General features: G+C 53.4%; 54 protein-coding genes, 2 pseudogenes and 1 riboswitch (1 of these 57 running past the window's edge). Of the genes and pseudogenes, 27 read left to right on the top strand and 29 right to left on the bottom strand.

What is annotated here, in order from left to right:
* The 5 genes from ACRBB0_RS26515 to ACRBB0_RS26495 form a co-directional block, all read left to right on the top strand.
* Positions 1 to 1,434 carry the 3' portion of a winged helix-turn-helix domain-containing tetratricopeptide repeat protein gene (locus ACRBB0_RS26515; protein WP_431377475.1) on the top strand. 552 nt of this gene lie to the left of the window's left edge, so only the last 1,434 of its 1,986 coding nucleotides appear in the window; its start codon lies beyond the left edge, outside the window; its stop codon occupies positions 1,432 to 1,434.
* Positions 1,435 to 1,454: 20 nt separating this feature from the next.
* On the top strand, positions 1,455 to 2,696 hold the full coding sequence (locus ACRBB0_RS26510; protein ID WP_431377474.1) for a phosphatase PAP2 family protein: 1,242 nt from the start codon (positions 1,455 to 1,457) through the stop codon (positions 2,694 to 2,696).
* A gap of 9 nt (positions 2,697 to 2,705) precedes the next feature.
* A complete protein-coding gene (locus ACRBB0_RS26505) occupies positions 2,706 to 4,775 on the top strand; it encodes a hypothetical protein (protein WP_431377473.1) in 2,070 nt (689 codons plus the stop codon).
* A 577-nt stretch (positions 4,776 to 5,352) separates the two neighbouring features.
* Complete coding sequence (locus ACRBB0_RS26500; protein WP_431377472.1) at positions 5,353 to 7,170, top strand: ATP-binding protein; 1,818 nt, start codon at positions 5,353 to 5,355, stop codon at positions 7,168 to 7,170.
* A gap of 337 nt (positions 7,171 to 7,507) precedes the next feature.
* Positions 7,508 to 8,158, top strand: a complete 651-nt coding sequence (locus ACRBB0_RS26495) for a response regulator (protein ID WP_431377471.1) — start codon at positions 7,508 to 7,510, stop codon at positions 8,156 to 8,158.
* Here ACRBB0_RS26495 and ACRBB0_RS26490 read toward each other — a convergent pair.
* The 4 genes from ACRBB0_RS26490 to ggt form a co-directional block, all read right to left on the bottom strand.
* Positions 8,150 to 9,853 carry a sensor histidine kinase gene (locus tag ACRBB0_RS26490; RefSeq protein ID WP_431377470.1) on the bottom strand — a complete coding sequence of 568 codons (1,704 nt, stop codon included), beginning with the start codon at positions 9,851 to 9,853 and terminating at the stop codon, positions 8,150 to 8,152. The genes ACRBB0_RS26495 and ACRBB0_RS26490 overlap by 9 nt on opposite strands.
* Entirely contained in the window at positions 9,850 to 11,154 is a 1,305-nt protein-coding gene (locus ACRBB0_RS26485; RefSeq protein ID WP_431377469.1) for an MFS transporter, read from the bottom strand. Before ACRBB0_RS26485 ends, ACRBB0_RS26490 begins: the two co-directional genes overlap by 4 nt.
* A gap of 403 nt (positions 11,155 to 11,557) precedes the next feature.
* Positions 11,558 to 13,807, bottom strand: a complete 2,250-nt coding sequence (locus ACRBB0_RS26480) for an ATP-binding protein (protein ID WP_431377468.1) — start codon at positions 13,805 to 13,807, stop codon at positions 11,558 to 11,560.
* A 194-nt stretch (positions 13,808 to 14,001) separates the two neighbouring features.
* Positions 14,002 to 15,807: a gamma-glutamyltransferase gene (ggt, locus tag ACRBB0_RS26475; protein ID WP_431377467.1), complete on the bottom strand. Its 1,806-nt coding sequence runs from the start codon at positions 15,805 to 15,807 to the stop codon at positions 14,002 to 14,004.
* Positions 15,808 to 16,219: 412 nt separating this feature from the next.
* Here ggt and ACRBB0_RS26470 point away from each other — a divergent pair, with 412 nt between their 5' ends.
* Positions 16,220 to 17,272 carry a glycosyltransferase gene (locus ACRBB0_RS26470; RefSeq protein ID WP_431377486.1) on the top strand — a complete coding sequence of 351 codons (1,053 nt, stop codon included), beginning with the start codon at positions 16,220 to 16,222 and terminating at the stop codon, positions 17,270 to 17,272.
* A 79-nt stretch (positions 17,273 to 17,351) separates the two neighbouring features.
* On the opposite strand, the gene ACRBB0_RS26465 is transcribed toward ACRBB0_RS26470, so the two are convergent.
* From ACRBB0_RS26465 to ACRBB0_RS26440, 6 genes are all read right to left on the bottom strand, one after another.
* The gene (locus tag ACRBB0_RS26465; RefSeq protein WP_431377466.1) at positions 17,352 to 17,978 is read right to left on the bottom strand and encodes a phage tail protein; all 627 of its coding nucleotides are present in this window, start codon (positions 17,976 to 17,978) and stop codon (positions 17,352 to 17,354) included.
* Between the two features lie 79 nt (positions 17,979 to 18,057).
* A complete protein-coding gene (locus ACRBB0_RS26460) occupies positions 18,058 to 18,681 on the bottom strand; it encodes a phage tail protein (RefSeq protein ID WP_431377465.1) in 624 nt (207 codons plus the stop codon).
* Positions 18,682 to 18,759: 78 nt separating this feature from the next.
* Positions 18,760 to 19,377 carry a phage tail protein gene (locus ACRBB0_RS26455; RefSeq protein ID WP_431377464.1) on the bottom strand — a complete coding sequence of 206 codons (618 nt, stop codon included), beginning with the start codon at positions 19,375 to 19,377 and terminating at the stop codon, positions 18,760 to 18,762.
* A 162-nt stretch (positions 19,378 to 19,539) separates the two neighbouring features.
* Positions 19,540 to 19,875, bottom strand: a complete 336-nt coding sequence (locus ACRBB0_RS26450; protein ID WP_431377463.1) for a hypothetical protein — start codon at positions 19,873 to 19,875, stop codon at positions 19,540 to 19,542.
* A complete protein-coding gene (locus ACRBB0_RS26445) occupies positions 19,862 to 21,697 on the bottom strand; it encodes a carbamoyltransferase family protein (protein WP_431377462.1) in 1,836 nt (611 codons plus the stop codon). Before ACRBB0_RS26445 ends, ACRBB0_RS26450 begins: the two co-directional genes overlap by 14 nt.
* Positions 21,690 to 22,559: a hypothetical protein gene (locus ACRBB0_RS26440; protein WP_431377461.1), complete on the bottom strand. Its 870-nt coding sequence runs from the start codon at positions 22,557 to 22,559 to the stop codon at positions 21,690 to 21,692. The genes ACRBB0_RS26445 and ACRBB0_RS26440 overlap by 8 nt, the downstream gene beginning before the upstream one ends.
* Before the next feature lie 228 nt (positions 22,560 to 22,787).
* Here ACRBB0_RS26440 and ACRBB0_RS26435 point away from each other — a divergent pair, with 228 nt between their 5' ends.
* Positions 22,788 to 23,645 (top strand): sulfotransferase, encoded by an 858-nt coding sequence (locus ACRBB0_RS26435; protein ID WP_431377460.1) that lies wholly within the window; start codon positions 22,788 to 22,790, stop codon positions 23,643 to 23,645.
* A gap of 15 nt (positions 23,646 to 23,660) precedes the next feature.
* On the opposite strand, the gene ACRBB0_RS26430 is transcribed toward ACRBB0_RS26435, so the two are convergent.
* The 10 genes from ACRBB0_RS26430 to ACRBB0_RS26385 form a co-directional block, all read right to left on the bottom strand.
* A complete protein-coding gene (locus tag ACRBB0_RS26430) occupies positions 23,661 to 24,434 on the bottom strand; it encodes a hypothetical protein (protein ID WP_431377459.1) in 774 nt (257 codons plus the stop codon).
* 36 nt (positions 24,435 to 24,470) lie between these two features.
* A complete protein-coding gene (locus ACRBB0_RS26425) occupies positions 24,471 to 24,905 on the bottom strand; it encodes an acyl-CoA thioesterase (protein ID WP_431377458.1) in 435 nt (144 codons plus the stop codon).
* A gap of 281 nt (positions 24,906 to 25,186) precedes the next feature.
* The gene (locus ACRBB0_RS26420; protein ID WP_431377457.1) at positions 25,187 to 26,212 is read right to left on the bottom strand and encodes a FecCD family ABC transporter permease; all 1,026 of its coding nucleotides are present in this window, start codon (positions 26,210 to 26,212) and stop codon (positions 25,187 to 25,189) included.
* Positions 26,212 to 27,144: an ABC transporter substrate-binding protein gene (locus ACRBB0_RS26415; RefSeq protein ID WP_431377456.1), complete on the bottom strand. Its 933-nt coding sequence runs from the start codon at positions 27,142 to 27,144 to the stop codon at positions 26,212 to 26,214. Before ACRBB0_RS26415 ends, ACRBB0_RS26420 begins: the two co-directional genes overlap by 1 nt.
* Entirely contained in the window at positions 27,141 to 27,950 is an 810-nt protein-coding gene (locus ACRBB0_RS26410) for an ABC transporter ATP-binding protein (protein WP_431377455.1), read from the bottom strand. Before ACRBB0_RS26410 ends, ACRBB0_RS26415 begins: the two co-directional genes overlap by 4 nt.
* Positions 27,947 to 28,354 carry a DUF1636 family protein gene (locus ACRBB0_RS26405; RefSeq protein WP_431377454.1) on the bottom strand — a complete coding sequence of 136 codons (408 nt, stop codon included), beginning with the start codon at positions 28,352 to 28,354 and terminating at the stop codon, positions 27,947 to 27,949. The genes ACRBB0_RS26410 and ACRBB0_RS26405 overlap by 4 nt, the downstream gene beginning before the upstream one ends.
* Positions 28,355 to 28,459: 105 nt before the next feature.
* Positions 28,460 to 28,677, bottom strand: a riboswitch (cobalamin riboswitch).
* Positions 28,678 to 28,867: 190 nt separating this feature from the next.
* Entirely contained in the window at positions 28,868 to 29,500 is a 633-nt protein-coding gene (locus ACRBB0_RS26400) for a nucleoside/nucleotide kinase family protein (RefSeq protein ID WP_431377453.1), read from the bottom strand.
* The gene (locus ACRBB0_RS26395; RefSeq protein WP_431377452.1) at positions 29,497 to 30,297 is read right to left on the bottom strand and encodes an ATP-binding cassette domain-containing protein; all 801 of its coding nucleotides are present in this window, start codon (positions 30,295 to 30,297) and stop codon (positions 29,497 to 29,499) included. Before ACRBB0_RS26395 ends, ACRBB0_RS26400 begins: the two co-directional genes overlap by 4 nt.
* Positions 30,273 to 31,352, bottom strand: a complete 1,080-nt coding sequence (locus tag ACRBB0_RS26390; protein ID WP_431377451.1) for an ABC transporter permease — start codon at positions 31,350 to 31,352, stop codon at positions 30,273 to 30,275. The genes ACRBB0_RS26395 and ACRBB0_RS26390 overlap by 25 nt, the downstream gene beginning before the upstream one ends.
* A 106-nt stretch (positions 31,353 to 31,458) precedes the next feature.
* On the bottom strand, positions 31,459 to 32,469 hold the full coding sequence (locus ACRBB0_RS26385; RefSeq protein ID WP_431377450.1) for a substrate-binding domain-containing protein: 1,011 nt from the start codon (positions 32,467 to 32,469) through the stop codon (positions 31,459 to 31,461).
* A gap of 211 nt (positions 32,470 to 32,680) precedes the next feature.
* Between ACRBB0_RS26385 and ACRBB0_RS26380 the strand changes: the two genes are divergently transcribed.
* Positions 32,681 to 33,880 carry an ROK family transcriptional regulator gene (locus tag ACRBB0_RS26380; RefSeq protein WP_431377485.1) on the top strand — a complete coding sequence of 400 codons (1,200 nt, stop codon included), beginning with the start codon at positions 32,681 to 32,683 and terminating at the stop codon, positions 33,878 to 33,880.
* 91 nt (positions 33,881 to 33,971) lie between these two features.
* On the opposite strand, the gene ACRBB0_RS26375 is transcribed toward ACRBB0_RS26380, so the two are convergent.
* On the bottom strand, positions 33,972 to 34,928 hold the full coding sequence (locus tag ACRBB0_RS26375) for a LysR family transcriptional regulator (protein WP_431377449.1): 957 nt from the start codon (positions 34,926 to 34,928) through the stop codon (positions 33,972 to 33,974).
* Positions 34,929 to 35,072: 144 nt separating this feature from the next.
* Here ACRBB0_RS26375 and ACRBB0_RS26370 point away from each other — a divergent pair, with 144 nt between their 5' ends.
* The 13 genes from ACRBB0_RS26370 (at position 35,073) to ACRBB0_RS26310 (ending at position 47,217) form a co-directional block, all read left to right on the top strand.
* Positions 35,073 to 35,846 carry a transporter substrate-binding domain-containing protein gene (locus ACRBB0_RS26370; protein WP_431377448.1) on the top strand — a complete coding sequence of 258 codons (774 nt, stop codon included), beginning with the start codon at positions 35,073 to 35,075 and terminating at the stop codon, positions 35,844 to 35,846.
* Positions 35,847 to 35,954: 108 nt separating this feature from the next.
* Positions 35,955 to 36,602 carry an amino acid ABC transporter permease gene (locus ACRBB0_RS26365; RefSeq protein WP_431377447.1) on the top strand — a complete coding sequence of 216 codons (648 nt, stop codon included), beginning with the start codon at positions 35,955 to 35,957 and terminating at the stop codon, positions 36,600 to 36,602.
* A gap of 18 nt (positions 36,603 to 36,620) precedes the next feature.
* A complete protein-coding gene (locus ACRBB0_RS26360; protein WP_431377446.1) occupies positions 36,621 to 37,277 on the top strand; it encodes an amino acid ABC transporter permease in 657 nt (218 codons plus the stop codon).
* A 15-nt stretch (positions 37,278 to 37,292) separates the two neighbouring features.
* Complete coding sequence (locus ACRBB0_RS26355) at positions 37,293 to 38,063, top strand: amino acid ABC transporter ATP-binding protein (RefSeq protein ID WP_431377445.1); 771 nt, start codon at positions 37,293 to 37,295, stop codon at positions 38,061 to 38,063.
* Positions 38,060 to 39,412, top strand: a complete 1,353-nt coding sequence (locus ACRBB0_RS26350; protein WP_431377444.1) for an aspartate aminotransferase family protein — start codon at positions 38,060 to 38,062, stop codon at positions 39,410 to 39,412. Before ACRBB0_RS26355 ends, ACRBB0_RS26350 begins: the two co-directional genes overlap by 4 nt.
* Positions 39,409 to 40,101 (top strand): CoA transferase subunit A, encoded by a 693-nt coding sequence (locus tag ACRBB0_RS26345; protein WP_431377443.1) that lies wholly within the window; start codon positions 39,409 to 39,411, stop codon positions 40,099 to 40,101. Before ACRBB0_RS26350 ends, ACRBB0_RS26345 begins: the two co-directional genes overlap by 4 nt.
* Positions 40,088 to 40,741, top strand: coding sequence for a 3-oxoacid CoA-transferase subunit B (locus tag ACRBB0_RS26340; protein WP_431377442.1), 654 nt, complete (start codon positions 40,088 to 40,090; stop codon positions 40,739 to 40,741). The genes ACRBB0_RS26345 and ACRBB0_RS26340 overlap by 14 nt, the downstream gene beginning before the upstream one ends.
* Before the next feature lie 7 nt (positions 40,742 to 40,748).
* Complete coding sequence (locus ACRBB0_RS26335) at positions 40,749 to 42,041, top strand: ArgE/DapE family deacylase (protein WP_431377441.1); 1,293 nt, start codon at positions 40,749 to 40,751, stop codon at positions 42,039 to 42,041.
* A gap of 12 nt (positions 42,042 to 42,053) precedes the next feature.
* Entirely contained in the window at positions 42,054 to 43,229 is a 1,176-nt protein-coding gene (locus tag ACRBB0_RS26330) for an acetyl-CoA C-acyltransferase (protein WP_431377440.1), read from the top strand.
* Between the two features lie 12 nt (positions 43,230 to 43,241).
* Positions 43,242 to 44,399, top strand: coding sequence for an amidohydrolase (locus tag ACRBB0_RS26325; protein ID WP_431377439.1), 1,158 nt, complete (start codon positions 43,242 to 43,244; stop codon positions 44,397 to 44,399).
* A 2-nt stretch (positions 44,400 to 44,401) separates the two neighbouring features.
* On the top strand, positions 44,402 to 45,532 hold the full coding sequence (locus tag ACRBB0_RS26320) for an alanine racemase C-terminal domain-containing protein (protein ID WP_431377438.1): 1,131 nt from the start codon (positions 44,402 to 44,404) through the stop codon (positions 45,530 to 45,532).
* Positions 45,533 to 46,050: 518 nt separating this feature from the next.
* Complete coding sequence (locus tag ACRBB0_RS26315) at positions 46,051 to 46,602, top strand: rhomboid family intramembrane serine protease (RefSeq protein ID WP_431377437.1); 552 nt, start codon at positions 46,051 to 46,053, stop codon at positions 46,600 to 46,602.
* A 48-nt stretch (positions 46,603 to 46,650) separates the two neighbouring features.
* Positions 46,651 to 47,217, top strand: coding sequence for a YdeI/OmpD-associated family protein (locus ACRBB0_RS26310; protein ID WP_431377436.1), 567 nt, complete (start codon positions 46,651 to 46,653; stop codon positions 47,215 to 47,217).
* A gap of 14 nt (positions 47,218 to 47,231) precedes the next feature.
* On the opposite strand, the gene ACRBB0_RS26305 is transcribed toward ACRBB0_RS26310, so the two are convergent.
* The 3 genes and pseudogenes from ACRBB0_RS26305 to ACRBB0_RS26295 form a co-directional block, all read right to left on the bottom strand.
* Positions 47,232 to 47,627 carry a hypothetical protein gene (locus ACRBB0_RS26305; protein WP_431377435.1) on the bottom strand — a complete coding sequence of 132 codons (396 nt, stop codon included), beginning with the start codon at positions 47,625 to 47,627 and terminating at the stop codon, positions 47,232 to 47,234.
* A 21-nt stretch (positions 47,628 to 47,648) separates the two neighbouring features.
* The gene (locus ACRBB0_RS26300; protein WP_431377434.1) at positions 47,649 to 48,197 is read right to left on the bottom strand and encodes a YaeQ family protein; all 549 of its coding nucleotides are present in this window, start codon (positions 48,195 to 48,197) and stop codon (positions 47,649 to 47,651) included.
* Positions 48,198 to 48,561: 364 nt separating this feature from the next.
* A pseudogene (locus ACRBB0_RS26295) lies at positions 48,562 to 48,700 on the bottom strand (transposase); the annotation flags it as partial.
* A gap of 247 nt (positions 48,701 to 48,947) precedes the next feature.
* Between ACRBB0_RS26295 and ACRBB0_RS26290 the strand changes: the two are divergent.
* Positions 48,948 to 49,250, top strand: a pseudogene (locus ACRBB0_RS26290) (transposase); the annotation flags it as partial.
* 51 nt (positions 49,251 to 49,301) lie between these two features.
* Here the strand turns inward: ACRBB0_RS26290 and ACRBB0_RS26285 are convergent.
* Positions 49,302 to 49,871, bottom strand: a complete 570-nt coding sequence (locus ACRBB0_RS26285; protein ID WP_431377433.1) for a hypothetical protein — start codon at positions 49,869 to 49,871, stop codon at positions 49,302 to 49,304.
* Between the two features lie 654 nt (positions 49,872 to 50,525).
* Between ACRBB0_RS26285 and ACRBB0_RS26280 the strand changes: the two genes are divergently transcribed.
* From ACRBB0_RS26280 to ACRBB0_RS26265, 4 genes are all read left to right on the top strand, one after another.
* A complete protein-coding gene (locus ACRBB0_RS26280; RefSeq protein ID WP_431377432.1) occupies positions 50,526 to 51,704 on the top strand; it encodes a tyrosine-type recombinase/integrase in 1,179 nt (392 codons plus the stop codon).
* 148 nt (positions 51,705 to 51,852) lie between these two features.
* Entirely contained in the window at positions 51,853 to 52,068 is a 216-nt protein-coding gene (locus ACRBB0_RS26275; RefSeq protein WP_431377431.1) for a helix-turn-helix transcriptional regulator, read from the top strand.
* Positions 52,069 to 52,201: 133 nt separating this feature from the next.
* Positions 52,202 to 52,423 carry a hypothetical protein gene (locus tag ACRBB0_RS26270; RefSeq protein WP_431377430.1) on the top strand — a complete coding sequence of 74 codons (222 nt, stop codon included), beginning with the start codon at positions 52,202 to 52,204 and terminating at the stop codon, positions 52,421 to 52,423.
* Positions 52,359 to 53,678, top strand: coding sequence for a hypothetical protein (locus tag ACRBB0_RS26265; protein WP_431377429.1), 1,320 nt, complete (start codon positions 52,359 to 52,361; stop codon positions 53,676 to 53,678). The genes ACRBB0_RS26270 and ACRBB0_RS26265 overlap by 65 nt, the downstream gene beginning before the upstream one ends.
* Before the next feature lie 289 nt (positions 53,679 to 53,967).
* Here the strand turns inward: ACRBB0_RS26265 and ACRBB0_RS26260 are convergent, their stop codons facing one another.
* Both ACRBB0_RS26260 and ACRBB0_RS26255 read right to left on the bottom strand, forming a co-directional pair.
* Complete coding sequence (locus ACRBB0_RS26260) at positions 53,968 to 54,900, bottom strand: hypothetical protein (RefSeq protein ID WP_431377428.1); 933 nt, start codon at positions 54,898 to 54,900, stop codon at positions 53,968 to 53,970.
* A gap of 3 nt (positions 54,901 to 54,903) precedes the next feature.
* Positions 54,904 to 55,659 (bottom strand): hypothetical protein, encoded by a 756-nt coding sequence (locus ACRBB0_RS26255; RefSeq protein WP_431377427.1) that lies wholly within the window; start codon positions 55,657 to 55,659, stop codon positions 54,904 to 54,906.
* A gap of 64 nt (positions 55,660 to 55,723) precedes the next feature.
* Between ACRBB0_RS26255 and ACRBB0_RS26250 the strand changes: the two genes are divergently transcribed.
* Complete coding sequence (locus tag ACRBB0_RS26250; RefSeq protein ID WP_431377426.1) at positions 55,724 to 56,674, top strand: hypothetical protein; 951 nt, start codon at positions 55,724 to 55,726, stop codon at positions 56,672 to 56,674.
* A 1-nt stretch (position 56,675) separates the two neighbouring features.
* Here the strand turns inward: ACRBB0_RS26250 and ACRBB0_RS26245 are convergent, their stop codons facing one another.
* Positions 56,676 to 57,311 (bottom strand): hypothetical protein, encoded by a 636-nt coding sequence (locus ACRBB0_RS26245; protein ID WP_431377425.1) that lies wholly within the window; start codon positions 57,309 to 57,311, stop codon positions 56,676 to 56,678.
* A gap of 9 nt (positions 57,312 to 57,320) precedes the next feature.
* Positions 57,321 to 57,671, bottom strand: a 351-nt coding sequence (locus tag ACRBB0_RS26240; protein WP_431377424.1) for a hypothetical protein, incomplete at its 5' end; no start/stop codon positions are given.

Here is a 57,671-nt window from a genome sequence, read left to right as displayed (position 1 = left end):
AAAATCGGAATTGATGTCACCGGGCGCAGCGCCGCCACGGCCAAAGACATGTCTGATCTGGCTGGCCCGGGTGAAATGATTGTCTCTGTTGGCATCAAAGAAGCCGCAACTTCAGCGCCCGAATTCGAGTTCGAAGACTTGGGTGATGTGCAATTGCGAAGAAGTGGGCACAGTGAGCGCCTGTTCAGAGCCCATCTTTTCGATCCCAAAACCGCAGTTGTGCCAGACCTGTCCGCGGCTGATGTGCTACCTACAATTGCAGTGATCTCACCGCGGCTTATCGTTGGTGACGACCCTGGCGGCGCGATGGGGGATCTCATCGCGGATGAGCTTGCTTCAGCCTTGTCCCGCACCCGCGACGCGCGAGTGATTTCGCGCATGTCCTGCCTTCCATTTCAAGGCCCCGATCTTGATCTTCGAAATGTCTGGGCAAGGTTAGGGGCTGATTTTGTTATCACAGGCCGCTATCGCTTAAAGGGGCCGCAAGTCGTGCTGGACATCGAATTGGCCTCCCGCGTGAGCAATGAGACGGTCCTGTTTGAACGCTTCGCAATAGACAAACAAGACGTTCTTAACGGCTTTGATCTTGTTCAGGAAATTGTCTCCAAAATTCGTAAGTCTATCGTCTTGAACGAGATCAAGCGGGTGCGGCTGTTTCCAGTGGAAAGCTTGGACAATTACAGCCTGCTTTGTGCCGCCGTCGGGCTGATGCATCGGCTGTCCCCCTCTGATTTCAATTGGGCCAAAAAGCTTCTGGAAGCGCTGGTCGATCGTGCCCCACATCAACCCAATGCCCTGGCCTGGTTAGCGCGTTGGCATGTGCTCAAGGCGCAGCAGGGTTGGTCTGATAATCCCAAAGAAGACGCAACGACCGCGATGGAATGTGCGTCGCGGGCGCTGGATCTTGATCCCGAAAACACCCATGCTTTGGTCAACCGTGGCATCGTTTTGACCAACCTGTTTGGCCAGCTTGACGATGCCGAGGAAGACTACAACACGGCACTCACGCATAATCCAAATGATGCCCACGGGCGGTTATTGCGCGGGATGTTATATGCGTTTCAGGATCGCGGCACCGAGGGGGTCCGCGATACGGAACAGGCTCTGGCCCTTGCGCCTCTTGATCCGCACCGCTTCTTTTTCCTCGCCCTAGCGGCTGGTGCAAATTTGACGGCTGGAAATTACGACCGGACCCTGGAACTGACCAAAGCGTCGCTCAGGTTGAACCGAACGCATGCCTCGACTCTGAGAATGCTTGTGGTGGCGCATCATTTGTCCGGGGATGAAGCGGCTGCCCAAAAGGCACTCAAGGATTTGGAGCGGATGCAACCGAATTTGCGAGTGAGCGATTGGCTTCGATCGTCTCCCAGCGCCCCGTTTCAAGTGGGCCAAATATTTGCCGATGCATTACGCGCCGTGGGCGTACCTGAATAACTTTTCTTAGGGAGTGGACTATGAGCACAGAAGATTTTGGATCCCCGTCTGCGGCTTTTGCAGCCTTTGCAGCTTTTGGAAATTCCGCGGCTTTTGCAGCCTTTGGAAGCCAAGCCGCCTTTGCTGCCTTTGGTCAGCCACAAAGCCCCATGATGGCCGAAGCCTTCCTGACCAACCGCGACGGTGTTGTTGGTAGCCCGTTGAAAATCCGGGAAAACGTACCGCCGTTACAGGAAAATGATCCTGCCAACCTCGCCGCTTTGTCTGCGGATGTGCGGGCCAGCCTTTGGATGTCTGAACTGGGATCGCGTGTGGCGATCACAGCGCCCGAGCATAAAAAGGGGGTCAAGGCCACGCTATGGAAAACCGATTTGATCGGTGACGCAACTCCGCGCGCCGAGATCAGCGAAGTCATTTCGATGGTCAGACCCACAGAAAAGCAATTTCGCCAACAGATGAAATGGGTCTCGGGCTATGCTGACATTCGTGCGGATCGGGCCGCTGAAATTCTAAGTCAGGTTGGTTCCCCGGCCCCGTTCTACGCAACTATTGCCTACATGGATCCCGCCCGCACGCCCTATACATTAGAGTTGCTGCAAGCAGGATTGCGATTTGCCAACTTTGTTGAAATGCAGATGAAATACATCCTCGCCGTCAAAAGGCCATTGGAATATTCGCCGCAAATCCAGCCGATCATTCCGACACCAAACCACGGCTCCTTGCCAAGCGGCCATGCCACCGAAGCCTTTTTGACAGCACGTTTGTTATGGAAAATTCTACGTGCCGCCGCTCAGAAACCCTATGAAGATGATGGGTATTGGGGCGAAATGCTGATGCGCACTGCCGCCCGGATTGCGGTCAATCGCACTGTCGCTGGTGTACATTTCCCAGTCGACAGCGCCGCAGGTGCCCTATTGGGATTAACTGTTGCCGACCTGATCGAAGCGGAATGCGGCGGCTCTGACACTTGGACATCAAGCAAATTCGTCGGACCACAATTCGGTGGCAACGACGATTTTGACTGGCACGCACTATACGACGCCAAAAAGGACAAGCAGTGCCGTGCGAGCTGTGGCGAAGGACACACAGACATCGGCGACGCCGACGCGGCTGAGTGGTGGGCCAAGGACCAAGACCATATTTGGGCCAAGACCCGAACGCATCAGGTTGATGGCAAAGCTCTGAACTCCAAGCCCTTACATTGGTTGTGGAAAAAGGCCGTGTCAGAATGGCAAGATCCTGCGTCGCGGACGGAGGGTTGAGCCGTGGCCATGAGATGGATTGCAACACCGCCGGCGTCCCCCAGCCCAGCGCATCCGCCCTTGGACGCAATTTTGGCCGCCCGCATAAACCTACATTCAGCGCGGTCAGAAACGGCAGAAAACCCTTGGTGGTCGGCTCTCTTTGATCTCAGAGAGGTCAGCCTCAATGAGCTGGCCGAGCAGTTTGCACCAGACGACTTTTTGATCCCCTCAGTTTACAGTCCCCAAGACCGCGCCCAATCAGGCGGCCGCCGGTTGGTCGCCGTTTTCGTGCGGCATCGGCTCTTGGAACAGCTGAATGAAACGGGACGGACATTTGGAATCTTTGCGATCAAAGACGGCATGATCCATTCAGACGACATGATCGATGCGGCGGCGCAATTTGTCGAACCAGCGCAAATCAGTACCTGCGATAATTCAGTAGTTATGGCGGTGATTGATGACGGGATTGCCTTTGCCAACGATCTTTTTCGCGACGGCCCTACGTCAACCCGCGTTGAACATGCCTGGGTGATGGCAACCCTGCCTGACAAAGACATAGGCGGTCCAAGCATGGGGCGTTTTATCGACAAAGACGCCACGGATGCTCTGTTAAAGGCGCATACCAAGGCCGGGTTGCTCGATGAAAGCGCCTTTTACCGCAAGACTGGTCAGATTGATTTTAGGAATGGAGAGTTTTCACCCGTGTCTCTGAGGCGTTCGCACGGGACGCATATTACCGGTGTCGCCGCGGGCCACCCAATGTCCAAGTCTCTGCAAACACGTCCGATCATTTGCGCAACACTTCCGCCTCGGGTGACACAAGATACAACCGGACAAAGTTCGCTCCCGGCTTTGGCCCTTGCCTTACAAGACCTACACCACCAAGCGCAGCGGTTTCGCACTAAAAACGGTTATGCGCCAGTTGTGATGAATTTCTCTTTCGGAAATTTCAGTGGGCCGCATGACGGCACCGGAGAGATTGATGCATTGTTTGCCCAGTTTCTGGATCAATGCCCAACCCAAGATCGCCACCTTGTCCTCCCGGCAGGCAACGGCAACCTGTCGCAAACACATGCGGAATTGACCTTTCCTCAGGATGACCGAGACACCAAAGACTTGCACCTCTCCGTCCCGCCAGATGATCGGACGGCGACACATCTGCAAATGTGGATGCCGCGTAGAAAACGCGCAGGCAACTTGGTCAACATTCAGGTGACGCCGCCCGCCGGGCCCACAAGCCCGCCCCTCCACGCGGATGGCACAACCGCGGTGTCCTATGATCTGGTCGATGACAGCGGTCTCTTGGCACGGCTGAGCTATTCCATGACATGCGATCCGATAAATCGTGGACTGGCTGTTTTGACCATCAGCCCAAACACAAGCTTTGCCCCTCAGGACCCGACAGCGCCTGCCGGGGATTGGGACATTGCCATCACCCCAGATGAAATCGAACCACCAGATCAGGATAACGGCCTGTATCTTCCCATAAACTCTGTTCAGGTTTGGGTTCGGAGGGATGAAACGCTTCCCGGTTTTTCGCCGGGGGGGCGTCAGGCAATCCTAAACGATCCAGACTATGTGCGATTTGGAAAATATGGAGAACGGCTTGCGACCGATCCAAAGGGCAGCAAATCGCTGGTTCGACGGGCTGGCACCCTGAGCGGTTTTGCTTGCGGCAAAGCGCCTGTCGTCATTGGCGGTTGTATCGCCAAGGACCTTTCGCTGCCCGCCTATTCGGCCGCCGGGCCAATCACGCCCTATTCGGAGGACGTCGAGACATCCAAGCCCAAAGTGGCCCGCGATGGACCGACTGTGGTGTCGCGATCAGATGACAGCACAGTCTTGACAGGCATCATTAGCTCTGGATCAACCTGTGGCTCATTTGTCCGGCTCAACGGCACGAGCGTCGCAGCGCCAGCAATAGCGCGGTTGATCGCGGATGAATTGGCTGGCAAGCCCAAATCTTCCCCCCATCCAATAGAGGCAAGCGCCACACGCGCTGGCAAAGGGTTTGTCCCGGTCGACATCGCACTGCTTGATTTACCAAAACCCATCTTGGAGCCATTTCCCACCACAGAAAAAAACCATCAAGGGTGACCCCTGAACCTCGGTTGTCTCTCCTATTCAGTGCGCATGTTGGACAGCCGCCAATCTAACCGCCACCAAGTGACACACCCGTGATAGGTGGTGGCGGATTGGCGGGGCTGTTCTTTTGAGCTAGGTTTTACGCAAAACGGATCCAAGGACAGTTGCAACCGAGCCGTTCACACAGAACGAAGCTTGCTTCGCTTGCGCCTGCGCTGCGTCAACGAAACCCTGCTGTGACAGCATCCGGCCAAATGCACAGGTTGACTTGACCAACTATCTCACACTTAAATATGGGATGGCTGATCCATCGATATACCGTTCTCTCAAGCCAGAAAACACACTGGCCTGCTTGGACAGTTTGAATTCAATAATCGTAGACAGCGATACTCTGGATGACATGTTACCCAGAGTTCTGGATCATATTCTGGATGTCTTTGACTGCGACCGCGCATGGTTTTTGTATCCCTGCGATTCAACAGCAAGTCGCGTGAGGGTACGGTGCGAAAGATGTCGACCAGAGTGGCCCGGCCTATCCAGTGGCGATGGATGGTTACCAGTAGTTGATTCCGTAAAGCACATTCTAAAGTTGTGCGAAGAGAATGACGCCGCAGTCACGTTAGATTGCCATAGCTCCCCCGAAAGCTTTGGTCCGGACACGCCACAAGCCAGCTTTTCGGTTAAGTCGATGTTGACGATGCCGCTGCCGTCAAACGCGCACTTAAACTGGGTTCTGGGCATTCACCATTGTGTCGAGCCGGTTAATTACGAACACGCCATTCCGCTCTTTGAGGCCTTTGGCAAACGCGTCAGCAGTGGCATCACTCGAATGCATGCGATGCAGAAACTCGGCCAAAGCGAAAAGCGGTTTCGGGCACTGGTCGATCACGCACCAGATGCCATTATGATTGTGGATGCAGATACGGGCATTTTTGTTGAAGCGAACCCAATGGCGGCACAGCTTTATAGGGCTTGCCCGGATTCTATCATTGGCAATTACGGTCCCATTGAACTCAGCCCTGAGACACAACCCGATGGGTCTTCCTCAGCTGAAAAAGCGATGGGGTACATTTCTCAAGCCATGGCAGGAGAGTTCCCAACATTCAATTGGACCCATAAAAGTGTCGACGGTGACTTGATCCCGTGCCAAATTTCGTTGTCGCGCTTTCCAGACACCTCTCGCAATTTGGTCCGCGCCAGTATTGTCGACATCTCAGAAAGGGTCGAAGCGGAAAACGAACGCTTAAAGCTTGCCGCGCAATTGTCACAAGCCCAAAAGCTTGAGACGGTCGGCCAGATGACCGGTGGCGTCGCCCATGATTTCAACAACTTGCTGGCTGTGATTTTGGGTAATCTTGAGCTTTTGCAGCTTGTCGAGACCCATGATGAACAGTCACGTGCCTTTATTAAGGCAAGCATCGCTGCGACAAACCGCGGTGCTGAACTGGTAAAAAAGATGCTGAGCTTTGCCAGGCGCGCACAGTTATCGCCACAAGAGCTTCGCCTCAATGAAGTGGTGACAGATGTGCAGACATGGGGCGCTTTGACGGTTCCGGCCACGATTGCTTTGAATGTGTCGCTCGCTGAAAACCTTTGGCCTGTAATGGCCGATCTGGCATCAACTGAAAGCGCTCTTCTAAATCTGATAATCAATGCCAGAGACGCGATGAATGGCAGCGGTTCGCTCACCATCGAAACCAAGAATATCACAGTCCTTGACGATGACACTGATCAAGTGAAAGGCGATTTGCGTGCAGGGCACTATGTCATGCTGGCCGTGAGCGACACGGGGTCCGGCATTCCCAAAGATATGGTCAATCGGGTTTTCGAACCGTTTTTCACCACCAAGAAAATCGGAGAAGGAAGCGGGCTTGGCCTATCCATGGTACACGGGTTCATGAAGCAATCTGGGGGCTCCGCCCAAATCTATTCTGAACTTGGGTCCGGGACCTCCGTCAAGTTGTTATTCCCCGCGTTATCCGCTCCCCAAGACACATTGAATCCGGCTCGGTCCTCGACCAAAGATGTGGAACGCCCGGCATGGCGCATTTTGGTGGCAGAGGATCAGGAAGAAGTCATGGATATCACCGTGCGCGTTTTGCAAAGGGCTGGCCATACCGTTGTCGCCGCGCAAAACGGTGACATAGCGCTTGGCATTTATGATGAAAAAGGTCCGTTTGACCTATTGCTTACTGACATTGTGATGCCGGGCGACTTGCATGGACCGGCATTGGCGCAAGCGCTTCGAGATAAGAACCCTCACTTGCCCGTGGTCTATATGTCGGGTTACGCGGATGCCGCCGTCTTGAGCGGTAATGACCTGAATGAAAACGACATTCGGTTGATGAAGCCCGTGTCAAGAACAGTTCTCTTGGATGCGATAGATCAGGCTGCCAAAAAGGATTGATAATATCCCCTTATCAGAAAAACCAATGTCATTTTCTGACAAGCTGGGATCGACCACTCTGTCACTTTATCTCACGAGTTCAATACCCTGCCTTCAGCTCCAACAACAACGGAACGCGCGCCCACCCCGCTTCGCGACACTATATCTGGAGTTTGGTCCTCGTCCCAAACAATCGCCAAAAGTTCCGACCAGAAAGTCCTCTGTCGTTTTGACAGCACCTCCCGCCACCGCTATAAATCCAACACGGTAAGAGTGCGCGAGTTTTCAGTTCGCAAAGGCTTAATCGCACACACAGGCGCCCATTTCGCCCCGTGCCGGCAAGACAGGAAGACTGCATTTGACTGACGGTTCACTTCGCGTTGCGATTGTAGATGACCACGCCCTTTTCTTGGAAGGTTTCGTCAAACTGCTGTCCGACTACCCAACACCGTTGGTGCCAATGGCGTTCAACGCGGCAACCCAGCTTTTGAAAGCCGTTGACGATGGTGCCGAGTTTGACGTTGTTATCGCGGATCTGGCCATGAAGAATGTCAATGGCATAGCATTGATTGGCGCTCTCAAAGCGCGTGACTACACGGCCCCCGTTATCGTTTTGTCTGGAACCGAAGACGCCATTACACGGGCTAACGCTGAAATGGTCGGAGCGTTTCGTTTTGTCCATAAATCGGCCAGTATGGAGGAGGTTTTCAGCGCCATCCAAGCCGCCAGCTCCTATACCGCTCCCTTGGTTTCAAGACGACACAACGCGGGTCAGTCTGATCAGATGGATGAACACGGGATTGAGCGTGTTTTGCTCCCCCAATTGCCGCCACAACAGCTCAAAATCCTGGAACTTATGGCAACGGGGCGCACAAACCGGGCCATTGGAGAAGAACTTTCCATCAGTGAAAACACGGTCAAAACCCACATTAAGGCGATTTTTCGCGAATTATCCGTCAGCACCCGAACCGCAGCCGTTCAGCGCGCACGCGAGTTAGTGCTAATCTGACAAAACGGATTGTAGGCTTTTCTGAAAACCGGTTTGGTTTTTTGGAGTTTCGATAGGAATAGCAAGCTCCGCCAACCGCCCATCCATATCGGTTCCCTGCCCAACCAAAATCATTGGGGCCTTCTCGGCCAAACACGCGATTTCAGCGCTATCCGAGACATCTAAGTCAGGGCGGTCTAGCAAGATCACATCCGGCTCAAGCCGCAAAGCTTCGAGAAGGATTTTCGCGTCGGAAAAGGTTTCACCATGCGCAAATTCCCAAAACCAACTTGAAAACAAAGCCTCCCAATCCCCCAAGGTTTCGGAGGTCTTTTGTCCCACACACAAGACAAATTTGCGATCTGCAAGTGGTTGCACCTGATGATGTGGGTCCGATTTGGGCAAGTGCAACGTCAATTCGGTTCCCTGCCCCAACTCCGACTTTATCGAAAGCTGCCCCCCGAGCTGATCCGCGAGCCTTCGACAGATGCTCAACCCAAGGCCTGTGCCCGGTAACGCTTCGTCCCGCGGCAAGCGCACAAATTCGGTAAAAACCTGATCCTGTGCGCTCTGGTCAATACCGGGCCCATTGTCACGCACGGATAAGGAAACGGTGTCTTGGTCCTGGGTTGCGGCAATCCAAACATGCCCGCCGACACGCCCATATTTCAATGCGTTTGACAGTAAATTTCGCAAAATACGTTCGACGTAATGCGGGTCTGTGCTCACATGTTCACCACGACATGTCACATGCAAAACGACATTAAGATCATGGCATTGCGGTGTGAACTCCGCTCGGAGTTGGTCAAACAAAACGGGAATGCTGACGTCGGAAATCCGCAGGGTATGGATAACTTCGTCAAGTTGATTTGACCGCGCCAACTCACTCAGGAATTTCTCCTGGCTGGATTGCGTCTTGCGGATTTGCTTAATCAGCTCCAACTGATCAGCCGTGTCGACCTTGGCTTCTAGTGCTTCAATCAAGTTCCGCTGGGCCATCATGGGTTGCGACATATCATGGCTTATTGCAGCCACAAACCGGCTTTTTTCCTCTTGAATACGTTGATTTTCTTCGTGTTTAGCAATTTCTTTTTCAGCGGCCTGATGTTCAAGATTTGCAACGATGGCTTCTCGGGACTTTTGGCTCGCTTGTTTGTTGGTGGTCACGCAAAACCCAAAATACAGGAGGCAAAATGCACCGAAAATCTGCAGTAACCCGTGCATTTCAACGATGAGAAAAAGAGCAAAGGGGACAAGCGAGGACGCTGCCAATGCAAGATAACCAGGGCGATAAATCGTTCCAGCCATCACACCTCCGGTCGTCAGAGATGACAAAAATAGCCCGGCAACAAGTGTCAAAACTTCGTGCTCTTGATCCGCAACCGAAATCGCAAACGCCGCCCATAGCAAGCCGGTGATAGCGGTGATCACAATATGCCCGTGAAGGTAGGTTTGCACCCGCTCTCTGGCAATGCCATCTTTCCAGAGTACTTGGGCATAGACCAAAGTGACCAACACCATAAAACTGGTAAGAAAAAACCAAAGACCCGCTGTTCGAAGCAATCCCAACACCAACAGAACGCCGGTGATCAAGAGAATGACCGTCATCAAGGAGCGCGCAGAACCGACAGCCCGCTCGCGCAACAGCCGCGCCTCTTCGGCCAAAACATCCTCGGCCGTCGTTTTTTGCGATGTCGTTTCGGGTGATTGGGTCATGCGTGGCCAGAAGGATGGAGAGACGGGCCGCGTCTTTGAATGTTGAGCAGCAACACGCCCCCCAGCACACGCAACAGGATCGGCAGCACGGCAAAGAAAAACACCAAAACTGTCAAATGACCTTGGGAATTTGCACCTGTTTTATCAAAGCCAACCAGCTCCAAAACCGGGAATGCCATGCCCATCGGCACCACAAAAGTCATTTTTGAGACCGCATTTTTGAAGGCCAATAGAGTGGCAGCCTTGCGCTGATCTCCCGCCTCTTCACCTTTGTAGACGATATCGGCAAGCATCGACGTTGGCATAATAGCGTCACTGCCGAATGCCGCCCCCATTGCTATGCTGACAAAGTACATTCCAACAATATCGCCTGTTCCCAAGGTTGTAGCCAGGCCCAACCCGCAGCAACACAAGACAATTGATACGAGCCATGCAAAGGGCTTGGACTTCCAACGCGACAGGAAAACCCAAACCGGTAAACAGAGCGCTGTTGAACCAAACATCGCCAGAAAGAACATCCCGATCAATTCTGGGGCTTGAATGACGTGGGCCGTGAACAGCACAAGAAGCCCCGCGCAAAGCGAATTGGCGGCCTGCACGATGAAGAACACCCCCACGAGCCACAAAAACTCGCGATTTTCAAGCGCAGTGCGCCAACCGTTCCACAGAGAAGGCCTTGGCTGAGACACCACGCGGTGAGTACGGGGGACAAAAATGAGGTAAGAGAGAATCCCCAACAGGCCAAGCCCAATCGCGACCTGTGCGATTGTGGTTAAGGAAACCCCCATCTGTGATGCCAGAAGAACAGGAATCAGAGAGGCAAGGATAGCGCCAATGACTTGGAAAACCGCTTTGGAACTGGCTAAGTAGGATCGCTCATGCACATCGGGTGAAATTTCCAATCCGATCGACGAGTATGGCACGTCTACGATTGTGTAAAACAGAAAGAACGCCGTGCTAACCACAAGCAAATATAAGATGCCGATCCCTTCTGGGGGGGACAAGAGACACCAGATCGCGACAGCCAACCCCGGCAACCCCAAAACCATCCATGGCAATCGCGGTCCAAACCGGCTTTTGGTTTGGTCACTAAAGTGACCAATCAGCGGATCAGTTGCCACGTCAAGTAGCCGACCAAACAGGAAGACCGCACCAACCGCGCCAAGCCCCAACCCCATGTCGGCGGCGTAAAAAGTCGGCACGTAAATGACGAGCGCAAAGCCTGCCATTGCCAATGGTGTCGTCAGCACCCCGTAACATATGAGTTGCCAGCCGGATAAAACCCGCGTCCCCTGAGCCATGATGCCCGCCTCCCTAATGTCCACATATGATCAACGATTTCATCTGATTGCTAGACGCCGATTGTTCTTGGCCAAACCTTTACTCAAACCGAGATAAAATCACCGCGCGGTTTTGATCGACAGGACGCGCATTTTAGACAAAGCGTGAAGAGGAAAGGAACGCCTTGTTGCAAGGTAGGTTCACTGGGTTTGCCTCGGGTGCCAGGCCTCGCATCCTTCGTCCAATGTTCCATTTAAGGACAAACTGAAAAGTAACGAGCGGCAAAACCCAGATCTGCTCATAACTTGTCCGCCCGAACGGCGCACACCTGGCGACAGCGAAACAGTTTGGAAGACATATGATGGCATTTGGTTGCAGTGGGCATTGCGACGAAACGACGATTTTTATGCACGAAGCTTTTCGCTAGGATCCAAACGTCCTTTGGTCCAACCGCAACTCATCTTGGTGCATCTTGCAATGGTGAATAATCCACTCCACAAGCTCCATTTTCCTTATAGGTTTGGTCAAAAAATGGTCCATTCCGGCATCCAAGCAAGATTGCATTTCTGAGTTAAAGGCATGGGCTGTAAGTGCAACAATACTAGGTTGATGGATGTCTAAGTTTCTGATTTCTTGTGTCGCCTCTAGGCCGTTCATTTTGGGCATCGACACATCCATGAAAACAAGATCTGGTCGAAAATCCCAAGTCTGTTGAACGGCTTCTACCCCATCCTTTGCAAAACTGAGTGTGATCGGCAGAGGAGCTAGGTATTTTTGCAGTAACAACCTATTGGTTTTATTATCTTCTGCGACGAGCACTTTGAGCCCATCGGTGACAGAAAAGTCCAAAAATTCGTTAGGATCATCGGCGACAGGAGCGTCCTCATGCCTTATTCCACAGGCAATAGGCACCTTAACCTTGAAGACAGATCCTTGACCTAGTTGAGACGTGACCGAAATCTCCCCTTCCATGACATCAATTATGTGCTTTGAAATCGTTAAGCCAAGGCCTGTTCCCCCGAATTTTCGGGTTGTTTCCACCTCCGCTTGAGTGAACCGATCAAATATTTTCCCTAGCTTACTTTCAGAAATGCCAATTCCAGTATCTTCTACCTCAAAGAGCAAACTTGGCCCTTTATCTCCATGCTCCGCCCAGACCCGCACATAAACATTTCCGCGCTCTGTGAATTTGATGGCATTGCCGATCAGATTGACGATCACTTGACGCAGACGGCTTTCATCAGCTGTTACTCGCCGAGGACACGCGCTATCGACATCAAGAGAGATGGAAATGTCGCCACATCTGGGCGACGACCGTAAGAGAGAAATCGTGTCGTTAAAACAAGATCTTATGTCAAAATCGACCGCACTGAGTTCAAGGCGACCAGCGTCCAATTGCGAAAGATCCAAAACATCATTGATGACCGCCATCAGTGACTGGGACGACCCAACAATCATGCGGGTGAATTTGGCTTGGTCATCCGTTAATTCAGTGTCAGACAATAAGTCAGCCATACCAATGATCCCGGTCAACGGTGTGCGGATTTCATGGCTCATATTTGCAAGGAACTCAGCCTTTGCGCGCGCGCCTTCTTCCGCAGCACGGCGCGCCTCCGCCATTTCAATGGCTTGCACTTTGGCTTCAGTTACATCTCGTTCAATAGCAACAAAAAATTCAATGCTCCCATCGTCGTCGTGGATAGGGAATAGGTTGACATCGACCCAAATTCGCCGCCCATCACGCGTGATGTTTTCCACTTCTCCGTGAAAAGGAAGGCCAGCGTCCACAGCATCTTCAATAGGTTGATGTCGGATAAGATCCGGTTCGCCTCCTGCCAAAAGATCAACAATCTTTTGACCGATTGCCTGCTCTGCGGAAAAACCTGTAACTTTGGTAAAGGCCTCATTCACCCACATTATCCGACGGTCCGGATCAGATAGGACAACGCTGTCATTTGCCTTGCGGGCCACAAGAGACAGTTTACGTAACTCTTTTTGATGGCTGAGCAATCTGGAGTTTGTCCCCTGAAGTTCCTGCTCTTTGGCTTCCAGCGCTTGGGTAATGCCAAAGTTGTTCATACCAGATTTGGTAAAGGCGGCAAACATGTAGATCATGCACACCAGCAACATAGTTCCGGACACATCTGTAAAATTGAAAACATTGAAGCTTTCGACCTGAACGGCTTTGATTGTCAGCAGCACAATCGGTGTTGCGGCATAAATTCCAAGCCTTGTAAAACCAACCTTGGGGAATTTTGGCATTGCAATGGCCGAATTGACAGCACCCAGCCCTAAAGCGCCGATAACAAATAGAATATTTGCATCATCTCCGGCCAGAAAGAAGTAGATTGACGTTGTAGCACCCAATGTTACGCCCTGAACAGCCCCAGCCATCAAGGTCAGCTTTTCAGCGGAGTGCAGTTGGTCCGATTGGATTTTTTGCCGGACCTTCTTGTGGAGGATCATGCAATCGAACAAATCGCCGACCATCAACAATACAAAAGCAACAAGAGCCGGGATCAAATCAATAGCTAAATAGCCAAGACCACATCCGATCAGGTATAGCACAACCCGTGCTGGAAGCCGGCTAACCCGCTCATCGGCATGCGACAACAGCAGACGCTTGCGGGCCTCTATTGAAGACGTCCCCTTATCCACAGTGTCCGTTTCCAAACTCGGTTCTCTTGCTTTCTTCTTGCAAGAACACCAAGCCACATCGCCGTTAAAATACCTCTAAATCATCACCAAAGTCGCCATGATAAACGCGCCAACTATGCAAAACTTGGACGCAACGACACATATTATGGCATCGTAGCTTTAAAGGGTGTGGCCGCGCGGCCCTTAAACCGCGCAGGCCGTTGTGTTCTTTATTCGCCCAAGGCAATACCTTCACGGCGAGGGTCTGCACCTCCCCGAAGTTCACTTGCTATCGAAATAGCATGCAAACCGGAGTTCAATCCTCGGGATTTCGTTTTAAACCCGAGCGAGGCGAGCCCATCAGCCAACTCCTCGGCTTTTGTCCCTTCTTCAATGTCATAGGTGCCGAAACGATTCACCAAATGCGGCATGGAAACCGCTTGCTGGACGTCCATACCCCAGTCAATATGAGCGATAATTGCCTGTGCAACATAACCGATAATACGGCTTCCACCGGGGCTACCAATCACGAGGACCGGTGCATCGTCCTGCATTACAATCGTTGGTGACATTGATGAGCGAGGACGTTTTCCAGGTTCGATCCGGTTGGCAATGGGGACACCGTTCGAATGAGTTCGGAAGCTGAAATCCGTCAGCTCATTATTAAGCAAAAACCCACGTACAAAAAGCCGACTCCCAAAGCCGTTTTCAATTGTTGTGGTCATCGACAAAGCGTTGCCGTAGCTGTCCACGATTGAGATGTGGCTGGTGGACGGGAATTCGATAGATTGATCATCCGCCAGCAGCATCGCATGATCCCAGCCCGGTTGCCCTGGGGCAACTTTGTCCAAAGCACTACTGCTTTCTTTGATCTGACCTGCACGATCCGCAAGATATTGCGGGTCGACCAAGCCTTTGGTCGGCATTGGCACATAATCACTATCGGCCATGTAACGGCCACGATCAGCGAAGGCCAAGCGCGACGCGTCACCTATAATACGCCAGCTTTCAACATTGTCGGCCCCAAGCGCGGCAAGGTCAAACTGCGCGGCCATTCCCAGAATTTGCCCAACGGTGAGCGCACCTGACGACGGCGGGCCCATTCCGCAAACCTCCGTTTGCCGGTACTCTGCACAAACTGCTGGCCGTTCGATGACTTGGTAAGACGCAAGATCTTCGAGCGACAATAAACCGGGATTTCCCTTGGCATTTCGCACCGTATTCACGATGTCTTCTGCTATCGGGCCGCTATAAATTGCGTCAGAACCAGACTTGGCCATGAGCCGCAAAACATCAGCATAGTCTTGATTTTGCAAGACTGTTCCGGCTGCAAGCGGCGTGCCGTTGGGAATGAAATAATCCGCTGTCGGACCAAACCGCCCCAATCTCTCCGCATCGCGGGCGATTGATGATGCCATACGGTCAGACACGGCAAAGCCTTGTTCCGCATGGTTGATCGCGGCGTCAAAAAGCCCGCCCCAATTTGCATTTCCCCAACGCCTATGCGCCGTTTCCATTAGGCGCGGTGTGCCCGGTGTACCCACCGATAGCCCACCGACAACCGCATCAAAAAACTTGCGCGGTTCGCCGTTTTCATCCTGAAAAACCGTTGGTGTAACCACCATCGGCGCGGTTTCTCGCCCGTCAAGCGTCGTCAGCGTTTTTGTCTTGGCATCATACCAAACCAAAAATGCTCCCCCGCCAAGGCCCGAGGACTGTGGTTCGACCAGCCCTAGCACAGCTTGCACGGCAACCATGGCGTCTGCGGCGGTGCCTCCGTTGCGCAGAACATCCGCTCCGGCTTCAACGGCTAACGGATTGGCCGCGGCCAGCATCCAGTTGTCGGACGAAACAGGCACACCGTCAGCCTTGGCACGCAAAGCATCCTGGGCGGCTTGGCTTAAGTCCTTAAATTCATGTGTAATTGCTGTCTCCACCTCCGGCGAAACAGCATCTGTGGCGGTTTGAGAATACGCCTGTGTCACGACCAAACTCGTAAGCGCAGTCAGCAACAAAACTCGATTTCTGATCAACATTCTTAACTCCCACCAGACATTGGCATTTCCGCAGCGTAAGCTGCTAGCGGCGGTGCGGGCAAGAGCACTTTCAACCCTAAGTGAAATCAAATCCGTTTCCATTGATTAGAAAGTGCAACCCAGGCGTTGGCCGTGGCCGATACCGGCAGCCCCCCCTAAGCGCCCAACCCAACGGGCGTCCCCTTTGCGCGGCAATCCTTCGACCAAACGTGCCAATAGGGTTGTGTACGGCTGCTAAATTCAGCATTTTCAACACTGTCTTCACATAACAAAACCCGCCCCAACCAAAGGACATGACGCCATCAAAATACTCTTTGTTGTCTCAGGTCACTTTGGCCACATGGATTTCGGTGGACTTGGGGTTGTCAGGCTTGGACAAGCTTTGAGCGCGCGAGGTCACACTGTGCGGTGGATGACCTTTGGCCCTCAAATCGCAAGGCTTCGAAGCCACGGCTGCAAAGTAGCAAATGTAGAGGAGATTGAACTCCTCAAACTCGGGGCGTTAAATTCGGTCGCGCAAGTGGCCCAGCACCCAAAAGTACAGAACCGCAGGATCACCGCGCTCAAGAGCTTTTTACAACGATTGCAAACCAGCAAACCCGACTTGGTCATCATGGACCGGTTATTGATTGGCGCTCAGTTAGCGGTCCAACAACTTGATATTCCTTACCTTTCGATCGGAACACCGGGTGGGTATTGGCGTTTTGACGACCGATCCACCCTGACGCGTGCCAATATTTTTCAAGAAAACAAGCCAATCACATCCTATCAGAAATACAGCGAAACCCTAAAACGGTCGCTCGCTTGGCCCAGGGGTGGGTTTGGCTCGGCTTGGGTGCATTCACCATATGGCAACCTGCACTTCATGCCGAGCGATTTTTACCCCTCACAGCCCGATCAAAAAAGCAGAAGCCTTCATCACCACTCCACTTGCGCGGCTCCAAAAACAGGCCATCGGCTGGGTCTTTCATTTGGCAATCAAGGTGATATTTCTCGCTTCCAGTCCTTGGTTGAGACTTTGATTGAAAACCGCCCCAGCGGTCTTGGGGTCGATATATTCGCAGGGAGTAACCAAGAGGTGAAAGCGCATTTTGACGCTTTCACACATCAGTCTGACATGCGTGTGTTTGGCTGGACAGAATTTTCCAAGGTGATGCCCAACCTGTCATCCTTGGTCTTTTTAGGAGGCGTCGGCAGCATTTGGCACTGCATTGAGCACGGTATTCCGATGATGATTGCACCGGGCCACACGGGTGATCAGGTGATCAATGCTCAGCGGGTTGCCGCCCTTGGAATGGGCCTACACTTGGATGACGGTCAGGATGATAAGGCAACCTTGGCCTCTGTCATGGATCTCTCAAGACTGCAGGTTTTCAGCACGACTGTAGCGGCTTATGCGGCCCCCGAAAAATACTCGACGACCCTGGAAGGGTATTGTGATCGAATAGGACTATTCGATTTTTGACGTCCAAGGCCTGCTTTGAAAGACTATGCAGCCTGGGGAAAAGGGCCACGCTCGTCACTGCGCGGCCCTGTTTGTTTTGTTAGCTACGGGATGGGTAAGTACCGACTAATGCGATGCAATAGCGAATTACCGCGGTAGGGTCGATCGTGGAAAAGCTCAGACTACCACCGGTATTGGCGATCATCTGAGGCGACATCTGATTGTTGAATGGCTGGTCCGAATAGATCGTTTCGGTGCCAGTCCCGCTTGGAGGAGCCGCTGCCAAAAGTTTACGGCCCGGTCCCGCTTTGTCACCATCCTCATTATTGGCATTCACCAAATGGTTGTGGCTCGCCATTTGAGATTCGGTTAGCACAGTATATTCAGCACCGCCTCTTTGCCCCCATGTACGATTGCTCAGACCTGGCCCGTGCCCCGCACCAACGGGCGTGCGGCCGCGCAAGTCCGGCAACGCGAAACTGGTCCGACCGTCGCCACCATAAGTGGTCCCCAGCAAGGAAAACAATGCAGTATTGCTTGAAATAGCAAGAATTTGGCCATCGGCACTTGCCCAACCGCGTGGGCAAAACCCCCAAATTCCCATGGCCGCAATTTCACCAATAAACGGAGAGGAGTCGGCCTTGGCCTGGCTTGGAAGCGACACAGTTGTTATCGCTATAGCAATTGCGGGAAGTGCAAATTGCACCAGTTTCTTCATCATCGTCATTTTAATCTCCTAAGTCTCTTAGGCAGGCCATCTTGTGTGGCCGCTTTGGCTAACTGAGTAGGGTTTGAATTCCTGAGCATCAGCTGCGCGAGGGGTAAACACCTTGCGTTGCAATGCAGTGATAAAGGGGCAAGAATGGATCCAATGTATTAATGGCAGTCCCACCACCTGAATTCCCAATCATTGTGGGATTCATTGTGACATTTGGAGGGAGTTCTGAGTAAATCGTTTCATTGCCCGTGCCACCAGTTGGAGCCGCCGCCAGAAGTTTGCGCCCAGGACCTGGTTTGTCGCCATCCAAATTGTTGGCATTAACCGCATGAGTATGCGTCGGCATCGTTGCGACTGTCATGTTTGTAGTCTCAGCCCCACCCCGCGCACCGGCATTGTAAGACGTTAGACCCGGCCCATTGCCTTGCCCAATACCCGCACGACTACGCAAGTCTGGAAGACCAAAGGTCGTGCGCCCGTCACCACCAAATTGTGTTCCAAGCAGAGAGAACAAGGCAGAATTTTCCGAAACCGATATTAGCGTGCCATCCGCCAGGTGCCACCCTCTCGGACAGAAGTTGAACCCAACGATCATAATATCGCCAATATAGGGGTTTGTCCCAGCCTTGGCGGTTTCCGGAACGCTCCCGAGACCCGTTGCTAAGGCCAATGCGATCACCGTCGAAACGGTCTTGATTTTGAAATTTTTCATAGTTTCACCTATTTATTAAGAGCAAAACATGTGGACTTTTGTCAGCATGGTTGCCCTTCATGTATCGTTAGATTGGTCTTAGTTGCGCGACGGGAATAAACCCTCCAATGCGATGCAATAACGGATCGCGACATACGGATCTTGAATCGAAAGCGGCTGATTGCCACCACTGTTCTGGATCATCTGAGATGACATCTGAACGGTCGGCCCTTGAGACGAATAGATCGTTTCAGACCCTGCACCGTTTGGTGGTGCTGCTGCCAAAAGCTTGCGGCCGGGACCGGGTTTATCTCCGTCCAGATTGTTGGCGTTAACCGCATGGTTGTGGCTGGGCAGATTATTGACTGTTAAGGTTACCCTTTCAGCCCCAAACTTTTGTCCTTCCTGCCGCACTGTCAGACCCGGGCCACTTCCCTGTCCCATTGCACGCCGACCACGCAGGTCAGGCAGGCCAAACGTGGTCCGGCCGTCTCCGCCATAGGTTGTTCCCAGAAGAGAGAACAAAGCGGAGTATTGTGCAATAGAGAGCAACTGCCCTTCCGCGCCCGCCCAACCGCGCGGGCAAAAGGTTTCACCCACGGCTAAGATATCACCAAGATACGGGTCTGTGCCTGCCTGCGCTTGTTGAGGTGTGTGGAAAAGGGTCACGGCTAGAGCTAGGGTAGCAGCGAGAACAGAACTCTTGTTACCAATCATTGAAACCTCCATTAATTAAGCATCCAGAAAATAGGTTTTAATTAATCATTAATACCCGGCGATGTTGCAACAAAAATCTGGAAAAACCAAAAACTAATCTATTGCGAAAGCAAAAATCACAGGTTGTCGGCCGTGTGTTCTGACTGTGACGTAAATCGGCCTTCAAACAACCGGATAAACAAAGTCCAACATGCGTTTGGCCTGGGCTCCGGCGGGCTGAAAATCGTCTTGCCCGTCCGTGATCACAAGGGCCAAGTTTGCGAACTCATCGGCCAGATGGGGGGCGTGGCGCTCCGCATAGGCCCCCAGCGACTTGGTGATCACCGATCCATCGGCATCCATCATTTCCTTCAGCGGCACGAGAGGCGCGCTTAGCTCTGCGGATGGCGGCGACAGGGTGCTGGCGCAGGTCGGGGTCAGTGTCGACGTCGTTTCGCGAGAGGCTTCAAACAGCACATCAAACAGGGCCATCAGATCAGCGGTTTTAGTCAGCGACAAAGGTTTTGCTCCCGATTTTTTGGTTCACCCAAGCCCCTTGGTCAGCCCTTCGAACCACAAACGGGCCGATCACCAAGACGTCAAGCTGCGTGTTCAAGAAACAATCCACCGCATCTTGAGGACTGCAAATAATGGGTTCGCCGCGTACGTTAAACGACGTGTTCAAAAGCATCGGACAGCCTGTCAGATCAAAAAACGCCTGAAGAATATCAGCGGCGCGTGTGGATTTGTCTGCGGGGGCCAGTGTCTGCAACCTGGCGCTGTTATCGACATGGGTTACAGCCGAGAAATCGCTGGTTACCGCGCGCATCAATTCCAATGGTTGATGCAACCCGGATGCGCGCGCATCCTTAAGCGAGGTCTCGTGTTGAAACTGTGCTTTCAGCGTCGCAACCATGAGCATAAAGGGGCTGTCGCTGGGTCCGTCAAAGAAGGTCTCGGCCTGATCCTTGAGAACCATGGGGGCGAATGGCCGCCAGCTTTCCCGGAATTTGATCTTTAGGTTCACTCGGGTCAGCATGTCGTCGGGACGCGGGTCCGCCAAAATCGACCTGTTCCCGAGCGATCGTGGCCCAAATTCCATATGCCCATCAAAATGACCAACAATCAGCCCCTCTGACAGGGCATTGGCGGTCACTGCAGGCACATCCTTTGGTTCGTCCCAAGACAAACCAGCATTGTCCAAAGCCGTCATAATCGCCCGACGGTTAAACGAGGGCCCCAAAAATCCACCGCGCATCTGATCAAATGCCCCCGGCGACCGGGCCCCGCCGTCGCGTTGAACCGCAACTTCCAAAGCCGCGCCAAGTGCCCCGCCCGCATCCCCTGCCGCCGGTTGTATCCAAAGATTTTCCAACCCCGGAACTTTCGCAATCAAGGCGCTGTTGGCGACGCAATTCAGTGCGACCCCACCCGCCAAACACAGGTTGCCCTGGCCACTTTTCTCAAGCGTCGTTGTCGCCAATGAGATGAGGGCCTGTTCAAGAACCGCTTGGGCAGAGGCCGCAACATCCATAAAGTGCTGATCGATGGGGGCATCGGCACTCCGAGACGGGCGACCAAACAGGTGCTCAAACAACGGGCTAATGGTGCTGACATCTGTATCAAATCTGAAAAACGGCATGTTGAGTTGAAAGGAACCATCCGCCTTGAGATCAATGACATGATCAAGGATTTTCCCGGCAAATTTCGGTTGGCCAAAGGGGGCCAACCCCATCAACTTATATTCGCCGGAATTGACCTTGAAACCGCAATATTGGGTAAACGCGCTGTAGAACAGGCCAAGGGAATTGGGAAAGGTGATCTCTCCGAGCGGTTCCAAGCCCGAACTATCGCCGCCCCACAGGCTCGTTGTTGACCATTCGCCAACACTGTCAACGACCAACACAGCCGCCGTCTCAAAGGGTGACGGGTAGAACGCTGATGCGGCATGCGACCGGTGATGCGGCACGCATATAATTCGGCTTGGATCATCGCATATGCGCTGCAATTGATTGGGGAGACCCTGCCCATATGTTCGCATCATCCGCAAAGTTCGCGGCCAGAGGGCCGCCCCCCGCGGTGCCGTATTGCGTGCATTGTTCAGCACGCGGTCCAACTTGAGTGCGGGGTTTTCATAATAGGCCAACGAGAATTCAGTCGACGGATCTGGTAGTTGTGACAGACAGAAGTCAATTGCGTGCTTTGGAAAGCTCCAATCGGCCTTTTTGCGCGTAAACCTTTCCTCTTGGGCCGCAGCCACAATCGTTTGCCCTCGGATCAAAACCGCAGCTGAGTCATGAAAATGTGACGAAACCCCAAGGATATACCCATCGTTACTCACCCTCTTGCCCCCCTATTTGCGCCACCAAATCCTTGGCCGGTTTGACCAAGCGGCTGGCGTATTTTTGGTTGGCCGTTTGGTTGGGATGGGCATCTTGGGGTAGAAAACTGTGGGTCTTATCCAAGGGGACCGAGATATCGAGACACCCATCAAAGCGGGCCCGGACAGCATTGTTGAACCCTCGATCTTGCTGATCGAGCAAGGCGAAGCGAATGGGGCAACTATGTTGTTTGGCCAGCTTTTGAATCTCAGACAAAATGGCCAGCGTTGCTGAATCAATCATAGGATTGTCCGGTAAAAACACGTCAAATCCGCCCTGCTGCAAAGCCGGCTGCCAGATGGGCACATAGTGAATGGTGTTACGCCCAGCTCGGCCTTGGCGAAGCACAGGAACGTGCTCAACCCCAAGCTCATACCATTCCTTGCTTAAAAACTGCCGCATCCGGCGTGGATGGGCAATGTTGCGAAACCGATGGTCGCTAAAAATCGCAAAAATTGCAGCGTCGACATCACCAGCCTTGAGATCACGACGAAACTGCAAAAAGTTTTGCACCGTACTATGACCGCCAATGCCTCGGTTCACGAAACGCACATTCGGAAGGCTTTTTTGCAACCGGGCGACATAGGTTTCGTTATCGGTCAAGCCTGTGCCATAGGTGAAAGAACACCCGTAAATCGCCAGCTTCGGACCAGTCTTTTGTGCAGGAACACGACGCCACCCGTCAGGATCGATGTTTTGCACAACCTCAGGTCGAAACCGGACACGCACCCCGTAATTAGGAGTTAGCGACCATCCCAAAACCGGATCAGGGCGAAACAGCAACCGGGGCTTGGCGACGATTTTTTGGGGTGACGCAATCACTCGGAGCCCCGCGCAAAAATGCACCGGGCAATCCGCGATGACCTTCCTGTTTGGGTCACCCTAAAACCCGAAAAATATGCAAACGCAATGCTCATACCCCCTCAATACTGTCGAATAAAACGAGGGGCAACAATGCATAGATGCCATGGAGGAGGAGCACGCAATTGCAGGCTGTCGCGTGTTCCGATAGCATCAACAGTCCAAGACCCTAGGTAGCCGGATCGCCCCATGTCAACTGACCCAAATTTCGACCGTTTCGTTGCAGTAGGCGGTCTTGGTGGAAGCGGCACCCGCGTTGTTGCTCAGATCTTGGACAAAATGGGGTTTTACCTCGGACCTGTGCTCAACCCGCAGATGGACAGCATCCTTTTTACCCTTCTTTTCAAACGCTCCGACTGGATAACCACCTTTCCAAGCGATCAGGACATTGATCGTATCGCCGAAATATTCCAAATCGCGATGCGCAGCGGCGTTCGCAGCGCCTTCAAGAACTTAGACCAAGACGAGGCAAAGCAGCTTTTTCAAAAAACACGCAGCTATGGCGTGACGCGCGACTGGTTCGATCAGATAATGGCCAGCCCTCCTCCCAAACAGAAACGATTTTCGGGCGTGGCGTGGAAAGAACCCAACACGCATGTGTTCCTGCCGCAGCTTTTGAAGCGATTTCCTGAACTGAAATACATTCACGTCATACGCAACGGATTGGATATGGCGCTAAGCGGAAATAAGCAGCAACTGACCAACTGGGGGGCGCGTTTTGGCATTTCCCCCAATCAGGATGCGTCATCCCCAAATGTGCAGCTGCAATTCTGGCTCGCGGCCAACAAGAGGGTTGTGGAGATCGGAAAAACGATGCCACCGGGCCAGTTTTACCTTTTGAACTACGATGCCCTCTGCGCTGATTTTAGCAGTGAACTGCCTTTGATCGAAGCGTTTCTTGATCGCAAGCTGAGTGCCGAAGACAAAAGCCGTTTCGCCGAATATATCGGCTCAAGCTCAATAGGGCGCTTTCGGTCAGCCCCAACTGGCACATTCACTGAACAAGAGCGCGACGCCGTTCGCCAGTTTGGCTTTGACGTGGAGTGATCGGATAGCCCTTTGTTATTCGGGCACTATCATTGCTTGGTCCAACAACTCTTCATAAAGACGTAACGCCGTTGGATCCCTTATTTCAGGCAATGGCCCTGCATTATTGCTACTGCGCAGGGCGTTTTCAAAGAACACGGCCCCGGTGTCTCCGGTCGCCCGCAAACCAAGATCATTTGCGATTTGATCAACCCCGCGGAGGTATTTTTCGGTCGGCCAGTCAAAACAGACCACTGGGAAGGGCCGCTCTTGCAGGATTTCCAACAGCTTGCGGTTATAGCGTTTCCAAAGCGTCACGGCGGGCAGCTCGGGGGCAAGATTGGGACCGCGTCGCAAAAGCGATTTCTCAACCGCTTTGGGGTGTCGAAAGGTGCCCACAAACTGAAAGTCGAGGCCGGTTTCTTGCCAAAACGGCAACGTGAAAAGCGTGCGCGGATCCTTAAAACCCCAGGCCTTGATGTCGCAATATTTGGCAATATGGGCATCGCGGCGGCGGCGCAGCGCATCATCCCAGACCATCCTTCTGGGCGGCGAATCCCAGCGACCGCCATTAAGCACGAGAAGATCATCGTTGATTTTCATCCTCTCAAGATTTTCTTTATTGCCTTTGGAGTTAAATTTGGCTTGGTTCACAACTTCGCCCAAAAACAGCCCACGCTCTTCAAGGCTTCCTGCAAGGCTGCTGGTGCCGCTTCTGTGCATGCCCAAGATGCAGACAATGGTTTGGTCGCTGGGTCGCAAAGTCATCTGTTCGCCTGTGTTTTCATTCTGGCCATACTGCTGGGACATCGTTTGTTCCGACAAATCAGATCGCGGGCGACCACCTTAAGTTTCCGGTATTTTGCGCGGCTGACCATCTTCGTCCAATGCGACAAAAACGAAATCTGCATCGGTCACCTTTTCCGCAGTCTTGCCAAACCGATGACGTGCCCAAGCGTCGATATGAATCCGCATCGAGGATTTGCCGACATGTTTCAACGTGGCATAGAGTGTCACCTCATCCCCCACTTTGACCGGCCGAAGAAATTGCACCGCCTCAACCGCCACAGTCGCAGCGCGGCCTTGGGACACCCGGCCAGCCAAATTTCCAGCCGCAAGATCCATTTGCGACATCAACCAACCGCCAAAAATATCCCCCGCTGGATTTGTGTCGGCTGGCATGGCAACCGTTCTGATAACCAAAATACCTTCGTCTTGTTGGCGCCCGTGTGCGCTGCGCTCCCGTGCGCGTTCTAAACTGGTGCGTTGGTCGTCATTCATGTGGGCGATCCCTTGTTGCGAGTGCGGCTGACTGTTTCAATCGTCATTGCACAATATGCAACGACATCTTTCAATCGAAAGGCCGTTCGCACCGGCTCAAAGGCACGTCGTGATCACTTTCTGACACAGATGCGTAGTGTCTGGGTCCTGAAAAGACATGACAAAAACGGTCACGCGCTAAGGCCGCGATACCGCATGACAGGTATTTGAACCAGCCCCGTCGCCCGCCCCACAGGCCGGCCACGCAAAAACCGCAGTCTTTGTATGCGCCAAAGAATTTGTCACCGTCGCAGCATGGCAATGAAAAACAGGCCTCCGATCAAGCCTGTGACAATACCGATTGGGATGTCTTCCGGGGCCATGACAGTGCGCGCAGCGATGTCCGCCCACAACAGAAAAACGCCGCCAACCAATGCCGAGACCGGCAAAACGCGCAAGTAATCTCCGCCAACCAACAGACGCACCACATGGGGCACCATCAGCCCGATAAAGCCAATCAATCCAGAAAAGGCGACCATGACTCCGGTGATCAAGGCCCCCACAACAAACACCGAGAGCCGGAAACGGGCGACAGGAATGCCCAACGTCGCGGCCGTTTCATCACCAATCGTCATGGCATTCAGCCGAGGGGCTTGCAGGTATAACCAGGCTCCGCTGAGCACCAGAATTGTTAGGGGATAGACAAGATGCGTCCACTGCGCGAGGCCAAGCCCACCCAACATCCAGAAAACCACTGTGTGCGACGCTTTCGGTTCTCCGAAAAATATCAAGAGGTTAGCCCCTGCCATAATCACAAATGAGACTGCCACCCCTGCCAAAACCAACCGATCGGCGCTTGTGGCTGCAGCGAATTGTGAGACGCTCAAAACCAACAATGTGGCCATCAAAGCGCCGACAAAGGCCATAAGCGGCACTGTCAGTAACCCAAGAAACATCCCGGTATGCAACAAGGCCAATATCGCGCCAAACGCCCCGCCTGATGATATGCCCAGAAGGTGCGGATCCGCGAGCGGATTGCGGGTCACAGCTTGTAGCGAAGCGCCCACCATTGCCAAACCTGCCCCGACCATCATCGCCAAAATCGCACGGGGAAACCGGATGTCCCATACAATTGCCGCGCGCCCCTTGGACCACGTCGGATCGGCGCTCGATAGGCCTGTCTTATGAAAGAAAACACCCCATACCGTCTCTATCGGCACGGAAACCGCGCCGACAGAAATTGCAAAAGACAGGGACAAACCCAGCAAAATCAGGCTGCCAATGATGGCCGCGCTAAATGGGATGCGTCGGGTTTGCCCATGCGTCATTATTGGCCCCAAAACCCTGTGGCCAGCTTCTGAACCGCCTTGATGTTCCGTGGCCCGGGCGTTGCCTCGACGTATTCCAGCACAACAAACCGGTCATTCTTGACCGCGTCCATATCGGCAAAGGCAGGATTTCCCATCATAAAGGCACGCTTTTCCTCGGCTGTGACATTGCCGTAATTCACGATCACAACAACCTCGGGGTTGCGTTCAACAACCTCTTCCCAGGTGACGGTGGCCCAGCTTTTTTCAAAATCATCCAAAATGTTCTGGCCGCCAGCGGCCTCGATCAAGGCGGTTGGCATGGCATAACGCCCCGCGGTAAAGGGCGTATCTTCGCCGCTGTCATAGACAAAAACCCGCAGCGGATCGCCGGTTTGCAAAGTCGCGCTAAAGTCGGCCAATTCGGTTTTATACCCGTCGACCAGCTCTTGGGCTTTGGCTTCGATGTCAAAAATCCGCCCAAGGTTGAGGATGTCATTATACATGTCATCCATGCTGACCTTGGGTTTTGCGCCGATGTGGATACAGCTTTCGGTGAGCTCATAAACCTTGATGTCAAACGGGGCGAGTGTTTCGGGGGTCACTTCACCGCCGACTTTCATGCCATAGTTCCACCCGGCGAAAAAGAAGTCCGCATCCGCACCGATCAAAACCTCTTTGGTCGGATATTTGGCCGACAGTTCGGGAAGAGCTTCGACGCCATCGCGCATCTCTTCGTCCAGAGTTTTCCAGCCAGAGATGCCGGTATAACCAACCATTTTGTCGGCAAGTCCCAGCACCAGCATCATCTCTGTCAGATTGACGTCATTCGAAATCGCCGCCTTGGGCGGGGTATCAAACGTCACTTCGCGATTACAGCTGTTGACCGTGGTCTCTGCAAAAGCAGCGCCAGAGGCAAAAAGCAGCCCCAAAGTAAGAGCGGAGTGTTTCATTCAAGTTCCTTTGTCAGGGTTTGATGGGGGGGAAGGTGATAAGACAGATGCGGTTTGCGACTGTGACTAAGGTGTTCCCGCTGGGCCCGAACATGGAAAATCTCGGAGACCAGCGTTTCATCCAGAATGTCTATTGGGGCCCCAAACCCACGCGGAGACCCATTTTTGAGCACAAGAACGCAGTCACAGACTTCTGCGGCAAGGTTCAGGTCATGCAACGAGGTGACAATGGTCAGGTCCAGATCGCGGATCAGTTGCAGCACATCGAGCTGATGGCGGATGTCCAGATGGTTGGTTGGTTCATCAAGCACAAGCACCTGTGGTTCTTGGGCCAACGCACGGGCCACCATAACCCTCTGGCGTTCGCCACCCGACAGTGTCGACAGGCTGCGATTGGCGAAACCGTGCAGGTCGAGCCGATCCAGCGCCGCTTCAATGACGTTGTTGTCGCGGTACCCCGGCGTGGAAATCCCGCGTCGATGCGGCACCCGGCCAAGCGCCACTATTTCGCGCACGCTGAGCGCAAAATCGGTTGGCTGCTCTTGCAAAACGGCCGCCACCTTGCGTGCGATCGCCCGCTGCGGCAGCGATTTCAACGTGGTGTCCCCGATGCAGATGTCACCGGTCAGTGGCTGATTAAAGCCGTAAATCAGACGCAAAAGGGTGGTCTTGCCAGCACCGTTGGGGCCGACAACCCCCATGACTTGCCCTGCTTCAACGTGAAAGCTCGTCTCTTTCAACAGCAAAGGATCGCGTTTGCGCGGTGCCCATGTCACGCTGTTAACCGTAAGGGATTGCGCCGTCATGATATTGGCTCCTGACGGTCTTCCAAAGCAATGATCGTTGCAGGAATGCGCGCCAATGTCGTCTTGCGCAACTTGCCCGGTCGGTCGACGGACGAACACCAGCCATCATGCAAAACCGCATATTGTTTGGCAAAGTCCACCAGCGCCTCGATGTCTTGATCCGCGTCAATGTCGCCAAACAGATACGACGCCTTGCGAGATGCATAATAGGCCACGGTGCAAGGCCGATCACAGCCTGCCATACAGGCCGTCCCCGCGATTTCAAAATCTTCTGAAATGGTGTCTCCGGCGGCTTTGATCGCTGCGTCCAATCGCTTGATCAATTCATAACCGGGTTGGCAGGTGTCGCCCTTGTGCCGACAAGATGTGCAAATGGTAATTCGATGTGTGCTGGTCCGGTTCATTTCGCCCTCCGCAAAGCTGCGGGGCGTCGGGACAGAAACCAGTGATGTCAGCGGCAAGAGCCGTCACAGCCATATCGGCCTCCTTCCAGGGCACCCCGCCCGGGTTGAGTTACGTCAATGACGGCAGGTCTCCTGACTCGCGGCTGTGCGCCTCCCCTACCTTCCCAAACCCAACTTGGGCCCAGTGGTATTCAGAGCAGGCTCACCGCTTACAGTTGCGGGGGCAGTCACGGAATTGGCGCCTGATGGCTACACCTCACCGTGTTCCCTTTTCATCCCGGTCTGCGCTTGTGCGCCCGAGAACCATCGAAAGCAGGGATGGCCTGACATGAAAACAAAGTCAATCCGAAACAACCGCTCCGAAATGGTCTGAGCGGGTTGATGTCTGATAAGGCGGCAGCGGTGTGGAAACGCCCGATCACGCATGTGCCACGCGCGCATATATTGGCGTGTCTTGCTCAGCTGTATCGAGAAGACGACATGAGCCAGGCCCCTTTGGGCCGGCACATATTATCAAGAGCGGATCGTAACGTCAGCAGAGACACTGCAATTTGCGATTGTTGCGGCGTTTTTCAGGTCGTTCTCTTCGGCTCTGATCTCGGCTCGTTTTCGAGACAATCCATGAGCCAACCAGCGATCAACAAGCCGCTGACGCAAAGTTTCAAGTGGAACATCCAGCGCGATTGTTACATCCCAAAAATCCGCCATATCCCGCCAGCCCGCTGCGTCATGGAGCAGATAATTGCCCTCCACAACAACTGTGTCGCATGTCGGATCGACCACACCGGCCCCCGCAATGGCGATATCACGGGACCGGTCGAAAACCGGGTAATACACAGTATCGTCTTTTGGCAGCGCGGTGATCAAACGCAAAAGCCCCTGAACATCAAAGGTTTCGGGGGCTCCTTTGCGATCCAGCACTCCAAGCGACGTCAGAATGCGGTTATCCAGATGAAAACCATCCATCGGCACAACCTGCGCACGACACCCAACCTGTGTCAGCTCGCGTGCCACGTTTTCCGCCAAGGTCGATTTCCCGGAGGCCGGTGGCCCGGCAAGAGCCACCAGCCTCCGACGTGATTTGCGAGATGCCATCTGGATGTGATCGATAAGCGCCTCAACAGACAGTGAAGGGTCATCCATCATGCAACATCTTGTGCCGGCGGCTCCTTGGCCCCTGTCATAAAGGCCACCGCGTCGGACATGGTGTAATCCTTGGGGTCAATCGTACAGAGCCGCTTGCCCAACCGGTGGATATGAATCCGGTCGGCCACCTCAAAAACATGCGGCATGTTGTGGCTGATCAGAATGATCGGAATGCCCCTTGATCGCACGTCCTGTATCAGCTCAAGCACTTTGCGGCTTTCCTTGACGCCCAGCGCCGCCGTCGGTTCGTCCATAATGATGAACTTGGTGGCAAAGGCTGCGGCGCGCGCAACGGCAACCCCCTGACGTTGCCCACCTGAGAGCGTTTCCACCGGCTGCTTGATCGACTGCACAGTCATCAAGCCCAGCTCTGTCAGCTTGTCTCGGGCAAATTTCTCCATCGCTGGCTTGTCCAACATCCGCAGGACTTTCCCCATCCATCCGGGTTTGCGGATTTCGCGGCCGGTAAACATGTTGTCGGCGATAGACAGGGCTGGAGACAGGGCAAGGTTCTGGTAGACGATCTCGATCCCCATGTCTCGCGCTTCGATAGGCGAGGTGAAATGAACCGGCTGACCTTCGATCAAAATCTCGCCTTCGTCCGGGATGGTGGCACCACAGATTGCCTTAACAATTGATGACTTCCCTGCCCCGTTATCGCCGATTACAGCCAGGATTTCGCCGGGTCGCAGCTCAAAGTCTGAGTGGTCGATTGCGGTCACGTGGCCATAGCGCTTCACGATGCCGCGGGCTTGTACAACTGGAGTAGTCATTATGCTGAAACCCTTCTGATCCATTGGTCGATGGCGACCGCAATAATGATGAGCCAACCGATGGCAAAGACCTGCCACAGAACATCTACGCCAGACAGACGCAGGCCAGAGCGGAACACACCCACAATCAGCGCGCCAAACAAGGCCCCCATAATCGACCCTCTCCCGCCGAACAAAGAGATGCCACCGATCACCACAGCGGTGATACTATCGAGATTGCCTTCGTAAAAGCTTTGCGGAGAGATCGAGCCCACACGGCCAATGGATGCCCAGCCCGCCAAGGCGCATACAAAACCAGCCAGACCATAAACCGACAACAGCGTTCGGTCTGTGCGAATGCCCGACATCTCAGCGGCCTCTTTGTCATCGCCAATCGCATAAACATGACGGCCCCAGGCGGTCTTGTTCAGCATGAACCAAAGCACGAGAAAGACGACAATCATCAAGATCGCGCTCAGGGTGATGCGCGCACCGCCGACGTTGAACGCTTGGCCGAAGAATTTCAGGAATGGCGCTTCGCTGTCGATGTCTTGCCCACGAATGGATTGCGCGCCCGAAAGCCACAGCAACAAGGCGTAAAAGATCGACCAAGTGCCCAGCGTTGTGATGAAAGGCGGCAGTTTAATCCGCGTGATCAGTAAACCGTTCATCATGCCTGCGCCGATGCCGCCGCCCAGGCCAATCAGAATAGCAAAAACGGTCGGGACGCCCGCGAAAACCGCCAGATTGCCCATGATGACAGCCATCAAAACCATGATGGCGGCGACGGACAAGTCAATGCCAGCAGTGATGATGATCAGCGATTGCGCCGCCGCCAGAATGCCGATGATTGATACTTGCTGAAGGATCAACGAAAGGTTGAAGGCCGAAAAGAAACGCTCTCCTGCGATCAATCCAAAAGCGATCAAGCTAATCACCAACACGATAACGGGAACCAGCGTTGGGTTGTTGTGGAGCAAATGTTGAAGGCGCTCCAACGGTGTGTGATTGTCGCGCTTGAAATTGGCGACCTGCGACGCGCTTTTGTCCAGGGTTCGCTCGAACTCCTGTCCCTTGGCGGCGTTGGGTGTATCAGACATGGCGTTCTCCTTGCGTTGACCTTAAGTCGCGGCAGCGGTTTGCGTCAAAGAATTGCATTGGAATCGAAAAAAGCCGGGGCACATTGCGCCCCGGCGTGCTTGGGTCTTAACCCCAGCACTTCTCCAGACCTTCGGCCGAGGTGATTGATGGCACACCGTCGGCAGGTTCATTTGTGATCAGCTCTACACCGGTGTTGTAAAAGTCCAAACCTTCGGAGTTGGCTGGCTTTTCACCTGTTTCGGCAAAGGCTTTGATCGCTTCGATACCCTTGGACGCCATCAGCAGCGGGAATTGCATCGACGTCGCGCCGATCACACCGGCACCGATATCCTTGACACCTGGGCAACCGCCATCAACGGACACAATCAGCACACCCTCTTCTTTGCCAAAGCTTTTCAGCGCCTCATAGGCCCCAGCGGCAGCAGGTTCGTTGATTGTGTAAACAAGGTTGATGTCCGGGTCGATCTGCAACAGGTTTTCCATTGCAGTGCGGCCGCCATCGGGCGAGCCGTCGGTCACGTCATTGCCAACGATGCGTGGATCATCTTCGTCACCGATGTCGGTCGGATCTTTGATGTCGATACCAAAGCCATGAAGGAAGCCGTTGTCGCGCTGGTAATCCACCGAAATCTCAGAGGCATTCAGGTCAAGCAGGGCAATTTTGGCGTTGGCCGCATCGTCACCCATTTTGGCTTTGGCCCATTGACCAATCAGAACACCGGCTTTGAAATTGTCGGTGGCAAAGGTGGCGTCAGCGGCGTCGGCAGGTTCGAATTGCGTATCAAGCGCGATCACCAAAGCACCGGCTTCGCGGGCCTGAGAGACAACTGGGACAAGCGCGCGGCTATCGGTTGGCGTGATCAAGATGCCTTTGGCACCTGCGGCAATGCAGGTCTCCACAGCAGCGACCTGTGTTTCCACGTCGCCGTCATATTTACCTGCAAAGGTCGACAGGTTGATGCCATTGGCCTCAGCTGCGGCAACTGCGCCTTCCTTCATTTTCACGAAGAATGGGTTTGTGTCGGTTTTGGTGATCAAGCAAGCGTTGGTTTCGGCATAAGCCGCACCCGCCAGTGCAACGGTGGCTAGAACGGATGTTGTGATGATGGTTTTCATAGTGTCCTCCCATAGAATTCAACTGCGTATTTCGAAGCGGGCTCCTCCCCGCGCTCAACCTGATATTGGGCCTGATATTGGGCGACCAAAGCAGGTGATGCGCCCTAAAAAACCTGATTCCGTTGGCTCTGTCAATTAGTTTGTAAACTTTACTAACTAAATTATTCGCGCTATCTTCCCTTTGGAGGGGGAGCCAACTATGGTCGGCTTTATGGATGGAACAGACGTCTCAGAACGCGGTGCAGGCGTAAACCAACGTGGTATTCGGGATCACAACGAACGGTTGGTCTTGTCCCTGTTGGCGCGCGACTCGGGCTTTGCCGGGGCCGATTTGGCGCGGATGACAGGCCTGTCACGGCCCACCGTGTCGACGATCCTGAAACGGCTCGAAGAGGACAAGCTTATCCGCAAGGGCGCACCGGTGCGCGGCAAGGTCGGAAAACCCTCTACCCCGATGGAGCTAAACCCAGACGGCGTGTTTTCTATCGGTCTCAAGATCGGTCGGCGCAGCGCAGATCTCTTGCTTCTGGATTTCTCGGGAAAGGTCAGACAGCAGCTCCACACCACCTATGAATATCCGATGCCAGACGCCGTGTTCGGCTTCCTGAGGGACGGATTGGATCAGTTGGTTGGCGATATGCCCGGCGAGGCGCGCAACCGCATCTGCGGAATTGGCATTGGTACTCCGTTTGAACTTTGGAAATGGCATGACCTGACCGGACGCGCTGCGGAGCGGTTTCGGTCATGGAAAGATGTCGATTTTGCCGCCGAAGTTGCAAGTTTTAGCACGCTGCCGGTCTTCGTCGTCAACGATTCCACCGCAGCCTGCCATGCCGAACAGCTCTATGGGCGCGGCAAAGAATTTCGAGACTACGCCTACTTTTTCATCGGGTCCTTCGTTGGCGGCGGAGTGGCGCTGAACGGGACTGTTTTTGAAGGCAACCAAGGAAATGCAGGCGCGCTCGGAGCCATGCGAACGGCCGGGCCGCTGGGCGAAAGCCAGCAACTTATCGACACCGCATCCCTGCATCTGTTGGAAGCGCGCCTTGTCGAATCCGGCATTTCACCTGTGGTGATGTGGCAAAAGCCCCAGGATTGGAGCGCCATCAAACGCCATGTTGATCCTTGGATCGGGGCAACCGCGCAGGAACTCGCCCGCGCGGCATTGTCGATCTGTTCGGTCATCGACTTCGAGGCGGTCCTAATCGACGGCGCATTTCCAGAGGATGTACGCGTTGAATTGGTTGAACGCGTGCGCCGCTATCTCGTCAACCAAGACAAACGTGGCTTGATCGAACCTCTGGTTGAGGAAGGCTCTATGGGTGAAAACGCCCGCGCCATTGGCGCCGCGAGCAGTCCGATTTTCGCCCAATACTTGCTCAATACCAACGCGGGATTGTCGGCTATTTAGGCGCGCTCGCGACGTCTGCTGCAACGCGCCTCTCCAAGATTAGCCTCTCCCGTGAGCTGATTTGACACCAAAAGCGGAAAGCGTCGCAAATCTAAGCGCCATAAGTCCGCTCTGCGATATCAATCGCCGACATCTCAGCCATACAGGACGACAAGAAAGTGGCTTCCGCGTCGGACTGACGACGGGCGGGATTGCTGATGAGGTAAATATTCACGAGGGGGAGCTCGGTATAGGGCGGCAATTGACGCAAGTTCCCGACATCCACATCCTGTTTGGCGACATGCAGCGGCAACGCCCCAATTCCAATATTGGCCATGATCATGCGCCGAATTTCGTTGAGACTTGAGGAAATACCGCGCCTCATATTGGCAAAGCCGAGATGTGACCGAAGGCGCGAAATAGCTTCCAGAGGACGCCCCTCGGCCTCTGTGTGAAAGGCCACAAATGGTTCGCCTTGAAGCTGTTCAGGAGATATTTCCGGCAGGTTGAAAAGCGGATGGCGTGCACCGCAAAACAGCCCAAAGTATTCGCGATACAAAATCAGCGATTCCAAGTTCTTTGGCGTCGTCGACAAGAGGCAGATTCCAAAGCTCGCGCGGTTTTGCGACACAATGGATTCCACCTCATCGCTTTCTGAGACTGTAAACGAATAACTAACCTGCGGGTGCGCATTGGAGAACTTGTTGAGAAAATCATCGAAATGCTCTGAGATAACGTGGCTTGTCGTCGCAATCGACACATGACCTCGCAATTCGGCATGGGCTGCATCGAGCAACGAGGGAAGTTGCGACACTGACCCAAAGATTTTGGCGCATTCTGTATACAGAACCTGCCCCGAGCGCGTCAGCGAAAACTCGTTTGGTTTTCGTATGATAAGTGTCTGGCCCGTATGCTCTTCGAGCCGTTTGAGGGCGGCAGAAATGGTGGGTTGCTTGAGCCCCAGAAAATGGGCCGCTTTGGAAATTCCATGTTGTTCAACGACAACCATAAAGGTGCGCAAAAGGTTCCAATCAAGGTTCCAAGGGAAGCGTTGTTTGTAAAACTGCATATATAGATTTCATCTATGTTGGAGATATCTAATATCTATTTGCGCAATAATCCACCTCATGCAAGGTTTGATTTCAGAGCGGAACACCCGCCACCACTGGGCAAAGCCCGGATTCAAACCGAGACACTCCAGGGAGTACAAAAGATGATTGTTCGCCGTACCTTAATGAAATTTGCATTCGTCGCGGCAGGCTTGACCATGCTGGGCACGACCGTTGCCGCCGAAGAACTTGACACTTTGAAGGAAAAAGGCGTGATCCGCATCGCGATGTCGGGTGCCTATCCTCCCTTCAACTTTGTGAACGATGAAAATCAGGTCGTCGGCTTTGACCCCGCCATTGGGGCCGAAATCGCAAAACGTATGGGCATGGAAGTTGAGATCGTGACCACCGCCTGGGATGGGATCATTGGTGGCCTATTGGCTAACAAATATGATGCCATCGTCGGATCCATGACGATCACGGCTGAGCGTGATGAAGTTGTTGATTTTGTCGGGCCTTACTATTCCGACAAGCGCGCGATTTTCACAAAACCTGGCTCTGGCATTTCGAGCCTTGAGGATATGGAAGGCAAAAAAGTCGGCCTGACGCTTGGTGAAACCCACGAAGACTGGGCCCGTGAAAAGGGCTATAGTGTCAGCACCTACAAGGGCCTGCCTGAGCTGTTGCTTGAGTTGGAAAACGGGCGGGTCGATGCCATCGTCAATGACTCGATCGCCGCCATTCTTGCGATGACCGAAAAAGGTCAAAAGTTTGAACTTTTTGGTGACCCGACAACCGAACCGTTTGGCGCAGGTATTGCCATCCGCGAAGGTAACCCAGCGCTTGCCGCAGAAATGCAAGCCGCTCTGGATTCCATGATGGACGACGGAACTTACCTCGCTATCGCCGAAAAATGGATTGGTGCGGACATCCGCTAACACGCCCGCCCCCTGCCGTCACCACACACGGCGCGGGGCACCCTCAGAGCGTTCATCCGCTCTTGTAATTCGCTGGCATCCCCTCCCCCTGCCCCCAAGGAGTGACGCATGGATTTCGAACTGATGCTCAAGGTTTACCCGTTTTTCCTTGAGGCGGCGTGGGTCACAATTCTTCTGTCGGTATTAACCGCGATCCTCGGCCTGATTTTTGGATCACTGGGGGCCGCCGCCCGATTATCGCGCTTTGCGGTTTTACGTTTTATTGGCGCAGCTTATGTGAGCCTGTTTCGCGGCACCCCCGCGTTGATCCAATTGTTTATCCTGTATTTCGGCGGGCCGCAGATCGGCATTCAGCTCGACGCGTTTGAGGCCGGTGTGATCGGTCTTGGTATAAATGCCGGGGCCTATATGACCGAAACCATCCGTGGTGCCATTATCGCAATCGACAAGGGGCAACGCGAAGCAGCCCGCACCTTGGGCCTGAGCAATTGGCAAGCAATGTACAAGGTAACCTTGCCCCAGGCCGCAAGGCTGATGGTGCGCCCGTTGGGGGTGAATTTGAACATGCTGATCAAAGCAACCGCTCTTGTTGCGGCGATCTCGGTGATCGAGCTGACCTATACGGCACAACGCTATATCGGCTCGACCTACAAGCCATTCGAAATGTTCCTGTTGGCTGGGATTCTCTACATGATCATCATCTACGTGGTGGGCCGGGGTGTTGCCTGGGTTGACCGCAAAGTTCAGATCACCTGATCGGAAAGGGATAAACCGATGGGCCTCGACTTTTCTATTGTTCCCAAATATTTGGACGTTCTCCTCCTGGGTGGGGCCTGGACGATCGGCATCACCGTCGCCGCTGCAATCCTGAGCTTCTTTGGCGGAATTGTCTTTGCGGTGATCGCACTTTATGCACCTTGGGCTGTGCGCCAACCGTTTCGCCTGGTCGAATGGGTGTTCATGGGGACGCCGCTCCTGTTGCAGCTGTTCTTGATCTATTTCGGCTTGGTTCAGATCGGCATCGACCTCCCCGCTTTTGTGGCTGGTGTCATTGGGTTGGGCTTGCATTTCGCCGTCTATAATTCCGAACTGATCCAGACTGCGATCCTTGCTGTCGACAAGGGCCAAATGGAAGCCGCGCGCACCCTCGGCCTCAGCCGTGGCGAAGCCCTGCGTAAAGTGGTCATCCCCCAAGCCGTCCGCGATGTCATTCCCCCGATCAGCAACAACATGATCGCCCTCTTGAAAGACAGCGCCTTGGTGTCCGTCATAGGGGTGAGCGAACTGACACTTTCGGCGCAACGCGTGATCGGCAAAACCTATCGCCCGTTCGAGTTCTATATTCTCGCTGCTGCGTTCTACTATGTCATCAACCTTTGCATGGAATGGGTGCAGCGCAAAATCGAACGCCGCATTTCCATTTCCCGCTGATCCCACGAGACACTCATGACTGAACAGAGAAACTTTGTTGAAATTCGTCACGCCCAGAAGTCCTTTGGCACGCTTGAGGTCCTCAAAGACATCAACCTGACCGTAGAACGTGGCCAGATTGTCGGCATCATCGGGTCTTCGGGCTCGGGAAAATCCACGCTGTTAAGGGCCGTGAACGATCTCGATCCGCTAACGGGTGGTGAAATATGGCTTGATGGCATGCAGGTGAACAAGAAGCTGCCCCATCGCCAATATGAAAAACATATCAACGAGTTGCGCCAGCAAATCGGGATGGTGTTTCAGCATTTCAACTTGTTCCCGCATATGACCGCCCGCGAAAACGTCACAATGGCCCCCAAGATGCTCAAAGGGTTGTCAAACGAAGAGGCCGACGCCTTGGCCGTGGAACAGTTGGACAAGGTTGGGATGCTGGAGCGGATTGATTACTACCCGTCGCAACTTTCAGGTGGCCAAAAACAGCGTGTCGCCATCGCCCGCGCCTTGGCAATGAAACCCAAGCTGATGCTGTTTGACGAAGCCACGTCCGCGCTTGACCCCGAACTTGTCGAAGAGGTGAACCAAGTCATGAAAAAGCTCGCGGAAGAGCACATGACCATGATCATCGTTACCCATGAAATGGATTTTGCAGCGTCGGTTTGTGATCGCGTGCTGTTTATGGACAAGGGCGTCGTTGTCGAAGAAGGCCCGCCCGACGTCCTCTTCAAAAATCCAACCCAAGAGCGGACCCGCGAATTCCTACGCAAACATATCGAAGGTGCGTCGTGAGCAACACTTCCTATCTGTTTTACCAAAACCGCACCCCGCGCCCTTTCCTAGATTATGGCGAGGGCATCTATCTGTTCGATGAAAACGGAAAGCGTTACATTGACGGATCATCGGGCGCGATGGTGTCAAATATCGGCCATTCCAACCCGCGCGTATTGACCAAAATCAAAGCGCAGATGGATCGAGCAACCTTTGGGTATAGGCTGCATTTTCGCACTCACCCATCCGAGGATTTAGCCGCCAAAACGGTGTCACTCATGCCCGACGGGCTGGACCGGGTGTTCTTTGTCTCTGGCGGATCCGAAGCCGTTGAAAGCAGCGTGAAGCTCGCCCGTCAATACGCCCTGACCCAAGGCCAGACCAATCGCCACAAGGTAATTTCGCGGTTTCCATCCTATCACGGCTGCACTTTGGGCGCGCTGGACCTCACGGGGTATGACCCACTGCGCGATCCCTTTGCCTCTATGATGCAAGGCATGCCTAAGATCGCAGCCCCGGCGACATATCTTGATCGTGACAACCTGACAGAAGACCAGCGGGGGCTGAAATATGCCGAACTCCTCCGGGACAAAATCCTCGAATTGGGTGCCGAAACCGTGTTGGCCTTTATTATGGAACCCGTCGGCGGTGCCTCAACCGGTGCCTTGGTTGCGCCCGATAGCTACTATGCCCGAATCCGGGAAATCTGCAATGAATTCGGCGTTTTGCTGATCTATGATGAAGTCATGACCGGAGCCGGTCGAACCGGTAAATTTCTCGCGGCTGAGCATTGGGGGATCACCCCGGACATCGTCGCCATGTCAAAGGGGTTTGGCGCAGGCTACGCCCCGCTTGGGGCGATTGTTGCTGGCGCGGATCTTGTTGACCCGGTGCTTGATGCGGGTGGCTTTCTGCACGGGTTCACCTATGCGGGCAACCCCATGGCCTGTGCTGCCGGGCTTGCCGTTCTTGAAGAGATGGAAGAGCAAAATATCGTCGAAAACGCCGCCCTTATGGGCGAGGTTCTCATGGTACAATTGCGCCGTTTAATGGCGCGTTACCCCTTCATTGGTGATGTGCGCGGCAAAGGCCTTTTGACCGCGTTTGAGTTTGTCTCTGATCGCGACACGATGGACCCCCTGCCAAGCAACTTGAACGCCTATGACCGGCTGGTCGAGCTCTGCTATGAGCGCGGCTTGATCATTTATTCCCGCCGCACCCGTGGCGGCACGTCTGGTGATCATTTCCTGCTGGCCCCGCCGTTGATCATCACACAAGATCAGATCGCCGAAATGATGGCCATTCTCCGAGAGGCACTAGACGCATTTGCCACTGAAGCGGGCTTGGCCCTCTGGGAGGACGCCGCGTGAAACTTCCAGACAAACAAAACACCATGGAAGCCGCCATTGCCCATATCAACGATGGGGATACTGTGATGATTGGCGGGTTTGGCGTGTCCGGCACCCCCTTTGCCCTAATCGGTGCCATGGTCGCGCACGGAGCCGGTGATCTTACGATTGTCAAAAACGACGCCAACGAACCGAACATGGGTGTAGATCACCTGCTGCGATCCGGGTTGGTCAAGCGGCTCATCACCACCCATCTGGGTCTCAACACCTACGCGATTGACTTGATGAACTCTGGTCAGGTCGACGTCGAATTCAACGCCCAGGGCATCTTGGCAGAACGCATCCGTGCGGGCGGTGCCGGACTTGGTGGAATTCTAAGCGACATTGGCCTTGGAACCGAATTGGCCGAGGGCAAACAGACCTGTGTACTTGACGGTAAAACCTTTCTCATCGAACCGGCATTGCGGGCAAATGTTGCCCTTTTGCATGCGGATCGCGCCGATATTTTCGGCAATCTGGCCTATGCCGCAACCGCGCAGAATTTCAATCCGCTGATGGCAATGGCCGCCGACTGCGTCATCGCCGAAGCGGAATCCGTGTTGCCTTTGGGGGGGCTCGCGGCCGGTGACATTCACACCGCTGGCGTTTTTGTTGATCACATCGCGGAACTACAAACTCTGTCCAAGGAATACGCTGTTGTCGAACGCTAAAGACAGAATGGTGGCCCGCGCCGCCCGCGAGATTGAGCCCGGAATGGTCGTCAACCTTGGCATTGGACTGCCCACTCAGGTCGTCAATCACCTGTCGTCCGATTTTCCAGTTTGTTTGCACACAGAAAACGGACTTGTGGGGATAGGCCCGACTTTGCCTAAAGATCAGGCCAACCGAAACTTGATTGACGCCGGCGGGGCCTATGTCTCAACCATTCCCGGCTCTGCCTTTTTCGACAGCGCGACCAGTTTTGCGCTGGTGCGGTCAGGGCGGCTCGACCTAACTATGTTGGGTGCCTTCGAGGTTGCCGCCAACGGCGATCTGGCCAACTGGAAGATTCCGGGCAAGTTTTCGCCCGGTGTCGGGGGGGGCATTGAATTGGCCCAAAAAGCGCGGCGCGTCGTGGTTCTGACAACACATACAGACCGTGCCGGGAACCCGAAACTGAAGGACAAATGCGCCTTGCCGTTGACGGCGCGGGGCTGCGTTGGTCGGATTTTCACCGATTTGGCTGTGATTGACGTGTGCCCAGCGGGGTTCACTTTGGTTGAAACCGCCCAAGGGGTCAGCATCGCCGAAGTCGTAGAAGCGACGGGGGCCGACCTGATTGTCCCTGATACGCCCCTTCAGAGCTTTTGAGGCCCCTATGCGAACCGATTTAGAAACCCGCTTGTTTGAGGCCGTTGATGCCGGATTTGATGCCCAAGTTGCGTTCTTGTCCGAGCTAACGTCTCACCCGTCGATCCGCGGCCAAGAACAATCGGCCCAGACCTTTATGGCGGACGAGCTGGAGCGACGCGGCTTTGACATCGACCGTTGGCAGATCGACATCGCCGACATTCAACATCTGCCTGGGTTTTCGCCGGTGATGGGCCCGTATGACGATGCCATCAACGTGGTCGGCACGCATCGGTCGCAAACCAAAACGGGCCGATCTCTGATCCTGAACGGTCATATCGACGTGGTGCCGGCAGGGCCGCTTGAAATGTGGGACAGCCCACCGTTCACCCCGCGCATTGCCGATGGTTGGCTTTACGGGCGTGGCGGTGGCGATATGAAGGCTGGACTTGCCTCAAATCTCTTTGCGCTGGATGCGCTGACGGCCTGTGGCATCGCCCCGGCTGCGGATGTCTTCTATCAATCCGTGGTCGAAGAAGAATGCACGGGAAACGGTGCGTTGGCCTGTCTCGCGCGGGGGTATAGGGCCGATGCTGCCCTTATCCCGGAACCTTTTGCCGAACATCTGGTAACGGCACAGCTTGGGGTCATTTGGTTTCAGGTCCACTTGAAAGGTCTGCCAACCCACGTTGCCTATGCCGGCACCGGCGCAAACGCAATCGAGGCCGCCATCCCCCTGATTGCCGCGCTGCACGAGATGGAGCATCGCTGGAACGCGGCGGAAAACCGCACGGATGATTATGCGCATATGGATCACGCATTGAACCTCAATGTCGGGAAATTCGAAGGCGGGGATTGGACAAGCTCTGTGCCCGCCTGGAGCATATTCGATGTCCGTATGGCGATTTTTCCGGGCCAATCCATTGACGCCGCCAAGGCAGAAATCGAACAGGTCATATGTGAGGCCGCCCGCGACAATGATTTTCTGCGCAATTCCTTACCCGAGATTGTCTATCACGGCTTCCATGCCGAAGGTTACGCCCTGTCGCAGGATAGTTCCGCCAAGGCCCAATCGGCCATCGCTGCATTGGATGGTGCCCATAGGGCCACAACAGGCCAAACGCTTGAGCGGGAGGCGATCACCGCCACCACCGACGCGCGTTTCTTTGGCCTTTATGCAGACACACCAGCGCTGGTTTATGGCCCGCGCGCCGAAGCGATCCACGGATTCAACGAACGTGTGGATTTAGAAAGCATGCGCCGCATCACCAAGGCCACCGCCCTGTTTATTGCCGATTGGTGCGGCACAGAAGATCTTTGAGGAGCAAGACACGTGCGCGATGCCGTTATCGTTTCCACCGCCCGAACACCGATTGGCAAAGCCTATCGCGGCGCCTTTAACAACCTTGAAGCTCCGAGCCTTGCCGCTCCGGCGGTGCGTGCTGCCTTGGCCCGTGCGGGGCTGGACGGCGGCGACGTAGAAGACGCGGTCTTTGGTTCGGCGCTTACCCAAGGGTCTTGCGGGGTTAATGTCGCCCGCCACATCGTTCAATCGTCTGACCTGCCCGACAGTGTGGCAGGGGCGACGGTTGACCGGCAATGCGCTTCGGGCCTGAATGCCATTGCCATCGCCTCACATTTGGTGCGGTGCGAAGGTGTGAATGTGGCCATGGCAGGCGGATTGGAAAGCATTTCATTGGTGCAAAACAGCCACTGGAATGGCCACCGGTACCGCGATCTGAACGCCCCAGAAACCTATTACCTCAGCATGCTCGACACAGCCGAGGTGGTTGCCGCGCGCTATGGCATAAGCCGGGCGGCACAAGACGCCTATGCTTTGGCCAGTCAGCAACGGACGGCGCGCGCGCAAAATGCTGGCGTGTTTGCCGCTGAGATCATCCCGGTTGAAGCCACCTCGATCGTGACAAACAAGGCCACGGGGGATGCGTCTTTACAAAGCCAACGATTGGAACAGGACGAATGCAATCGCCCAGCGACCACCGCCGAAGGTCTGGCCAACCTGCGCCCCGTTCAGGGGGATGGCAAAACTGTGACCGCTGGGAATGCCAGCCAGCTATCCGACGGTGCCGCGGCGATGGTCGTCATGGAGGAAAGCGAAGCAGCACGTCGCGGGCTCACCCCGTTGGGCGCGCTGCGCGGCTTTGCAGTGGCTGGTGTTGCGCCGGACGAAATGGGCATCGGCCCGGTCGTGGCTATTCCGCGTCTTTTGCAACGTGCGGGGCTCGAAATCCAAGACATTGATCTTTGGGAAATCAACGAAGCGTTTGCGGCACAATTGCTGTATTGCCGCGACGCGCTTGAACTGCCCGATGACAAGCTGAACGTCAACGGAGGAGCGATTTCCATCGGTCACCCCTATGGCATGTCCGGCGCACGCATGGCTGGCCATATCTTGCTTGAAGGACGGCGTAGGTCTGCAAAATGGGGCGTCGTGTCGATGTGTGTCGGCGGAGGGCAAGGTGCGGCCGGGCTCTTCGAAATATTCTAAAGGCGTTTTGCAATGACCCATTTGACCCAAGACCAAATCTCGGAACTGATCTCACTGCGCCATGACTTGCACCGACACCCCGAAATCTCGGGCCAAGAAATCGAAACGGCGCGCCGGATCGCAGAACACCTCACCAGACTTGGCGCTGATCGGCTTTGGCAAGGTCTTGGCGGGCATGGCGTCGCCGCTGAGTTTCGAGGCACCACTGATGGCCCAACCCTACTGTTTCGCTGTGAGCTGGACGGCCTTCCCATTCACGAAGTTTCGGAGGTTTCCTACAGGTCGGCAATCGACGGCAACGGCCATCTTTGTGGCCATGACGGGCACATGGTGTCTTTGCTGGGCGTAGCATTGGGGCTTCGGACCCGCCCTGCCAGAGGGCGCGTTATCCTGTTATTTCAACCCGCTGAGGAAACCGGCGTTGGGGCACAAGCCATCCTAGACGACCCGAGATGGCCCGAAATTCGCCCGGACTTTGCCTTTGCCTATCACAACGTTCCGGGTCGGCCGTTGGGGGAAATTGGCTTGCGGCCCGGACCTGCCAATTGCGCGTCGCGCGGGATGCAAATCCTGTTAGAAGGAAAAAGCTCGCACGCCGCAGCCCCGGAGGATGGCACATCACCGGGCCCCGCAATGGCAGAGTTGATGCAGGTTTTGCCTGAGCTCAGCACCGGAAAAATCGGAGATATTGCCTTTGCGCTCAGCACCTTGACACATGCCAAGCTCGGTAAACCAACATTCGGCATCGCGCCCGGCCGTGGTGAAATCCGCGTCACCCTTCGCAGTATGACGGATGACAGAATGGACGCATTGGTCGCCGCAGCCAAATCCTTGGTCGTGCAGCAAACCGCAGGCCTGTCTGCCCAGATTTTCTGGCACGACATCTTTCCGTCGGTGACGAACGACACCGACGCAACAGAGATCGCACGCCGCGTTGCTGGGCATCTGGAATTCGAGCTCTACGAGATGCCAACTCCCATGCGCTGGTCCGAAGATTTTGGCCGGTTTGGCAACCAAGGCACGAAATCGGCAATGCTCTATGTCGGCGCGGGTCAAAACCATCCACAATTGCACAACCCTGACTATGATTTCCCTGATGCCCTGATCCCGATCGTGGGCGATCTGTTTGCCGGGATAATTGCGGATATCCTCGGCAAAGCAACGACATAGCTATGTCAGATGGCCTCATTCCCAGCGCATGGTGTGACATCAACCTAGACCTCGTGGCGAAAAACCTGGAACTCACGCTTGGCCTATTGCCAAGGGGCGCAGGTTTCTGTGCGGTTATGAAGGCCGACGCCTATGGGCATGGTATCGCGCGAATTGTACCGGTGCTTTTGGAACAGCGGGTCACCTGCGTCGGCATCACATCGAATGCTGAAGCGCGCGCCGTCCGCCGCGCCGGGTTCTCCGGCTCTCTGATCCGTCTTCGCGCCGCCACTTTGCCCGAAATGCAAGCTGCCCTGCCCGACCTTGTAGAAGAGCAAGTCGGGTCTCTTTTGGCCGCGAAACATCTTGGCGATCTCCTTTGTGGAACGCAGGCACCTACGGGCATCCACCTCGCCCTGAACGCCGGTGGCATGTCCCGCGATGGGCTGGATATCTCGATGCCATCGGGGCAAGAAACCTGTCGTAAAATTCTAGAGGAAGTCGGGCCGCGCATTCACGGGATCTCGACGCATTTCCCAACAAATGACCCTGAACCGCTCAGAAGGTTGGGAGATCGGTTTCAACAACAAGTGGCGTGGATTTGCGACAACAGTGACCTTAACAGGCCCGACCTCTTGGTTCATGCAGGAAGCACCCTGACGCTCTTATCGGGGCAACCTGTTGCAACCGACATGTTTCGATGTGGGGCGATCCTCTACGGCTTTTTGAAACCCGAACTCGGGTTCCGCCCGACCATGGAATTCAAGGCACGCGTGGTCCATTTGGGCGTTTACCCCAAAGGCGCAACTGTTGGCTATGACCGTGATACTAGTTTGCGTGCAGACAGCCGGTTGGCTTGTATTTCGGTTGGCTATGCCGCTGGCTATAACAGGACAGCAGCCAGCCATAGCGCGGTCTTGATCCGAGGTATGCAGGCACCTGTTCTGGGCAAAGTGTCGATGAATTCTATCGTTGCGGATGTAACCGGAATAAGTGCCGTTCAGGTCGGTGATACCGCAACCTTGTTTGGCTCGGATGGAGAGAGTGAAATAAGCCCCGCTGCTGCGGTTGCGCAATTCGGATCAATATTACCGGATCTTCTGACCGACTGGGGCATGCGGAACCCGAGAACCTACAGAAGCGGACAACCATAAGGTAAAACCCATTCAGGCAGGCCTGTTGGGATGCGCAAGTCTGGGATAAAATATGTCGCGGTCGCTCTTCATGCCAACAAATCCCGCCCTGGCGCGCACTGCGTTGTCTCAGGTTTTCAGGACGCTTTTTTGATGGTGGCCGTTTCGTTTTCTGGTGCCCTTGACTTGCGTCTAAGATGAGGCCCAGTCATCACTTGGCAAGGCCCATCACTCAGAGTCCAAGCTTGCTCAAGCGCGCATTTAGGGCCGCATAAAACCATGACGCTTGCACCTGAAACCGTCAAAAGGTGGCCATGCCCCCGTCAATCAAATGTGGTAACCGAACCTTCACGTTCTAAAATGTATGCCGGGTCAATGCCGCCTTTGTGCAAACAGCTATGCCGAGTGGCCCACCGGGCGATGTACCCGCAGTCAACCGATTGCGACAGCACTGTGTTGGTACGCCTGCCAAACGTCCCCCCATTTCGCACATATCCGGGCTGTGGTATCTAGCGCGAAACGACGAAGGGAGTTGGTTGGTGACATTAGGGCGTTTCTATTGGCTTGCTGTCTTGTTGGGCATCATCTGGGCCGTCGAGATTGTGAACATTCTCATGGGCTACTCGCTCAATCGATGGTTCGGGTTGCTGCCCCGCTCACTCGGCGGGTTGGACGGGGTGCTTTTGATGCCGTTTCTCCATGGCTCCATAAGCCATGCCATCGCCAACACCATCCCACTGATCGTTCTTGGCAGTCTTCTAGCGATCACCGCGCAACGGCTGGTTCTGATGGCCTCGCTCATGATCGTGGCGCTCGGTGGGATTGGCGTGTGGCTGTTTGGAGCAACCGCAATCCATGTCGGGGCGTCTGGATTGATCTTTGGCTGGTTTGGTTTTTTGGTTGCGCGCGGTGTCGTTGAAAAACGCGCGATCCCACTAATCGTCTCTCTTGGGGTTGTTTTGTTTTATGGCACAATGGTTTGGGGGGTCTTGCCTGGTCAGCCTGGTGTCAGCTGGCAAGCCCATCTATTTGGCTGTGCCGCTGGCATCTTTGCCGCCTATGCTTTGCGACATTCCAGTCAAAGCTCGTGACGGCGTTCTCCTTTGACTGCGCTCGGTCAAAGCCGCAGAGGTTTTCGGATGGATGATGCGCTTTTCTTCACCACCAAGGACGCGTTTAGCGAGTGGTTGACTGCCAACTCCGACGCCAAAGAGCTTTGGGTCGGATATTACAGAAAAAGCACCGGCCGCCCAAGCCTGTCTTGGTCGGACTCGGTTGATGTTGCCCTGTGTTTTGGATGGATCGACGGGGTTAGACATTCCATTGACGACCAAAGCTACAAAATCCGTTTTACGCCGCGCAAATCAAACAGCGTATGGAGCGCCGTCAACGTCAAGAAGGTGAAAGAGCTTATTCAATCTGGCAAGATGAAACCGGCAGGCTTGCATGTCTTTAGCAACAGGTCCGACAAACAAGGTTACACGTCGGACGACCGAAACGTCCCACTGTCCCAAGACTTCGAAGCACTGGTTAAAGCAAACCCGCAAGCCTGGCAGTTCCTGACAAATCTGGCACCCTCCAATAGACGGGATTCCATTTGGTGGGTCATGAGCGCCAAGAAAGAAGAAACGCGATTGAAACGGCTTGGCGTCTTGATCGCGTCATCTGAAGCTGGATTGAAAATACCGTCCCTGCGAAAAAAGTGATCCAGTCGAGACTGTTAAACACCCACGTCTGTTGGGTTGGACCGACACCAAAATTCGACAGCTTTGTCGAGCTCTTCCGAATGAAAGCGACTAGGATCGGTGTGAAACCGGCCAACACTCTGGGCGCTCTCGAAGAACCCCGGCGCAGGTAATCCACCGCGCGATTTGCTGATCACCAGAGCCGCAATCAACGGATGCCCTGCATCGGCATCCTCGGCAATCAGGCATTCCAAGGCAGCTGTCAGTTGATGGATTGTGTTCGGCGGTGACAGCTTGAGAGATCTGGCCAGCGCCTGATAGGTGATAGGGATATTACTTTCGGAAAGCGTTCTGAGATGCCCGCGAACACGCGCAGCCAGCGTGTTTCTCCCATGCGCGGCGGGCCGGTTATGAGGCTCAGGCGATCTCATGGCGCTCCTCCACTACCCGCCTCAGCGGTCGGTGTTCTTCAATATAACCGGTGACAAATAAACAATATTGTCATCTGCACTAACCATGAGCTCGCCGTCCTGAATGTTCACCTGCAGTTTCATACTTCGGCTTGCCAGTTGTTCCAATTCGCGGGTGTCACCCACGGAAAAATTGACCACCTGAAGATTGTCAAACCGCGTGGTGTTGTTTTGAATTTTCTCCCACCAAACTTCGGCAGTTTTACCACCATAGGTATAGATGATCACCTTGTCGGCCTTACCGCAAGATTGGCGAACGATCTTCTCACTCGGAAGCCCAAGCGTGACCCACAACTCGATCTCATTGCTTAGGCTTTTTTGCCAGATATCCGGCTCATCGTCAGTCGAAAGCCCCTTGGTCAATTCCAAGTGCTCATGGGCATTCAAGGCATATGCAACCAGGCGCAGCATCATCCGCTCATCCGTCTCAGACGGGTGTTTAGGAACGGTCAGTTTGTGGGTTTCGTAGTAGTGACGATCCATATCTGACACGGAAAGTTCAACTTTATAAATGGTAGATTTCTGTGCCATGAGCGTTTCCTGGGAGAGTTCGGATAAAGGTGACTAATCCGTCGACCAACTATGTGAAAGCAAAAACGAACGTCTTCGCAAAAGGGCGCAAAACATCCGTCATTTTCAGTATTTGGGTAAATTCATGGTTAGGACGTAGCGATTTTAGGCGCGACATGGCGAACAGCTTGGAAGTTAATGTGGCAAAAAGCCGTGGCATCCCCTGCTCCCCGCCTGTTCACCTATGGTGCCGGCATAGGCATTCAGCCGATTGCTGGTTCCAGATCGAAGATCAGATCGGCACTCTGGGACCAAACGCCAAGGCGCAGATCAAGTCCAGCGCGGTGGGCATGCAGAGAAACGACAAACGTGTCGAACGGCTATGGCGGCGCGACGGGCTCAGAAGGATCAATTTGTCCAAAGTCAGGTAAGAAACAGCACGCCGTAGTCGCTCGTTTTCTTTTCTGAAGCCGCGTCAGTTCCTTAAGTTGCTCCATGCCCATTCCACGGTACTTCTTTTTCCAATTGCACTAGGTTTGAACCGCCCCGTTTTTGCCGAAGACTGTTGAGTTCGTATTTCAAACTGCTATTTTGTCTGATTCAAAGGCTTGTTCGTATTTCTCCTCAGCTTCGATTGGCGTAATGTATCCCAGTGGCGCAAGCAGACGTTCTTTGATGAACCAATCGACTCATTGCAGAGTTTCCCACGGCTTTTTGCACAAATCGATTGATGGGATTCATGTTGTGAATCCAGCGTGATAACTGTGGTTCCTGAGCAGCTGGACACCTAAGACTTACAAGACCACGAATTGGTCAGACTACAACCAAGCCCTGAAGCAGCACGGTTCTTTGTCAATTTGGTTTGATGCTGAGATGGCGTGACCCGCGACGCCATCTGGCAAGAGGGGACGTCTGCAGTCTTATAATGATGCGGAGATACAAGCGTGTTTGACGATCATGGTCCTGTTTGGTTTGCCGCTGAGGCAGACGACTGGGTTTGTTGAAAGCTTGCTAGAATTGGCTGGACTGAACTGGAAATTGCCAAACTTCAGCACTTTGTGTCGACGGCAGAGAGCCCAATTTGCGAAATGCTGTGGTGCAACCGAATAGCCGCTATGATCGTGACTATCGGTGTCTTCCACTGCCGGGAACAAATACGCCAAGGACCTCAACAACTATTTTGGTTTTGTGCGAGTCTATTTGCGGCGGAACTCCAGGGCCCACAAGCTTTATAGAGCGCTCTTCACCCGGTTGAAGATTGCCATCTATGTAGGCTGTAGAAAATATAGGCCTCTCTTCAAATTCGCCCTCCGCCAGCAATGAATCACGGTTTGAGTCAAAGTAGCGAACGCCGTAGCGAACGGACTTAACCGCCTCCTCCGTTCCATTAGTAATAGAGCATTGAAAACGCTTGTAGGTTTGTTCCTTGGTCCTGAACCGTCCTGGAAGGAAGCTGCAATTGGTTAATACGATATCCTGCCTCAAAAGCGGTGGCGGACTATAGGTCAAACCGCATTCGCTCTCGTCATATTGACTACCGGCCACAGGAGGAAGACATTCGGAAAAATCCAGCGACGAATTCTGCGCAAATGTGTGCGAAGGTGCTGCCAGCGTACTAATCAGTAACATAGCGATGTAGAATTCTAATGTTCGAATGCAGTTCATATTGCCTTGACTAATCTTAAAAATGGTCATGCTCAATCGTGGTCTGCACAGCTAATCCGACATTCGCCAAGATGGGTGGAAAGGCAGCTTCGTCCGCTCTGCAATCATCCAACCCAAGTTTTCGCTGTAAAGCCCACCAAAGACCGGTTTTAACGCGGCTTTTCAGCGTGTCGGCGTTTGCTTGCCGTGGTGACGTCCTGACATTGCAAACTCTGCTAACTGCGCATTCTTGACCTTGGTGCCCGGCACAGCAAGTGGCTTTCGCCAACTCTGGAGCTGAACGGCCGCTTGCACAAGTTCGTACTGGAGCTTTCGCAGGTGCAGATAGGGCCAGCAAACCGCCCTGTGTATTAAGCCGCTACGTGCCATCTCCGTTCGGAATAGGCTTCGGCCACTACTCTTAAAGGCCCTTATACAGTCTGCGCAAGGACCGCGTCCCGATGCTATCGCGTTGCAGGTACTTGGTCACTGTGATCCAATCGCCCTCACGGACTCGAACCGCGGACCTACTGATTACAAACGGCTCTCGGACCATTTCTCCACATTTCTCCAACATACGCTAAACAGCCATAAATAACTGATTTAAATCATTTATTATTGACGACCTGCGCGCCAAACCTGCATCTCTTACGCCGTGAAACGCTGCACGAGGCTTCCGATAGGCTTCCGGATTTGGTGAGTAGAATGATGAAACTGACAAAACGATACGTCGAGAGCATAGCGCCCGAAGATAAAGAGCGCATCCTTTGGGATGACGACCTGAGCGGCTTTGGCTTGAGGATCTATCCATCCGGACGAAAGGTCTATGTTGTTCAGTATAAATTGCACGGGCGCACCCGCAGAAAAAACCTTGGCAAGCATGGTATAATCACCGCAGATGAAGCGCGCAAAGACGCCAAATTGGTACAGGCTGATGTCGCTCGCGGGCGGGACCCCTCGGCAGATCGAAAGGCGCGGCTGCGTAGTCCATCGATCAAAGAACTAGGGGAGCGGTTCTTGAGAGAACACGTTGCGTTGCATTGCAAGCCGACAACGCACTACGACTACACCAACTTGCTCAATAATGTTGTGAACCCACATCTGGGAGGCCTCAAAACGTCGGAAATCAGTTTCGCCGACATTCAAATGTTCCACCTGAAACGCAAAGACACTCCCTATCAAGCAAACCGAGGGGTCATGGTCCTGTCCAAGATGCTCAACCTCGCGGAAGACTGGGGGCTGCGCACCCAAAACTCGAACCCGACACGCCGTATAAAACGCTACCCGGAAGAGGAAAAGAAACGCTACTTTGATGAAGAAGAACAGGAACGTCTTGGCGGGGTCTTGGCTGACATGTTGTTTGATGATGAAATCAGTCAATATGTGTTTGCGGCATTCTATTTACTTCTCCTGACAGGTTGCCGCCTCGGTGAAATACAAAAGCTGAGATGGGATTACGTGACACGAACCCATTTAGAACTACCAGATAGCAAGACTGGTCGGCGTCGCATCCCCTTACCTCGCGAAGCACGGCAACTACTGGACAAGCTCGAGCGCCGGGACGGTAATCCCTTCGTCATATTGGGCAGTCATGGCAGCGGCCACTACAACGACCTCCAGAAGCCTTGGCGTAAAATACGGCAACGAGCGAAACTCTGCGACGTCAGGGTTCACGACCTGCGGCACACCTATGCCTCCGTAGCGGTGACGAATGGTATCGACCCATTTATGTTGAAAGAAATCTTGGGGCATAAGAACCTATCCACTACCCTGCGTTATGCGCATTTGTCGGACGATGCCGTTCAAAAGGCGGCTAATTCAATTTCGGCACGTCTGGCGAGCACCATGAGAACCTCCAGTTCAAAACCCTCTGCAAGATGGTGAGTTATGATCCAATTCTTTTCCTCAAATAGTTGTCAACACTTAATCGCGCGGTAAAAAAACTCAGGTTGTTATTATTATAACTTACAACGTTTGATTCTCCATTCTACGCTAGTTTCACAAAACAAGACCAGAAATCAGTGAGCTAACAATGAATAAGTCAACCTTAAAAACAGACACTCTTATAAACGAACGCGAGGCCGCATCCGTTTTGTGTTATTCAGTTCGCGCATTGCAGAACTGGCGGCATCGCGGCGGCGGGCCCAAATTCGTTAAAGTATCGTCGCGGTCTATCCGCTATCGCCAGTCAGACCTGCTGACTTGGATCGAAGAACGCACGATCTCAAACACCTCACAAACAATCTGACATTTAGTTTTGCCCCAACTGGGCTGGCAGCACGGTAGGGGATTTTGGGGCCGGATGGCCTTCATAGGGCGCGGGGTAAACGCACCTCGCGCCCTTTCTTTGCCTGCCGCAATCAAATCCGAAAGGAAATTCCATGAACAACCAACCTGCACACAAGCTTCGGCTAGGCCGCATTTCCGCAACCATTTGGGAGAATGATGGTTTCTATTCCGTGGACATCACCCGCTCCTACAAAGCTTCTGATGGCAATTGGAAAAACACTCCTAGTTTTGGGCATAGCGACCTGCTGAATGCTGCCAAATGCCTTGAACGTGCTGAAATTTGGATCGGGAGAAAAGCCAATGCAAGTAGCTAACGCGTTCCCCCGGCCCCAAAACCCAAGCTGCCCCGCCGGAGGCGCTGACAACCGCGAAAATGCGGAAAGGGGGGTACAAGTAGCACCCCCCTCTGGAAATACATCCTCCCTTGAACCCTATCAGGTTTTGCACACGGGTTTTGATACTCTGACAATTGCGGTAAAGGCGATCCTCCCCCCAGACGTGGCAGAATACTTTGAGACCCAGCGCACCATTGCCGAACACGAAAGCCGGGAGATACTTATCGAATGGAATGGTGTTGAGCTGCACCTGCAAGGGCATGGGGGCAAGGGCTATCGCTTTGTCGCTAATAGCGGTGCATTTGGGGCACGTTGGGCGTTTAAGAAACCAAATGCTAAGGACCCTTGGGGCGTGACGGTCACATTTGGGTCGGTGTTCATGGCGACGCGTGACTTGGGCGGTGCTCAGGCCCATTTGGATAGGGTTCTAGATCGGCTTGGTATGCGGGTTAAACCCGAAGATTTCAGCATATCGCGTTTTGATATTTGTTCCGATTTTTACGCGCCAAATTTCACGCTGATCCCAGAAAACTTCGTGATGCATTCCAGCACCAATCGACAGGACTTCATCGAAAAAAGCGTGAACGGAAAATCCGGACGCGTGACCTCTGTTCGGGTTGGCGGGGTGAAATCACGTTCGGCCATTATCTACGACAAACGGTTAGAAGTGACGCAAAAGCTAAAGCCGTACTGGTGGCATATCTGGAACACCAACCTAACACAAAAAGGCTTGCCTAATTTAGCCCCAAAGGACCCAAGGTCCAAAGTATGGCGCGTGGAACTACGTGCTGGAAAGTTACTGCTGAAAGACCGCTGGAACATCCGCACTTGGGAAGATCTTTATGCCCGCTTTGGCGATCTGGTCGCTCATTCCATGTCTTCAATTCGCTACACTGATCCGGCCCCAACCGACATAAACCGTGCCCGTTGGCCTAATCACTTGTTGTGGGAACTCGCAGGCTCGGAGTTTGCAAATGATCTTCGATATATGCGGGAGTTTTCCGATCCCGACGGCGTCAAGTTTGTCCACAAAGCACAACATATTTCGACACTAACCAAAAACGCGCGTGGTACATTGGTATCTTTGGCAGCAATAAATGGTACCAGTTTTGACCAATTGGATACATTTTTCGATACAACTTTACGCGAATTTAAAAATGACCTCGAAAGCGAAGCCGAACATTTGTGCAAATTACATCAAGCAGCCAGCGATAGGTACAGATTTATATCGTAAAAATATCGACAATCATCGAACCTTTCGCACCTTTTCGGACCAATAAAATTAGAAAAATGTCTGAAAATCACTCACACTGGGGCCGCTAAATCGGCCCCTTTTTGTTGTGAGAATGTGACCAAAATTCAGATAGAACTTGAACGTAGCGATCGGCCCATAGTTGACCTTGGCTGTAGTATGATGCAATGGCTGTTAACGGGAAAGGAACATCATTCGTAACGAATTGCTTCAAGCGTCAGTACAGATGCGCAATGAGAGTCTTAAAACGCTCAGAAGAAACATGAAGAATTCATTTTTTGAGAGTTTGCCTCAACCTTGAAAAGGTGCGCGCTGCGACATAAAAGCTAACATTTACACGCGATGTCGCTGCAACTTGTATAATAGCAAGAAGGAGCGGTATCAAAATGGTTAGTGCTAGAATCAGTGGACTGCTTAAAGCTCTATCGATCCAATTTGGAGCTACTTCGATAGCTCCAGTGCCTCCAAAATAATTGATCGAAATTTGCGTATCCCCTGGCTCTGAAACAACCGACACCAGCATGCCAGTCTCGGTTGTAGCGGAAGGTGTTGCGTACCCATAAACTCGGGCCCTGCTATTGTCACTCTCATGTGTAACTTGAACTTGCTCGCCAAGTCGCAGTCGGCCTTTCTTTACCGTTTCTGTAACAGAACCCAAAAGTGGTTTTTCTCTGATTTCATAGTCACCAGATAAGAGCAAGTCGACTTCGCCGGTGCTGGCCACTTTCCCCATAGAAACGAAACCAGAAAACGACAAAACACCTAGGCTTTCAAATTGAGCCTGACTCAAAAAAATGCGAGTTCCTTTGACGAAATCTACGTGCTTTTGTATGTTCACTTCCCAAGTGTCCCGACTACGCGCTGTCACCCATACCCTAGAGTTATCCCTCCATTGTATTTCAACAACAGCTTCCTTTTGCGTAAACCGCCGCGCATCACACAACGTGTCTCCCCTTGATTTCGTTCTGTCGAATTTTGCAAGGGGTTCACAAATAGTCACGGTTCCAATATCCCAGAAATCCGCCCGACCAACGAAATCCACTTCCAAGCTCCGTGTATTGGCCGAAACGACGATAGTCCTCGTCACTCCTGTACCGAAGGATAAAGCTAAGAGGCCTGCCAACATTAAGGTAGAGAAAAGTAACCCAAAGTACGCACCCATCGATGCCGTTTCTTTTGGTGCCGGTAGATTGGAGTGGGTCACTGCTTATTCCTTTGCCAAAAAGACATCGAAATTGACTTCTCTACCCATTTCTCCGCCTTTGAACGACACTGAACTCACCCGCAAACGTTCGTGCTGGGGTATGCCAGAGGGAAGGTGGCAAAGTGTATCAAAAGCCGTTCTGTTTGCAGTTTCGGATTTGTTGCATAAGACGTCTCCTAGGTCAGGATAGTCCGGAAAATAGATATACGTCTCTTCGGCTCGTGATGTGTTCAGAAAAACAATTGAGACGCCGGAGACGTTTTGCCCCCAAAATGCAGTCGTGAATTCGGAAGTTTCGTTCCCACAGGCACCCTTACTTATCAAAGGGGCGACGTCTTCACGGTTGTATTGCGCTATGATTTCAGGTTTGGCGCTGGGATATGTCAACTTTGTCCTTCCGCCCAGCCATGACGGATCTATGCTATAGGTTCCTGAGCTTTGATAAAGACCATCCACACTCATTACGGACAGGCAAACCTCCTGCCCTGCCCAAGTTTCAGGAAGGAAAGCAGCAACTGGGACTTGGCTTGATGTTTCATCTATCGGTCCAAACCTTGCAAGCCCCACAAACCTAGCGCCTGAGATCTCGGCGGCAGACTTGATGACTTCTTGAAACGATCCCTCAACGAGACGTACTTTACTTTGTTCGTGCGCTGCGGTGATAGTTGGAACAACGATTACTGCAACCCTTAAGAAGTGCTCAAACATGACATACCGCCCCAGGCTCTCTTTAGCAGCCACTATAACTATGCTTTGCATATTGAGCACCCCCGTTTTTGGCCAAGCTGTTTCTATTCAAAGCGATACAGGCGTGGGGCAAGGAATGATGCTGAAAGACGGGCAGACCTGCTACGTCGTCATGCCAAAACATGTTGCCGGGGATAGTCGACGGGTAACCGTCTTTTCAGCAAACCCCGTCCAGCATTCCAGAGCGACTGTTGAGACGCCGTTTTGGGATGGCTTGGATCTGGCGATTGGCGTGGTTCGGGGCAAAGTTGAGGAGCGTTGCTCCATGTCCCTAAGTGATTTTGATCACTCCATGGACACAGCCGACGGTGGCAAAGTGCACTTGATTCGCTTGTCGCAATCTGGTGAAATGGAACGTGTAGAAATGCTCGTTACGAAAACCGAATATTTGCATCTCGAAGCTCAAGTTATTAGTTCCCTTAAAGAATTGTACAAGGGGTCAAGCGGATCGTTTCTTTTTGACGGCGATAAACCCATTGGCATGATTGTTCAGGCGCGGTCAGCCAAGGAAGGGCGTTTTATTCGTATCGAAGAAATCTATATGAACCTTAAACGGCGGATAAACCGCCGCAAAGGATTCCGGTTTATCCCAGATACCACTTCGGTGGCCTTGAAGCCGAGCGCACCCGAGAAAGAAACATCATTTTTTTATACCCACTCTACTCTTGCATCTATCGTTCCGAAAGATGGACCTGAAAACCTGCAAGGCGATGGCTCGTACATTTTTGATCTAACGAGATCAAACCGAATTGCATTCAGAGTAAGGGGTCACGACGCAGTTGCATTGTCAAAAGTCAAAGTCATTTCAACAACAGAGGGTGGTTACGCGATCCCACGCGAAATAGACGTAGATGTCTCATCCGTGCCAAATGGATCGCGCCCTCGCCCCTTTTTGTCGGGAGAAATGGGGCCAGATGGAATTTTTACCCTATCTCGCAGCCCTACAGTCGCACGTTGGGTCTTTGTCACAATAAATAGTTCCTGGGACCGTGGACCCGTTGGAATCGCCTCCATAACTTTCAACTAGATTATCTAATTGGTATGGTAACAATTGTCTCTGCTTTTGTGTTAATGTACTGATGGGTTGTGTTCGCGCGAAGTGATCCCTCATCCAAAAAGGTCATCTCATACCAATTCCGGTCAGTGGAACGGACCTGAACAATGTCACCGATAACTCGTAAAAAACATCCGTCACGCTTGCCAAGTATCCGATTGTATTGATGCGACCAATAGCAGTTCGCAGTAGCATCATAACCTCCAATATCCATGTTAATGACACCATAGTTATCCGGGTTCGGAACCATTGAATAGTTGCCAGATAGAACGTAACGAAGTGCTTCTTCATTCGCTTTTTCACCCTCGATTTGTACTTCTAGACGCGGAAATCCATCAAAAAACGCCTTGATTGCAGCATTGCGTACGCTCGCATCAGGACTGTAAATACCATAATCAAGAGCGGTCTTTATCAGCTCTTCATCGCCAGATTCCAGCATGAGTTTTATGGCCATCTGAGCACGAACTGGATCAGGGTCATTTAACAAATCAGCGTATTCGCTACCCTTTTTTAGCTCTGCGTCGATTTTGGCCTGCAGGTCAGCTACTGAGAGTGACTGAGCACAAAGCGGGGTGGCGGCCAAAAAGGCAAAAACAGTTTGTCTAAACATTGTGGGTCCCTAAGACGTTTTAACTGGGTGAAAAGAGCTGGGATAGCTGCAAATCCTGCCTTTGTGATAGTTGGCGAAAACTTTGGGCAAGTCCAGTTCATAGTGTAATAATGCTTTCATGAATTCTGCATTTTTTGGCTTCACGAGATGATTTGCCCGTACAGCCGCTATTCGCGCATGTCGCAGCGAACGACCGGTTGCCGCCCGTCCTATCCATGTTGGGGTCAATGCTGCGCTCTGTACGAACGACTTGGAAGGGCTGAGACCCGTCATCCGGTGTTGCTGTGACAGCGCGTCTTGGACGAAAACCTTGCGCTGCACCGCCTCAAGGCGGCTTGGAGCCCAAAAAGACTGATGCTG

The organism is Pelagimonas sp. (assembly GCF_050633425.1).
Classification (GTDB): domain Bacteria; phylum Pseudomonadota; class Alphaproteobacteria; order Rhodobacterales; family Rhodobacteraceae; genus Pelagimonas.
Note: the sequence above shows the minus strand (reverse complement) of the source record. Positions and strands in the feature narration are given on the sequence as shown.

Coding starts and splice junctions, on each gene's coding strand:
- ACRBB0_RS26370 (WP_431377448.1), top strand. CDS start 35,073: ATGATTGTTCGCCGTACCTTAATGAAATTTGCATTCGTCGCGGCAGGC.
- ACRBB0_RS26415 (WP_431377456.1), bottom strand. CDS start 27,144: ATGAAACACTCCGCTCTTACTTTGGGGCTGCTTTTTGCCTCTGGCGCT.
- ACRBB0_RS26430 (WP_431377459.1), bottom strand. CDS start 24,434: ATGTCCCAGCAGTATGGCCAGAATGAAAACACAGGCGAACAGATGACT.
- ACRBB0_RS26335 (WP_431377441.1), top strand. CDS start 40,749: ATGCGAACCGATTTAGAAACCCGCTTGTTTGAGGCCGTTGATGCCGGA.
- ACRBB0_RS26355 (WP_431377445.1), top strand. CDS start 37,293: ATGACTGAACAGAGAAACTTTGTTGAAATTCGTCACGCCCAGAAGTCC.
- ACRBB0_RS26400 (WP_431377453.1), bottom strand. CDS start 29,500: ATGATGGATGACCCTTCACTGTCTGTTGAGGCGCTTATCGATCACATC.
- ACRBB0_RS26375 (WP_431377449.1), bottom strand. CDS start 34,928: ATGCAGTTTTACAAACAACGCTTCCCTTGGAACCTTGATTGGAACCTT.
- ACRBB0_RS26405 (WP_431377454.1), bottom strand. CDS start 28,354: ATGAACCGGACCAGCACACATCGAATTACCATTTGCACATCTTGTCGG.
- ACRBB0_RS26470 (WP_431377486.1), top strand. CDS start 16,220: ATGACCTTTGGCCCTCAAATCGCAAGGCTTCGAAGCCACGGCTGCAAA.
- ACRBB0_RS26490 (WP_431377470.1), bottom strand. CDS start 9,853: ATGACCCAATCACCCGAAACGACATCGCAAAAAACGACGGCCGAGGAT.
- ACRBB0_RS26365 (WP_431377447.1), top strand. CDS start 35,955: ATGGATTTCGAACTGATGCTCAAGGTTTACCCGTTTTTCCTTGAGGCG.
- ACRBB0_RS26360 (WP_431377446.1), top strand. CDS start 36,621: ATGGGCCTCGACTTTTCTATTGTTCCCAAATATTTGGACGTTCTCCTC.
- ACRBB0_RS26395 (WP_431377452.1), bottom strand. CDS start 30,297: ATGGATCAGAAGGGTTTCAGCATAATGACTACTCCAGTTGTACAAGCC.
- ACRBB0_RS26305 (WP_431377435.1), bottom strand. CDS start 47,627: ATGAGATCGCCTGAGCCTCATAACCGGCCCGCCGCGCATGGGAGAAAC.
- ggt (WP_431377467.1), bottom strand. CDS start 15,807: ATGTTGATCAGAAATCGAGTTTTGTTGCTGACTGCGCTTACGAGTTTG.
- ACRBB0_RS26385 (WP_431377450.1), bottom strand. CDS start 32,469: ATGAAAACCATCATCACAACATCCGTTCTAGCCACCGTTGCACTGGCG.
- ACRBB0_RS26435 (WP_431377460.1), top strand. CDS start 22,788: ATGTCAACTGACCCAAATTTCGACCGTTTCGTTGCAGTAGGCGGTCTT.
- ACRBB0_RS26460 (WP_431377465.1), bottom strand. CDS start 18,681: ATGAAAAATTTCAAAATCAAGACCGTTTCGACGGTGATCGCATTGGCC.
- ACRBB0_RS26465 (WP_431377466.1), bottom strand. CDS start 17,978: ATGACGATGATGAAGAAACTGGTGCAATTTGCACTTCCCGCAATTGCT.
- ACRBB0_RS26390 (WP_431377451.1), bottom strand. CDS start 31,352: ATGTCTGATACACCCAACGCCGCCAAGGGACAGGAGTTCGAGCGAACC.
- ACRBB0_RS26320 (WP_431377438.1), top strand. CDS start 44,402: ATGTCAGATGGCCTCATTCCCAGCGCATGGTGTGACATCAACCTAGAC.
- ACRBB0_RS26270 (WP_431377430.1), top strand. CDS start 52,202: ATGAACAACCAACCTGCACACAAGCTTCGGCTAGGCCGCATTTCCGCA.
- ACRBB0_RS26505 (WP_431377473.1), top strand. CDS start 2,706: ATGAGATGGATTGCAACACCGCCGGCGTCCCCCAGCCCAGCGCATCCG.
- ACRBB0_RS26280 (WP_431377432.1), top strand. CDS start 50,526: ATGATGAAACTGACAAAACGATACGTCGAGAGCATAGCGCCCGAAGAT.
- ACRBB0_RS26410 (WP_431377455.1), bottom strand. CDS start 27,950: ATGACGGCGCAATCCCTTACGGTTAACAGCGTGACATGGGCACCGCGC.
- ACRBB0_RS26380 (WP_431377485.1), top strand. CDS start 32,681: ATGGATGGAACAGACGTCTCAGAACGCGGTGCAGGCGTAAACCAACGT.
- ACRBB0_RS26325 (WP_431377439.1), top strand. CDS start 43,242: ATGACCCATTTGACCCAAGACCAAATCTCGGAACTGATCTCACTGCGC.
- ACRBB0_RS26485 (WP_431377469.1), bottom strand. CDS start 11,154: ATGGCTCAGGGGACGCGGGTTTTATCCGGCTGGCAACTCATATGTTAC.
- ACRBB0_RS26245 (WP_431377425.1), bottom strand. CDS start 57,311: ATGTTTAGACAAACTGTTTTTGCCTTTTTGGCCGCCACCCCGCTTTGT.
- ACRBB0_RS26250 (WP_431377426.1), top strand. CDS start 55,724: ATGATGCTGAAAGACGGGCAGACCTGCTACGTCGTCATGCCAAAACAT.
- ACRBB0_RS26455 (WP_431377464.1), bottom strand. CDS start 19,377: ATGATTGGTAACAAGAGTTCTGTTCTCGCTGCTACCCTAGCTCTAGCC.
- ACRBB0_RS26265 (WP_431377429.1), top strand. CDS start 52,359: ATGCTGCCAAATGCCTTGAACGTGCTGAAATTTGGATCGGGAGAAAAG.
- ACRBB0_RS26510 (WP_431377474.1), top strand. CDS start 1,455: ATGAGCACAGAAGATTTTGGATCCCCGTCTGCGGCTTTTGCAGCCTTT.
- ACRBB0_RS26285 (WP_431377433.1), bottom strand. CDS start 49,871: ATGACCATTTTTAAGATTAGTCAAGGCAATATGAACTGCATTCGAACA.
- ACRBB0_RS26420 (WP_431377457.1), bottom strand. CDS start 26,212: ATGACGCATGGGCAAACCCGACGCATCCCATTTAGCGCGGCCATCATT.
- ACRBB0_RS26310 (WP_431377436.1), top strand. CDS start 46,651: ATGGATGATGCGCTTTTCTTCACCACCAAGGACGCGTTTAGCGAGTGG.
- ACRBB0_RS26300 (WP_431377434.1), bottom strand. CDS start 48,197: ATGGCACAGAAATCTACCATTTATAAAGTTGAACTTTCCGTGTCAGAT.
- ACRBB0_RS26275 (WP_431377431.1), top strand. CDS start 51,853: ATGAATAAGTCAACCTTAAAAACAGACACTCTTATAAACGAACGCGAG.
- ACRBB0_RS26255 (WP_431377427.1), bottom strand. CDS start 55,659: ATGCAAAGCATAGTTATAGTGGCTGCTAAAGAGAGCCTGGGGCGGTAT.
- ACRBB0_RS26425 (WP_431377458.1), bottom strand. CDS start 24,905: ATGAATGACGACCAACGCACCAGTTTAGAACGCGCACGGGAGCGCAGC.